This is a genomic window from Desulfovibrio legallii (assembly GCF_004309735.1).
Classification (GTDB): Bacteria; Desulfobacterota; Desulfovibrionia; order Desulfovibrionales; family Desulfovibrionaceae; genus Desulfovibrio; species Desulfovibrio legallii.
On the sequence record NZ_SIXC01000007.1, the window covers coordinates 1 to 57,395 of the forward strand.

Sequence of the window (57,395 nt, forward strand, 5' to 3'; positions counted from 1 at the left end):
GAAAGAAATACAGGATTTTTCCACCAAATGGCTCTGGAGTTATAATAACGAGCGCCCCAACATGGGCATTGGCGGCATAACTCCCGCCATGAAGCTCGCACAGGTGTCTTAGGCTCTACTTGTAAGTGCTCCTAAAAATGGGAGGATTACCGGACCGCCCCTGTCCGAATTATACGCTTGAAGTAACATCTTTTTAGTGTTATGTTGTTGTCATGACAATGAGCTATAAAGACGGCCGGGCGGAGGATTTGTTCCAGGGGATTCATGTCGCTGGCCTGCCGCCGGACATCCAGCGCGTTGCCATGCGTAAGCTCAAAGTCCTGCACAACGCCGTTTCGCTGAACGACTTGCGTGTTCCTCCCGGAAACAGGTTGGAAATTCTCAAAGGAAACCGGGCCGGACAGCACAGCATCCGCATCAACAGCCAATGGCGGATATGCTTCGTCTGGAAAGACGGGAACGCCTACTCCGTTGAAATCGTCGACTATCACTAGGAGAACGCCATGACTGACCGCATGCTGCCCGTGCATCCGGGCGAAATTTTGAATGAAGAATTTTTGAAGCCCATGGGCATAAGCCAGACCCGCCTTGCGCTGGACACCGGCATGCCCCAGAGCCGCATCCAGGGCATTATCGCCGAAAAGCGCGGCATCTCCGCCGACACGGCGGTGCGTCTGGCCGCTTACTTTGGCAACAGCGCGGAGTTCTGGCTCAACTGCCAGGTCTCTTATGAGCTGGACATGGTGGCCTATTCCGGCAAGCGCGATGAAATCCTGTCTCGTGTGCATCCTCATTCCGCTCGTGTTAATGTTCCGACTCTTCCATAACCTTGTTGCCCTGATAGCTGGTCACCCGCAGCACAAGGCAGAGGTGGTCCCTTTTGGGTAAAGAAGAGACGTCCTGCGGATCGACAACGCAAAAATGCAAAAGCCCCCATGCGCGCGGGCAGGAACCCGGGTACGCATGAGAGCTTTCTGGGAAAAAGACAAAAGCGCAGAGGCTCACCCAACCGGGCGAATTTCTGCGCTTTTGTGAAGAGTGGCGTCACCAACGGGATTTGAACCCGTCTTAGCGGCTTGAGAGGCCGCCGTCCTAACCGGATAGACGATGGTGACAGCGAGGTATGTGTTTACGGGCAGAAGTGGCGTTTGTCAAGCAATATGTGTCGCAAAAAGCAAAAATACGGGCATTGCCCTGTCAGCGCCCCTGATGCTATGTTTTCTCCGCCAGATAAGGAGGGAGCACATGCGTCATTTTGGGAGGAGCTTTGCGGGCATCTATTGCGGTTCTGCCCCAGGTTTGGCCCGGCTGTCCGGGCTGTTGCTTGGGCTTTTGTGTCTGTTGCTGCTGCAGGCCTGCGGCGGACGTCAGGCCCACCAGCCGCACGAAGCCGGTTTGCCCTCCTGGATGGGCACGGTGGAGGACTTGCGCCGTTTTCCGCAGGATCTGAATGGCTACGCCGCCCGCGCCGGAAAGGACAAGGAACTGTTCTCCGCGGCGGAGCAAAGCGCCCAGGTAGCCCGCTTCATGCGCATCTATTTTGGCCCATGGGAAATGACCAAAACCTCGGTAAGCCGGCGCGACGCCGCCGCCATTTTCCACCGCGCGCGTGGATTTAAATACAACGACGTACGCTGGACGCAGGAAGAGTGGGACGCCATAAGCCGCAACGCGGCCATGGGCGCTTTTCCGTCCCGCAGCACATGGGCCATCACCGTGCGTGCTACCGACCTGCGTGAAATGCCCACCAGCCAGACCCGCTTTGCCGAGCCCACGCCCGACCCGCGCGCCAATCCTTTTGATTATTTTCAGTATTCTCTCCTGCCCGTGGGTACGCCGCTGCTCATTGTCCATACCACCAGGGACGGACGCTGGCATTTTGTGGAGTGCCCCATCGCCGCTGGTTGGGTAGCTGCCGACGATGTGGCCGCCGTGGACGCCGCATTTGCGCACACCTACCGCGACGGCCCGTTTGCCGCCTTGGTGCGCGATCCGGTGCGCCTGGTTACAGCGGGGGGGACGACGGCTACGGCGGGCATCGGCGCGCTGCTGCCTCTGCGCAGCGATAATCAGAATGGGCAAGACGATATGCGCGTGCTGCTGCCCCAACGCGGACCCGACGGCATGGCACGGACTGAGGCCGTTACCCTTGCGGCCGCGGACGCCGCCCCTTGGCCCTTGCCGCCCACGCCCGGCAACATCGCCCGGCTGGGCAATCGAATGATGGGGCAACACTACGGCTGGGGCGGCATGTTCGGCCTGCGCGACTGCTCTGCCATGACCCGCGACCTGTTGGCCCCTTTTGGCATCTGGCTGCCGCGCAATTCCGTGGCCCAGGCCCGCACCGGGTCTGTCCTGCCCCTGGAAGGCATGAGCACCGCGGAAAAAGAAGCCGCCATACTGCGTTACGGCGTCCCCTTTTTGAGTCTGGTGGGCATGCGCGGACACATTACCCTCTATGTGGGCAACTACCGTGGGCGGCCGGCCATTCTCCACGACGTCTGGGGCGTACGGGTGGTGCAGGACGGCGACGATGACGCCCGGCTGGTGCTGGGCCGGGTGGTGATCACGTCCATTACGCCCGGTGCGGAACTGCCGAATCTCTACCGCACCGTGACCTTTGCGGACAGGCTGCGCACCCTGTCCACTCCTGCGGATACCCTGCGGTGAACACGTTGCACATGTGCGTCCCGGCCGCAGCTGCGGGGCAACGCCTGGACCGGGTACTGGGGCAGGAACTGACCGGAATTTCTCGTGCGGCCCTGCAAAAGGCCATCAAAGCCGGGTACTGCCGGGTTGACGGCCTTACGCAAAACCAGCCGGACTGCCGCCTGCGCGAGGGGCAGGTGGTGGAACTTCAGACGCCGGAAGCAAGCTCGTCCCTGCGGGCTGAAGAGGGGCATCTGGAAATTCTCTGGCACGACGAACACCTGGCCGTGTGCAACAAACCCGCCGGGCTCACTGTGCACCCCTGCCCGTCCTGTCCGGAACATACCCTGGTGCAGCGCTTGCTGGCGCGTTTTCCGCAACTGGCCAAGCTGGAAGGGCTGCGGCCCGGCATTGTTCACCGTCTGGACAAGGACACCAGCGGCCTTCTGGCGGTGGCCCTGACTGAGGCCGACCGCCTGGCCCTGAGCGCCGCCTTTGCCGGCCGTGTAGTGCACAAGGAATACCTAGCTCTGGTGTGGGGCCGCCCTGCGGACGCGGGCGAATGCCGCAAACCGCTCGGCCGTCACCCCACGGCAAAAGTCAAACGCGCGGTGCTGCCTGAAGCGCGCGGCGGCAAACCCGCCCACACTGCCTGGAGGCGGCTTTGGAGCGCGCCGGACGGGCGCTGCTCTTTGCTGGCCGTCCGGATATTTACGGGCCGCACCCATCAAATCCGCGTTCATCTGGCCCATGTGGGACACCCCCTGCTGGGCGACCGGCTCTATGCCCCCAAGGACGTGCGGGCCCTGGCCCCACGCCAGATGCTGCACGCCTGGCGGTTGGAGCTGCCCCACCCTGTGGACGGCGCGCTTTTACGCTTCTCCTGCCCGCCGCCGGAAGATCTGTTGGAGACTGCCCTGGCGGCCACACGCCGGATGCGGCGTATGGTAATCACGGGCAGCCCCGGCAGCGGCAAATCCGCCCTCACGGAGAATATTGCCGCCACAGGCGTGCCTGCCATCAGCGCCGACGCTCTTGTGGCCCGACTGTACGCTCCAGACGGGGCCGCCGGCCCGTGGCTGGAGCGTATGGCCCCGGACGCAGGCATTCTCACAGCCCAAGGCGGGGTGGACAAGGCCGCCCTGCTGGCGGCCATGCGCGACAATCCCGGTTTGCGTCGAGAGGTGGAACAGCTGGTGCACGGCTTGGTGCGCGCGGCTGTGGAGGAATTTTGGAATGCCGCCGAGGCTGCGGGCCATGCCCTGGCCGTGGCCGAAGTGCCGCTGTATTTTGAAAGCGGCTGGCAGGACGTCTTTTCTCCCGCACCTTTGGTGGTAGGCGTACACTGCCCCAAAGAATTGCGCGATCGGCGCATCCGTGCGACGCGCGGCTGGGCTGACGACAAGCTGGCCGCGCTGGAGTCCTGGCAGTGGCCGGAGCCGCGCAAGCTGGCGGCTTGCGATCTGGTGGTGGACAATACGGGCGACAGGGAAGCCCTGCGCACCACTGCCCAAAAACTGCTTCAGGATATAGCGGTTGCAACGCGCGCGGACGAAGCCGCACGCGCGCGGGAAATTGCTGCATTGTGGCAATGACCGCAGGTGACGCTTTACCGCAAGCAATGACGACATTTCAGATTTTTGTATTTTTTTCGGGGTGTTCTTGACAATTTTCTGCAAGAGGAGTTATAGCTCACACACTATACTAAATGATACCAACAAGTTCGAGTTGCCTCATGCCGGACAGTCCGCAGTTTACGGAATTTGCCTGTGCCAACCCTCTGGTGTTGGCTCTGGAAATCACCAGTGCCGCCCTGTTGCACGACAACAAGGATGACTTTCTGCGTAGCGCGTTGGCAGCGATTGGTGAAGCCCTGCACTGTGGTCAGGTCACTCTGACGGAACGACAGGACGGGCATTGGCATGTGCCCGCAACCTGGCAGAACCCCGTGCAGAATCCCCCCTTGCCGGATCCGGCGCTGGATGACCTTGCGCCGGTGCTGGAGGCTTTCGACAAGCGCAAAAGCCTGGTTGTGGAAAATGCCAACGACCTGCCCGAAGGCCCCCTTAAAAAACTTTTCACATTCCGGCAGGTGCTTTCAGTCTACTGTCTTCCTATTCTGCATGAAGGGGATCTCTACGGGGGTATATGCCTTTCCCGGCGCATTTCCCAAACGCCGTGGACGCTGGAAGAATCCAGCATTTGCCACCTTATGGGCAATATTCTGGCCATTTCCTTGATCCATTTTCGTCTTTACAACAAAATAAAACGCAAGCACCAGCAGCTGCGCGACATCCTCAATGCCTTTAGTGAGCCCATAAGCATTGTAGACATGGAAACGCACGAAGTCCTGTTCATGAACAGAAAGCAGCAGGAAAGCGCCAGGGAGCTTTCTGCCCGCAGCACCCTTTGTTACCGCCGCATTATGGGGCGTGAAAGCCCCTGCCCCTTCTGCACCAATGACATCATTGCCCGACAGGCGGGCCAGCCCTACCACTGGACCTATACCGACGAAAAAAGCCGCCGCTCCTTTTCCGTGATGGACAAGGCCATCCGCTGGGACAACAACAGGCTGGTCCGGCTTTCCATCGCCACAGACGTCACAGACCTTTTACACAATCAGCGCGAGCGAGAAAAGGCCGTGCTGGCTTCGCAGGCCAAGAGCGAATTTCTCGCCCACATGAGCCATGAAATCCGCACGCCCATGAACGGCATTATCGGCCTTACCCTGCTGGCTCTGCAGTCCAAACCCAACCCAGAACAACGCGACTATCTGCAAAAAATCCGGACTTCCGCCACCAGTCTGCTGAACATCATCAACGACATTCTGGACCTTTCCAAAATTGAAGCAAACAAAATGGAGCTGGACAGCGCCAACTACAGCCTTGACGAAGTGCTGGAATTCGCCCATACCTCCATCCGCTTTCCCCTGGAACAAAAAGGCCTGTCCTTTGACTGTCAGGTGGAGGCAGACGTACCGCACAAACTCTGGGGCGACGGGCTGCGGCTCAAACAGGTGCTGCTCAACCTGCTGAGTAATGCGGTTAAATTTACGGCCAGCGGCGGCGTACAGTTGCGCATCTGCCGCGAAAGCGACGCCAGCGACGAATTTCTGCACTTTTATGTGCAAGACACGGGCATGGGCATCAGCCAGGAATACCAACAGCACCTGTTTGAGCCCTACACCCAGGCCAGTTCCAACATCAGCCGCCGTTTCGGCGGCACGGGCCTGGGCCTGACCATCTGCAAGCGCATGGCGGAACTTATGGAAGGCAGCCTTTGGTGCGAAAGCGAGTTGGGCAAAGGTTCTATCTTTCACCTGCGCATTCCCTGCAGCCTGGCCCGCAATACCTACTGCCCGTCCGAGGAAGAGGATGCCCAGCCACTGCCGGACCTCCCCCCCAACAGCCGCATCCTGCTGGTAGAAGACAATGAAATCAATCAGGAAGTGGCGCGGGCTTTGCTGCAGCGGGCCGGTCTGCACTGCGATTTGGCTGAAAACGGCAGCGAAGCCGTGCGCATGGTGCGCACCACCCCGTATGATCTGGTGCTCATGGACGTCTATATGCCCGTCATGGACGGCCTGCACGCCACCAGAGAAATACGCCGATACCTCAGCCGCCATGCCCTAGGCAAGCACCTGCCCATTATCGCCATGACCGCCGTAACGTTGCCCGAAAACGTGGACGAAATGATCGCCGCCGGTATGGACGACCACATCGCCAAGCCGTTTAATCTGGCCGTGCTGCGCAAAAAACTCAGCCGCTGGCTGCAACCAGCTGTCCATAACCATGTCATCGCATCCCAAAATTCCCAAAACTAACGCCGCCCGCCTGCTGGAAAAATTGGCTATTGCCTACTCTCTGCACAGCGCGCCGGTGGACGAAGAGGATCTTTCCGCTGTTACCATGGCCCACAATCTGGGCGTGCCGCCCCAATGCGTTTTCAAAACGCTTGTGGCGCGTGGGGACAAAACCGGCGTGCTCATGGCCTGCATCCCGGCCAACGCCGAGCTGGACCTCAAAGCCCTGGCAGCGGCTTCCAGCAACAAGCATGTGGACATGGTGCCTCTTAAGGAAGTGCGCCCACTTACCGGCTATGTGCGCGGCGGCTGTTCGCCCCTGGGCGGCAAAAAAGCCTGGCCTGTTTTTGTGGACGCCAGCGCCGCCCGGCAAGAGGCTATATTTGTCAGCGCCGGTCTGCGCGGCGTCCAACTGCGCCTTGCCCCGTCAGACCTGCTCCGTGCCGTGCACGGCGCATTTGCCACGCTGGACAAAGCCGCTCCCCCGTCCGCAGAAGCGTAATCCTGCATATTACTACACTAACAACCCGGCGTTTTTCCTTTACTTTTCTTCACAGCTCCGCACTCTTATTGACATCCGGAGCGCTTTGCGTACTCTAAAAAGAGTATGCAAAGCCACGCCCTCCGCTACTGCGGCGGTCGCTTGCCGTGTTTTCCAGGCAGGCCGGTCCTGCTCATTCTACCGGAGCTTCTATGAAAAACCGCAATCTGCTTCTGACTCTGGTTCTGGTCACTTTTTTGCTGCTGCTGGGGGGCTGGATGCTTTCCTTCTTCCGCACCAGTGTGGCTGTACGCCGGGCTCCGACGTCTCCCGCGCCGGCTGCCGCAGCATCCGCAGCGCCGACGGCGCAGCAGGCCCTGTTCAATCCTCCCCGGCCGGAGGACGCGCCGGAAAAAATCCGGCCCCAGGTTCTGCTGGGCTACAAAATCATGACCGAAACCCAGAAGTACGCCGGGCAGTACGTGGGCAACGGCCTTTCCTGTTCCAGCTGCCACTTTGACGGCGGCCGCAGCCTTGAGAGCATTCCGCTGGTGGGGTCTGGGGCCACCTATCCCCAGTACCGCAGCCGGCAGAAGTATACCACAGACCTGGCCCTGCGCGTGCAGGACTGCTTTGAGCGCAGCATGAACGGCAAGGCCCCGGCTCTGGACAGCCAGATCATGCAGTCCCTGCTGGTTTATCTACAGTGGATTTCCAAAGATATTCCCGTGTACGCCAAGCTGCCCTGGGCCCTGCCCCACAGCCTCGAAAACGCCCATCAGCCCGATGCGGCCGCAGGTGAGCGCGTGTACGCCGAAGTCTGCGCCCGCTGCCACGGCAGCGACGGGCAGGGCACGGATATTGCCCCGGCCCTCTGGGGCGACGGTTCCTATAACGACGGCGCCGGCATGCACCGGGTGCGCACCTTTGCCGTGTTCATCTGGAAATTCATGCCCAAGAGCGCGCCCTCGCTCAAGCAGGAAGAGGCTCTGGACGTGGCCGCCTTTGTCAATAGCCGTCCTCGGCCCAAGTTCGTCGCCAGTCACCCTGAAGTCATCGAGCGGGTCATCCCCCTGCCGAAAGGAAAATAGGCCATGGTCTTTCCCATCCTGCATATTCCCGGCCTGGGCGATGGCATGACCATAGCCCTGGACGCCGTGCTGCATGTGCTCATCAGTCACGGGATGGCCATAGGCTTCATGACCATGCTCGTCCTGTTCCAGACGCTGACCTGGCGCGGCAAGGGAGCCTTTTGGGCGCGCATCACCCGTCGCCTGCTGGGCACAGCCGTGGTCATTACCACTTCTGTAGGCGCGGTGACGGGCGTGGGCATCTGGTTCATCACCGGGGCTCTGGCTCCGGAAGGCATAGGCGCGCTCATCCACCTCTTTTTCTGGCCCTGGTTCATTGAGTGGATGGCCTTTACCTCCGAAGTCTGTCTTCTGCTCATTTACTACTACCTTTGGGACAAGCTGCAAGAAACCCGTCCCGGACTGCTGGCCGCCGTGGGCTGGAGCTATGTGGGCATGGCGGTCATTTCCGCCGTGCTCATTTCCGGCATTCTGGGTTTTATGCTCACGCCGGACGGCTGGCCCTGGGGACGCTCCTTTACCGATGCCTACTTCAACCCCACCTTTATTCCCCAGGTCTTTCTGCGCCTGGGCGCCGGCCTCTGCCTGGGGGCGCTGCTGCTCCTGGGCTGGACAGCCTGGCGGTTTGACGGCACGGCGGTGCAACGCGCAAAAGCGCTGCGCTGCACCGGGGGCGCGGCGCTGGGCGCGGCGTTGGTCACGGCCGTAAGCGCCTGGATCTACTTTGCCCGCATTCCGGATACGTATCTGACCCACTGGAAGTTTGCGGTGGCCACATCCTACCTTTCACAACTGCCGGACTTTCTGCCGCTGCTCAATACGGCAGCAGCGCTCTGCATTGTGCTGGCGGCTCTGGCGGGCCTGGGCCGCCGCCCACTGCTCAGCCGCGCGCTCTGCATCCCCGCCCTGCTCTGCTGCGTGACGCTGTTTATGGAATTTGAACGGGTACGCGAATTTGTGCGCGGGCCCTACTTGGTGCCCGGCTACATGTACGCCAACCAGATTCCCCTGACGGAAAATGAAGCCCTGCTGGCCGGCAATGCCCCCCTCCTGCCGCGCACCCGCTGGCTGAATACGGATGCCGGCCTCTCCCCCGGTGAAACCGCCGGTCGGGCCCTGTTTGCCGCCAACTGCGGCGTCTGTCATGCGGAAAGCGGTATCAACGGCATTGACCAACGCCTGACCGGGCGCAGTCTGGATGGGGTGGTGGCCATGGTAGGCATAACCCAGCGCCTGGCCCCCTACATGACGCCCTTTACCGGTTCGGAAGAGGAGCGCCTGCTTCTGGCGCAGTATATCTACGGCCTGGCCGCGGCCCACGACAAAGCCCGCCACACCGTGGGGGAGAAGTAGCCATGCCGCAGTGGAACGACCTCTTTCTGGCTTTGCCCGTTTCTGAAAACGTGCTGGACGCCCTGCTGTTCATCAGCTTCGGCCTGCATCTGCTGTTCGTGCTGCTTATGCTGGGTACGGCCATGCTGGGCCTGGCCCTGTTTCTGCACGCCCTGCTCCACAACAACACGGCACAGCAACCCTGGAACAGCCATCTGGTGCACAGCCACCTGGGCCTCAAAAGCCTGGCCGTGGTGCTGGGCGTGGCCCCTTTGCTGGTGATGCAGGTTCGCTATTCTTATGCCTTTTTTACCACAACGGGGCTGTTTTCGTACAGCTGGCTGGCCATCATCCCTCTGCTGATTCTGGCCTTTCTGCTTATCGACGCCTTTGGGCACAAGCTCACTGGCAATGCCTTGCTGGCCTTTGTCTGCGGCATGCTGGGGGTAGGCGCGCTCATGACCGTGCCCGCCGTATTCACCGGCGCGCTGGCCCTTATGGAGCGTCCCCAGCTCTGGCCCGTCTTTGCTGCTGCGGGCTTTGGCCCACAAGCGCCGCCGGCCCTCCACTGGCTCTTGCGCTACCTGCATGTGCTGGGCGCGGCGCTGGTGCTGGGCGCGGCTTTCCACCTCTTTTTTTCCACCAAGGACCAGCCCCGCAAAGCCCTCATGCTGCGCCGCTGGCTGTGGTGGAGCGTGCTGGCCCAGCTGGTTCTGGGCCTGGGGCTGCTGCTCACTGTGCGGACGAGCTGGAACGGGCCGGTGCTGACCAGTCTGGCTGTGGGCGTGCTGGCGACTCTGGGCGTGCTGCTGGTGCTGCGGCGCACGGGACGACGTACGGCGCCGCCGGCGTTGTTGGCCTTGCTGCCTGTGGTTTTTGCGGCCATGCTCACAGGCCGGCAGCTTTTGCAGGATGCTGCCCTGGCCCCCATGCACGACACGGCCGTGGCCGCCCGAGAGGCCCGCGCGGCTGCACTGGCCCCCTTCAGCCAAAAGGCCCTGGAAAATTTTGCGCTCAAGCTGCGCACGGTCTATGACAATGGCGACACCATCTATGACGGGGCCTGCGCGCCCTGTCACGGACTCGACGGACGCGGCCAGGGCCCGGAAGCGCGCCACCTGCGCATTCCTGCCGCAGACCTGGCCGCCATCCGTGCGGACAGAGGCTACGCCTATGCGCTCATCCGCGATGGCGTGCCCGGTTCCGGTATGCCCTACTTCCGACTGTACGACCGTAAAAAACTGGAAGGCGTGCTGGATACGTTGGACAAACGTTACAGCATGCTGGCAGACACGCCCCAGCCGCCGCACGACATCACGCCCCAGGCGCTTACGGTCTGGATCGACGTCTGCGCCGTGTGCCACGCGGCCAACGGTGCGGTGTCGGACTTCGGCAAAACCCTGCGCCCGGCCCCGCCGGACCTGCGCCGTCTGAGCGTGAGCCACCAGCGCGCCCTGCACGTCATTACCGAAGGCTACCCCGGCACGGTCATGCAGCCCTTCCGCCACCTGCCCGCACCCATATTGGACGACCTGGCCGTCATCAGCGGCCTGTTCCGGGTACAGCTGCCACAGGGCAAGCCTTGATCTCGGATTGTCGTTCCCGCATTGTCTTTAAGAAAACAAACGGAGGGGGCCTGCGCCAAAAAAGACAAACGCTTTTGCGGGCCGCCACGCCCTGTTTGTTAGGACAGATTACCTTTGAGGATGCGTATTCTCAACGTTCAAGGCGCGCTCGTTACGACGCTTAACCGCGCAACTACAGAGCGCTGCTGTCTTTGCTCGTAACTTCCTTCGTCGCGACGGCCAAGTTCCTGCGTTGCAACGGCTGAAGCTGCGCTTGCGCAACCGCCAGGGCATTTCAAAATTGAAATGCCCTGAGACGAGCCAGGCACACTTTGGGCACACGCTTTTTCTTGACGCCTTGCCGACGCTGCGCTATACGCTTGCTGCGGCAAGGCGCTGTACACAAGCGTACGCCTCCGTGCCGGGATGGTGGAATTGGTAGACGCAGCGGACTCAAAATCCGCCGGTGGCAACACCTTGCGAGTTCAAGTCTCGCTCCCGGTACCAAGTTAAATCAAGGGCTTGCTCAAGAGCAGGCCCTTTTTTTGTCTCAAATTTGTATACCATGTCATGCTGTGGTCGCGCTTTCAGGGGCTACACCAAAGACAGGGACAAAAGCGCTTTCTCCGGACCGCTATGCCTCTTTTTCTAAGGTAGAGCAGTCAGCGAATGAAATGTGCTAACTGCTCTGCAAGGATTTTCTTGAAAATCCTTGCCACAAAATGCGAGAAGGCAGGCTTTTGCCTGCCGTAAGCGAGCATTTCAAGTGTTAAATACTCTAGCGACCCGGCAAGTCTGAAAAATCTTGTACAGGACGCAAAAACAGAACGGCCGCCGGTGGCCTCCGCAGCCGTTTTGAAAATATTTGAGGCTCTTCTGCCGGAAGACAAAAGACGACGTTGTTTCAGGAAAGCAGAATATTCAGGTGGCGGTAGGCGCGGGCCGTGGCCACGCGGCCGCGCGGCGTGCGCTTGAGAAAGCCGCACTGGATGAGGTAGGGCTCGTAAATGTCCTCAAGGGTGCGCACTTCCTCGGAGCAGGCCACAGCCAGAGTTTTGATGCCCACCGGACCGCCGTCGTAGTGTTTAATCAGCACCTCCAGCAACCGCCGGTCCATCTGGTCCAGACCTTCCTGGTCTACGTCCATGCGGGTCAGGGCCGAGGCGGCTGCCTCCTTGGTCACCCGGCCGTCACCGTGCACCAGGGCAAAGTCGCGCACCCGGCGCAGCAGCCGGTTGGCAATACGCGGCGTGCCCCGCGCGCGGCGGCCGATCTCTCTCGCGCCCTCGCCGGTCATCTCCACACCCAGAATACGGGCCGTACGCCCCACCACGCGGGCCAGGTCGTCGGGGCTGTAGTACTGCAGCCGCGCCACAATGCCGAAGCGGTCACGCAAGGGGGAGGAAATAAGCCCCACTCTGGTGGTGGCCCCCACCAGGGTAAAAGGCTCCAGATCGATTTTGACCGTGCGGGCCGCTGGTCCCTGACCAATGACCAGATCCAGCTTGAAGTCCTCCATGGCCGGATAAAGCACTTCTTCCACAGCAATGGGCATGCGGTGGATTTCGTCCACAAAGAGGATGTCGTGTCGCCCCAGATTGGTGAGGATGGCGGCCAGGTCGCCGCTGCGCTCCAGCACTGGGCCGGAGGTGCAGACCAAGTTCACGCCCAGTTCTGCGGCCATGATCTGGGCCAGGGTCGTCTTGCCCAGACCGGGATTGCCGTAGAACAGAGTATGGTCCAGAGCCTTGCCCCGCCCGCGCGCGGCGTCCAGATAGACGCGCAAATTGGCCCGCAGCTCGTCCTGTCCGATAAATTCTTCCAGGCTGCGCGGGCGCACGCTTTCGTCTACGCCAGCGAGCCCTTCCCCGAGCGGCGGCCGCTCGTCGTAGTCTTCCGCCATCAAACCTTCCCCTTGGCCAGCGTCTTGAGCGCGGCCCGCAAGGCGCCGGTTACATCAAGGTCCGGCTCTTCCAGCAAGATTTTTTTCACCATGGGCGCGCACGCATCCTCGCTGTAGCCCAGATTGCCCAAGCCGTCGAGCACATCCCGAAAAACAGAACCGGGCCGGACCCCACTGCCGACGAGCGCCGCCGCCTGAGGCGCGTCGTCCACCTTGAGCTTATATTTCAGTTCCAGAAAAATGTGCTCGGCCGTTTTTTTGCCGATGCCCGAAACGCGGGTCAGGGCCAGCACGTCGTCTTCCAGCACCAGACGCCGCAAATCGTYGGGCCGGAAAATGGACAGAATGCCCAGCGCCGTGCGCGCGCCCACCTTGGAAATGGACACCAGCACTTCAAAGGTCTGCCGCTCCTCAAAACTGGCAAAGCCGAACAGCTCCAGCGCGTCTTCCCGCACGGCCAGGCTGGTGTAAAAGGCCACGGCCTCTCCACGCCCCGGCAGGGAAGCCAGGGTATGGGCCGGCAGGCCCACGGCATAGCCCACGCCGCCCTGGGTGACCACCAGGGCGGTATTGCCCCAGACCTGCGCCAGACGTCCTTCCACATAGGCAATCACGGCTTCACCCTCCTATACCCACCATCTGTTTGCCGGCCACGGCGCACCCGGCCCGCCGGGCAGCCAGGATCTCCGCGCCCAGCGGCTTTTGCGCACAGGCCAGGCGCAGCACGCGCACCAGGTCCGCATCGTTGCAGCGAGGATGGCGCAACAGTCCGCGCAGGCGGTATTCCTTGTCGTCAAACAGGCAGGTGCGCACATGACCATCACTGGTGAGCCGCAAACGGTTACAGGATCCGCAGAACTGACAGGTCATGGCCGTGATGAAGCCCATGCGCCCCTTGCCGCCTTCCACCCGATACATGCGCGCCGGACCGGCCTCGGCCTCCTGGCCTTTTTCGGGCGTCAGGCGCAGGCGACGCTGGGCCTCTTCACGGATCTGGTCGGCGGGCCAGAAGGTTTCCGGGCCCCAAAGGGTGCCGTTGCCCATGGGCATGAACTCGATAAAACGCAGGTCCACGGGCAGGTGCCGCACGGCATGGGCAAAATCGTCCATCTGGCCGTCGTTGACGCCGCGCATGGCCACCACGTTGATCTTGACCCGTATTTCCGCCCGCAGCAGGGCGTCCAGCGAAGCCAGCACGGCGGGTAACAGATCCCGCCCGGTGACGCGGGCAAAGGTTTCGCGGTCAAAACTGTCCAGAGAAAGATTCACGGCGCGCACGCCTACCCGCCGCAGCAGGGGAATGTGCGGCTCCAGCAGCGTGCCGTTGGTAGTCAGGCGCAGGTCCAGCTGCGGATACCGCTGGTGCAGCAGGGCCAGCAGAGTGTCGCAATCCTTGCGGGCAAAGGGTTCGCCCCCGGTGAGGCGCACCTTGTGCACGCCCAGGCCTGCCAGCACACCCACCAGACGAACCATTTCCTCATAGCGCAGCACCTTCGGGTGGGGAATGAAGGTCTGCCGGGCCTCACTGCGGCAGTAAACGCAGCGCAGGTTGCAGCGGTCCGTCACGGAAAGGCGCAGATAGTGCACCTCTCGCCCATACTGATCGCGCAACGGCCCGTCCGCCGCCCCCATGTTGCCAAGAGACGAAAATGGATTTACACCTGCGGACATGAAACACCTGCTCTTGGGGGCGGCCCTCACCGGCTGGATACTCCTGCCGCTGCCCGCCCTGGCCTGGGATGGCTTTGATGCCGATTCCGCCGACCTGGTGGAAGTCACACCCGACCGTGTCCCCTCACGGGGGGAAACAGTGGACGTGCGTTCTTACGATAGCGATACGACCGAAACCTGTCTGGTGGAGGCTGTCAGCCGCAATCCCCGCACAGTGGAGCTGGTGGTGCGCAACCCCCAGGGCAAAACCCGCACCTTGGTCATGGAAGGCCGCTGACCGCCGGCTACTGCCCTGCCCCCGGCTCATAGCCCGGCAAGAGGACGCTGGCGCTTTCAGCCTGGCCCTGCCCCTTGGGGCACTGGTCCTGCAGGTGGCAGATCTCACAGCCGCCCCTAAAAGGATAGTGGGTCACCACCGCGTAGCGCCGGGCAAGAGTCGCGGCCCCTTCCCGGTATTCCAGGCCCAGACCGGCCAAGGCTGCGCGCAAGGCCTCTGTGGGCCTGGGCGAGGGCGCACAGCCCGCGTTTTCCACTTCCGGCAGCAGCTCCTGTACGGCGGCCATGCACATGAACTGGGCGAGGTTGTTGACCATAAAGCCGTCAGAGGCGGACTTTTCCCAGGCCGCGTCCACCAGTTCCTCCACCTCTTCAGGCAGCCATACGGCCAGATAGGCGATCTTGCCCGTGCTGATTTCGCAAACCTTGAGCTTGGGCAGCCATTGGCCCCACAAATCCACCAGGCGCTGCAGCACTGCGCCACCCAGGCGGGTTTCGTGGCTCATGGTCATGAAGCCTTCCATGTCAAAATAGGGCCGCAGGGGATGTTCCTTGATCTGTGCCTCGCTCAACGTGCGCTCCTTGTGGTAAGGCGGTGACGCCGCCCGCCAAAAGGGCGGGCTCGTCCTGTATTGTAACCAGGGACAAAAGTCCGTCAAGGCCATGGGCCCGCGCGCCTTTACTTGGCAGGGGCACTTTTTTATCATATGCCTTCACAGGCAGCATCGCCATGACCCTATCAAAAGGAGCGCCCATGAACAATGCCAACGGCCACCCCGCCAAAATCCGCTACACCTATGCGGTGGACGCCGCGGCCCGGCTCCAGACCGCCCACGGCGTCTGGGGGGGCATCAACCCCCAGGGTGAAATTGAAATGAATTTTTATAATGAAAGCGACACGCTGCCCCCGTACTCGGAACAGCTCGTGGCCCCGGACGGCTCCATCGGGCACGAAATCATCCCCGGCGAAGAGGATTCCCGCGAGGTAACCCGCTTTGTGCACAGCCGGGTGCTGCTCAACTACCACACGGCCCGCGCCGTGCTGGAATGGTTGGAAGACCGCGTGGCCGCCCTGGAAGAAGAAGGCGCGCCCGGTATGTACGACGCCGACCTGGATATTGAACAGTAAGCCGCCGCCCCATGCAGGAAAGAACCTTTCATATCATCACGTTCGGCTGTCAGATGAACGTGCACGATTCTCAATGGCTGGGGGGGGCCTTGCGGGCGCGCGGCTTTGCCGAAGCGCCCCTGGAGGACGCCCAGGTGGTGGTGGTCAACACCTGCTCTGTGCGTGAAAAGCCTGAGCAAAAGGTCATGAGCGCCCTAGGGCGTATCCGGCAGGTCACGGGAGGCGATGCGCGCGTGCTGGTGGGGGTGGCCGGCTGTGTGGCGCAACAGCTGGGCACGGCGTTTTTTGAAAAAGAACCGCAGGTGCGCCTGGTGGCCGGCAGCGACGGCATAGGCGCGGCCCCGGCGGCAGTGGAACGCCTGTTGGAAGAACCGGACCTGCGCCTTTCTCTACTGGATTTCACGGACAGCTATGTGGAGCGCGAAGCCGGCGCGCCCGGCCCGGCCAATCCTGTAGCCTATGTGAACATCATGCAGGGCTGCGACAACTTCTGCACCTACTGCATCGTGCCCTACACCCGTGGCCGTCAGAAATCCCGGGCCAGCGGCGCCATCCTGGACGACTGCCGCGCCGCCCTGGAAAACGGCGCGCGTGAGATCACCCTGCTGGGGCAGAATGTCAATGCCTTTGGCCGGGACAAACACGGCGATGGCACCAGCTTTGCCCGCCTGCTCGCCCTGGTGGCGGAGCTTCCCGGCCTGGAACGGCTGCGCTACGTCACGCCCCATCCTAAAGATATGGGGCCAGAAGACGTGGAAGCCTTTGCCGCCCTGCCCCAGCTCTGTCCACGGCTGCACCTGCCCCTGCAGTCCGGATCAGATGTGGTGCTCAGGCGCATGCACCGACGTTACGACAGTGCCGCCTACCTGGACATGGTGGCCCGCCTGCGTGCGGCCCGTCCGGATCTGGCCCTTTCCACGGATCTGATCGTGGGCTTTCCCGGCGAAAGCGGGACGGACTTTGCCGCTACGCTGGAGATGGTGCGGGCCTGCGGCTTCATGTCCAGTTTTTCCTTTTGCTACTCGGACCGCCCCGGAGCGCGCGCCGCCCTGCTGCCGGGAAAAATTCCCTCAGCCGTGGCCAGAGAACGCCTGCTGCGTCTGCAAGCCTTGCAGGATGACCTGGGCGCGCACTGGCTGCAGGCCCGCGTAGGCGCGAGCACAACGCTGCTGCTTGAAGGGCCGAGCCCCCGTGAAGGGGACGCGGCGGCTCCCAGTTGGCAGGGCCGCGACCCTTACGGCGCGCTCGTGCACGTGCCCCTGTCTGCCGGCCAGGACTACAGCGGCAAAATGGCACGGGTGCGCATTACAGAAGCAAAAAAACACAGCCTGATGGCCCAGGTGCAGGGGGCCCTATGGTAGAAATGCACGTGTTTGGCCTGACCCTCGACCCGGAAAGCAAATCGCCCATCGTGGTGCTGCGCGAACTGGACGGCGAAACCGTGCTGCCCGTCTGGGTGGGCGCGGTGGAGGCTATGGCCGTTTCTCTGGCGCTCAACAACGAAAACCTGCCCCGCCCCCTGACCCACGACCTCATGCTTCTGACCCTGCGCGCGCTTAAGGCCAAACTGCTGCGGGCAGAGATCAGCGATCTGCGCGAGGGCGTGTTCTACGCCATGCTCCTGCTGGAAAGCCGGGAAGGCCGGGTGCGCGTGGACTGCCGCCCCTCTGACGCCATCGCCTTGGCCGTGCGGGCCCAGGCGCCCATCATGGTGGCTGAAGACGTGCTGCGCCGCGCCGCCTCTTGGGAAGACCGGCGGCAAAGCCCGCACGTGGAAGCCCCCGTGCCCGACGCCGCCACAGACATGCTGCGCCAGGCGGGCGCGCGAAAGGATGCCGACCACCTGGGCGGACGCCTGCTGCGTGAAGGCAGTCTGCCGCCGGAAGAAGAAGCGGATGCAGAGCGCTTCAGTGAAATGCTGCGTTCGCTGGAGCCCGCCTCTCGCCGCAAAATGTAGTTTTTTGCCAGGGCGTCGCGCCGGGTCTTTGTCCTTCCCGTCATACCCCACCACGCTTTCCGCCAGACAGTCCGCTTTTGCCCTTCCACGTCATTTTGCATAACAATGCAAGAGTGCTGTATTTTACTTACGCATCATTGACCTTTACTCTTGAAAAAAAGTTGCGTATTTTTTACTTGTTCTTCGTCGCGCGCAGGTTGAGCACACCCTAAAAGTTATGGCGCACGACACCTCTTCCATGCCGGTCCTCGGCGTTTAGCACCCCATACGGTCGACGCGGCATCTATCCAATTAAGGAATCCCTTATGACACAACAGATTACCCGCAGAAAATTTCTGCAATCGGCCTGCATCACCATCAGCGCGCTGACGGTGAACATGAGCGGCCTCGAAAAAGCCCTGGCAGCGGCCTCTGGTTCGGGACCAATGGCCACCTGTGACGTGCTGATCATTGGATCGGGCGGCGCGGGGCTGCGCGCGGCCGTGGCCGCCATGAAAAAAAATCCCAAACTCAACGTGGTGGTGGTCACCAAATGCATGCCCTCGCGCAACGCCACCTGTATGGCCGAGGGCGGCATCAACGGCGTCACTGATTTCAGCAAAGGCGACTCGTACGAACTGCACTGCTATGATACCGTAAAGGGCGGCGACTACCTGGTGGACCAGACATCCACCCTCAAGTTCTGCCAGCAGGCCGGGCCCGCCATTCTGGAGCTGGATTACCTGGGCATGCCCTTCTCCCGCACGGAGGACGGCCGGGTCAAAGCGCGGCCCTTCGGCGGCGCTTCCAAGGTGCGCTGCAACTACTCGGCCGACAAGACCGGGCACATTGTGGCGCACGTCTGTCTGGACGAAGCCCTGACCCACGGCGTCAAGTTCCTCATGGACCATGAGCTGCTGGATATTGCAACGGCCGACGGCCGCTGCGAAGGGGCTGTGCTGCGCAATATCCGCACTGGTGAAATCTCGCCCGTGCGCGCCAAAGCCGTGGTGCTGGCCACGGGCGGCTACACCCGCATTTTCTGGAACCGCACCTCCACCCCCTACATCTCCACCGGCGACGGCGTGGCCGCGGCCCTGCGCGCAGGCGTGCCCTTCAAAGACCCGGAGATGATCCAGTTTCACCCCACTGGCGTGGTACACGGCGGTGTGCTCATTACCGAGGCCGCACGCGGCGAGGGGGGGTATCTGCTCAACAACAAGGGCGAGCGCTTTATGAAAAACTACGCGCCCGCCAAAATGGAGTTGGGCCCACGCGACATTGTGGCCCGCGCCATTGAAACCGAAATCCGCGAAGGCCGGGGCTTCGGCCACGGGCTCGAAGCCTATGTGCTGCTCGACCTTGTGCACCTGGGCAAGAAAAAGATCGTCAACGACCTGCCGCAGATCCGCCATGTGGGCAAACTGTTTGAAAATATCGACCTGGTGGAAAAACCCATGATCATCCGCCCCACGGCCCACTATTCCATGGGCGGTATTGATGTGGACAAATTCGATGATATGTCCACCACCCTGCCCGGCCTGTTCACGGCTGGCGAAGCCTCTTGTGTGTCCATACACGGGGCCAACCGTCTGGGCGGCAATTCGCTGGCCGATGCCGTGGTTACCGGCAAAATCGCCGGCGACGGCGCGGCTGCCTACGCCGGAACAACGGAATACAGCGCGGGCAAGCGCCTGGTTGATCTGGCCGGGCAGTGGAAAAGCCGCTTTGTGGGCGTGACCAAAGGCGGCGACGCCAGACAGATGTATGCCATTCGGGAAGAAATGGGCGCGCAGCTCTGGGACAATATGGGCATTTTCCGCACGCAGGCCAAACTCGCCGCCCTGGCCGGCACGCTGGACGACCTGCAGTCGCGTTACGACGCCCTGCGCATCCCCAATGCCAACCCCGTGTACAATTCCGTGTTCACTGAATACGTGGAACTGGGCAATATGCTGCAACTGGCCAGAGCCGCCTGTCTGGCCGCCACAGCACGCAGGGAATCCCGCGGGGCGCACACCCGAGAGGACTTCCCCAAACGCGACGACGCCAATTTCCTTAAACACAGCATGGTCACCATGGATGAAGGCGGCAGGCTGCACATGGGCTGGAAGGCTGTGGAGATCGCCAACTTCAAGCCTGAGGAGCGGAAATACTGATGGCTACGCTTATTATCAACCGCTTTGACGGCAAAAAAGGCTACGAGCAGACCTACACCCTTGCAGCCGCCGACGTGGCGGGCAAAACCCTGCTCAATACCCTGTTGTTCATCAAGCAAACCCAGGACCCCACGCTGAACTTCACGGCCTCCTGTCGTTGCGCCATCTGCGGCGCGTGCGGCGTGCGGGTCAACGGGCACGCAGTGCTGGCCTGCGACACCAAGATGGACGACCTTTTCAAAACTTATGGCACAGACAGTCTGCACATTGCGCCGCTGGCCAACTTCCGGGTGATTTCCGATCTGGTGGTGGACTGGGAGCCCGCTGTGGACAATCTGCGCAAAATCCACCCCGGCATGGCCGCCAAGGACCAGTTTTCCGCAAAGGAGGGCTGCCGTCAGACCCAGGCCGAATTCGACCGCATCAAAAAACAGTGGGACTGCATTATTTGCGGCTGCTGCGCTTCGGAATGCAATAAACTTACCGCTGACCGCAGCGACTATATGGAGCCCTTTGTCTTCACCCACGCCTGGCGCGTGGCCAATGACTCGCGCAGCAAAGACCCGCTGCTGCACGGCAAACCAGCCGTGGCGGGCGGCCTGTGGAACTGCGTACACTGCCAGGAATGCGCCAACCGCTGCCCCAAGGGCATCAGCCCCGCCGACGACATTGCCGGCCTGCGAGCCATGGTCATGGCCAAAGGCATGACCGACGGCGTAGGCCCGGCCCACGCCCAGTCCTTCTATACCGACCTGGTGGAGGATTCCGGCCGCCTGAATGAGGTGCGGCTGGCCCTGCGCACCGAAGGCGTCAGCACCATTGCCCGCGCGGGCATGGCCATCACCCTGCTGCGGCAGGGCAAGATGAACCCGCTAGAGGCTTTCGGCAGCGAAACCATTGAAGGGCATGACGCCCTGGTGAAGATGATTGAGGCGGCCCACACCGCCGCAAAGGAGTAGTCGTATGCAGACCGAATTCGCCTTTTTCCCCGGCTGCGTGCTGACTCAGGCCGCCAAGGAATCCAGAATGGCCCTTGAAGCCGTAGCCCCGGCTTTGGGTCTGAAGCTCAGGGAAATCCCCGGCTGGAGCTGCTGTGGCGCTTCCCAGGCTCAGGACGTGGATCACCTGGCAACGCTCGTGGCCAATGCCCGCAATCTGGCCCTGGCCGAACAGATGGGCCTGCCCGTGCTGACCTCGTGCAGCACCTGTCTGCTCATGCTGCGCCGCGCCAAACAAGAGCTGGACGATGGGCAGAAAGAACGCATCAATACCTTTCTGGCCAAAGGCAACATGACCTACAAGGGCACCAGCGAGGTAACCAGCCTGCTCTGGGAGCTGGCGCGGAACGCCGACGCCCTCAAGGCCAAAGTGACCAGGCCCCTCACCGGACTCAAAGTGGCCGCCTTCTACGGCTGCCACAGCCTGCGGCCCGAATCTGCCCTGGGCTTTGAAAGCTCGGTAAATCCCACGAGCTTTGAAACCATTGTGGCGGCGTTGGGCGCACGCACCGTGCCTTTTGCCAAAAGGCTGGACTGCTGCGGCTTCCACGCCGTGTACCCGGCAGAAAAATCCGTCATGCTCATGACCAGCGAAATCGTCAACAGCGCCGCCACCGGCGAAGCCTCCTGCATAGTCACTCCTTGCCCGCTCTGTCAGATGCAGCTGGATATCTATCAGGACAACGCGCAGGAGCAGCACAACTCCAAAGCCCGCCTCCCCGTGCTGCACCTTTCGCAACTGGTGGGTCTGGCCTTGGGGCTGCCCGCCAAGCAACTGGGCCTCGACTACAACGTCATCGACGCCACAAAACTTGGCTAACCTCTCTCCGTCCGCCCGGAGCCGCCATAAGGGCGGTTCCGGGCTTTTTCCACCCCACAAGGCCCGGCGTTGCCCCCTTCCCCCTCCGCCTTCCGTTGTTGTCCATAATTTCGTGACATTTCTACAATTATTCTAGACAATTGCCGGCACGTTGAATATTTTTGCAACCTATAAAGATTACAGACAATCACTGCCCTAAAGGCTTTGCGCGACCTGACCGATAACACTGTCAGGCCGCGCGGCAGCCAGCGCCGCGTCCCGACTGCCAAGCCCCATAGGTGCCCCATGTGTGACTACGGTCTGTTCAAAAAAATCGATGCTCTCCTCGCTGCCGGCCACACTACGGGAGCGCGGCGGCTGCTGCTGGAACTGCAGTCCCGCTGCCTGGCCCAGGACGACGAACTGGACCTGCTGCGCACCCGCCTGCAGACCCTGGAAGACACCGTGCAGATACAACGCGACCTGTATCAACGCCAGGGCCTCTACTGGCTGCGCAGTCAAGGGGTTTCACTGGGGCCCTTCTGCCCTCAGTGCCAGGAAAACGGCGGCGGGCTCATCCGCTTGTACCCCACGGGCACGGCCCTGTGCTGCCCTTACTGTCACGCCCTGTACCCCCGCCCCGGCTGTCAGGAGACGCCCGCCAATTCCGGGGCGTTGCGGCACGCCCGCATTCTGCCCTTCGGGCGCTGAAACGCCCGGTCCTGCCTTTGTCAAAGACGTTTTTCCGCCCTGCGCGCCAGGTCGGCGGGACAGTTTCATCCTTGCGCCGCACGGCCCTGACGGCTATGCTCCAGACAGGAACACCTATGGCATGACCAATTCTCCACCACTCCATATTCTGCTTCTGGCGGAAAGCGAGCCCAAGGCTGCTCTGGACAGACGCGCCCTGCGCGAGGCCGGAGCGGACCGGGTGGAATGCCGCACCTCCGGCGTAGAGGCCGCCCGTCTTCTGGCCCGGCTCGTGCCTCCCCTGCCGGATTTTTTCCCACAGGCCGTCGTCTGCAGCCAGCGTCTGGCCGATATGGACGGCGAACAGTTCTGCGCCATGCTCCGCCTGCACCCCCTGCTCCTGGACCTGCCCGTGCTGCTCATTTTGCCCAGCGACAGCGAGGCGGAACAACTCAGAACCCTTGGCTGCGGGGCCAGCGCCCTGCTGGCCCGCCCCTATTCCGTACGCCTGCTCAAACAGCACCTGACCGCGCTGACCGCGGCCCGCACCGGCCAAGAAGAACTAGAACGGGCCAAAAAACTGACCGACACCCGCGCCTTTGATCGAGCCCTGGAAACCTATGCGCTGCTGCTCAAGCCCGTGCGTCGCCCCGAAGACTACTTCAGGGTAGGCATGAGCTGTCTGGAAAAACGGCAGTGGAATCATGCCATTGCCGCCTTTCAACGCGCCCTGCACGGCGCGCTGCTGGAGGGCAAGGCGCAGTTGGGCATGGCCGTGGCCTGGAAGGGCAAGGAGGATATGCTCCGCTATCGGGAATATCTGGGGCAGGCCGCGGCCACTTTTGTACGCGCCCGCCAGTGGCACCGGGCGCGGGAGGTCTATGCGCGGCTGCTGCGCTCGGACCCGTCGGCCAAAAATCCCTTCCTCGCCGAGGCCGTCCAGCTCATGCGTCAGGGCGCGTATGACCAGGCCGCCGAAGTGCTGGTGCAGGCCGCGCCCGTTACGCCCCGCGCGCACCTGAGCGCCAGGGTGGCGGACGTCTGTCTGTCCGCTACGGAACCGCAGGCCATGCTGCAGGGGCTGGAAGCAGGGCTGCAGCGCGCCTTGGGGCCGGAGGCCGGGCCCTTGGCGGACGACATCCGCGCCAGTCTGGAAGAATTGCGCCGCCAGGCTGAGGCCCATCGTCGTGAAGAACAGGCCGAACGCCAGTGGCGCGCGGCCCGCGCGGCCGCCGCAGAACGGAGGGCCGCCGCAACTGCGGAGAAAACGCAGGAAACGCCGCCCCGTACGGCCGCTGACGCCTCACCGGGGGCCGGCAGGGTGCGGCCTCCGATTCCCGGCGTCGGCCAGAAGACCCCGGTGGCGGCTCCCTGGGGCGCGATGCCATCTGCAGACACAGCGGACAAAACGTCCCCTGCCCCCCCACAATTGTTGCTGCCGCTGGAAACCGAGGCGGCTTCCGGCCAGGCATCCGGCCTGGGCGACCTCATCACGATCATGCAATATACCTGGCGGCTGGCCCGCGGCAAAAAATAGCTTTCAGGGCCGCGTTACCTCAAGGGGCAGCTTGGGCCCGCCTGGACCTGGCGCAGCTTGGCCGTACTGCCGGGTTCGCGCGGCCGCAAAGGGCGACAAAGCCGGTGAAGGCTGCGCAGATAGCCCTTGTGCTTATCCAGAAAAAAGGCCAGCGGACGGGAAAAATTACGCCCCAGCAATCCGTCCACCAGCATTTGACTGATTTCGCGCTCCCGGGTGAGCACCAATTGGGCCCGCACCAAGGCGCTGCGGTCGGCTTCGGGCATGGTGCGGATAATCTGCCGGAAGGCCTCCTGAGCGCGGGGCTGGTAAAACCAGAAGTACATGAGGTCCAGGGCGTGGACAATAAAGGCCTGCTCCAGCTCGCGTCCCAGGGCTCCACCTCGCCCCTTCAGTCCGCCGGGACGAGCCAGTTTGACCAGACCATCCTCGTCGGGAAAAAGCAATTCCAGACGTGTGTAGCAGTCAAACAGCCGGTGCAGCTTGCTTTTGTAGTCCCAGCGGCGCATGCGCAGGTTCACCTGACTGTCGGCGTAGCCCTCAATGAGGGCCGCCACCGTGTCCGACGCCATTTTGGAAATGACGGCCGCGCTGGGCACCAGATAAAGAGCGGGATCCGTCACCTCAAAAAACACGGCGCCCATGTACAGCACGCTGTTGTACAGCGATGATATGGGGATGGCCAACCCACTGCGGAAAAGATTGCCGATGGCGGCCTCCTTGGGAAAGCCGCGGAACACGTTGTGCGCGCAGATGTACACGCCGTTGACGATATTGATGACGGTAAAAACCAGCAGAGGGGCCTTCGCCGCGCTGAGCCCCAGATAGTCTTCCAGCAGCCAGACGCGCACCACCACTTCCAGCAAAAACACAGAAATGCCCGTGTACATGAGCGAATCGCACAAGCGGCTTACACTGACCTGGTCTTTCCAGTGGATCAGAGTGTCGCGCGTGGCCCCTTTGGCGGCCATGACCATCTGCACTACGTTGCGCACGCCGGTAATGCCGAACCAGAGGAAGGTGCCGCACCAGGCCAGGAACCACCAGTCCTGTGTGTACAAAAAAGAGAAAAAGGCCGGGCAAAAGCCCAACAGCACCTTGAGCCCGTTGCTGATGCGCCGGTTGAGGCAACTGAGGCCGGGGCAGGATTCGGGACCGGCCACGACGGTTTCCTGCAGACCGTTGCCCGTGCGGCGGTTCAGGCCGCCCAGGTTCATAACATTGCCTTGTGGGCAGACGCGGAAGCCCTCGCTGGCCGTCTTCCAGGCGCGGCGGCGCTCCATACCCAGGTGGCGGCAGCCCGGCAGCCAGCGCAGGCAGGCTTGCGCGCTCTGCCAGACCGTGGGATTGGACGGCCTGCGATAACGCACGCATTCCTCCACAGGCGAGCAGATGGGGATATCAGGCTGAAAACGTTCCCGCGCGCGAGCGCGCACGCTGCGCCGGGGCAAGGTTTCTTTGAGGGCAAAGCCCATGCCGTAGTAAGCAGCCCGGCTGGTTGAGTTGGTGCCCAGACGCGACCCCAGGGGCCTGTCCCGATAATGGGCCCAAAGTTTGGGCACGTTGAGCAGTATCTGCCGGAATTTGGCCGCCCGCACTTCGTCCTGATTGTCCATGCGCCGGGCCATGCGGCGGATAAGCTCTTTGACGCGCGGCCCCAACCCTGCGTTGAGGGCCTGCTGCAGTTCGCTGATTTCCTTGAGGTGGGCTTGCCGTCCCTCCATCCAACCCTTCATGTTGAAAATTTCCAGATGGCTGATGCAGCCCTGGCTGTCCCACAGCAGTTCCGCCACGTCTTCGGCCTTAAGATCCTGGGTGCCCAGCACCAGCCGGTAACCGGGGTTAAGGTCGGCCAGCTCCCGCGTCAGTTCTTGTACAGAAAGCTGCATGAGCGCGGGCAAATCCCTGGCCGTGGCGGGGTTGCTCAGGTCCGGCATTTCCGGATGCCGCAAAGGGGAAAGCCACTGTTCCAACACGTCCTCCACCCCAAAGGCGTCCAAGGCCTGGAGTTCGGCGCGCGCTTCTTCCGTATTTAGGGCGGCCAGGTGCGCCGCGCGTTGGCGCAGCACGGGCAGCATATGCCGGTGCAGGGCCTCGGCCAGGTGCTGGGCCGAGGCCTGTCCACGCCCCACAAAGCGCAAAAAGGCCTCTGAGGTCAACTCCGGCACGGCAAAGCCCAACGTGGCCTCCAGCTGCGGACGCTGGCGCGCGTTCCACAGGGCCAGACTCTGCAGCACGCGCCGCCGCCGCCAGCGCAGCACTTCCCGGCCGCGCTGCATGATCTCCACCAGTTTGGGATTGTGCAGAAACTCCAGAAAATCCTCATTGGAACTGAAGCCGCGCGGTATCCAGAACAGACTGATGCAGCGGCCATAAAAGGGCACATGAAATTCCAGGCCGATGCGCACGGCAATGCCCGTAATTTCCGCCGCGCGCAAAATCTCGCGGGCGGCCTCAGGCTGCACCCAGTATTCGTAGGCCACGGTCAAGGAACGCAGGCCTTTGATCCAGGCGTCCATAATGAGGTGGGTGGGACTTTTGCGGCCGAGGGTATTGGCGTCGTAAACGTGGTCGTCAAAGGCCAGCTGGTTCCACTCCTCGGGCATTTCCGGCAGGTGGTAGCGGGCCAGCATCTGGCGCACGGCCCGGGGCGTGCCCTGCACGGTACGACGAAAGTCGTGGGCCAGCCGCAGCTGTTTGCCTTGGTTGCCGTGGGCGCGGACCATGTCCTTCATGATCTGCATAAGCACGCGTGCTGTATTACGGCGGAGGGTGGAATGGGCGCTGTTGAGCACCTCGTCATAGAGCGTCTGCAGGGCGCGCAGCCGACCCCTAGCCTGGGTCTGGCCTTCCCGCAGGTTGCGCAGCAGGTTAATGACAGCGTGGGCCATGCGGGAAACAGGCGAGGCCACCAGCTCCTTGATGCCATGGGGGTGCAGATCCGGCTCCACCAGGCTGGCGTCGGCCTGGCGGGCGTCTGTTTCCAGAATGCGATTAACCAGGGCCAGGATTTCCTTGTCCTGCCTGTCAAAAAAAATGCCGTGCCAGAGCGCGCCCGCCACGCCGCCTCCTTTGTCCGCCGCTGCGGCGCGGCGTGGGTTTTTATACTTTACACCTATCCCACCCTGCAGCCGGCGTCAAACGCATGACATAAGCTCTCAGATAAATTCGTCCATACGCCCGGCGCGCACCTTTTGCAGCAGCTTTTCGGCGGCGCCGCGCTCCTGTGCGGTCATATGATCCAGTTTGTCGACCAGCAGGCGTTCACCCATCTCACGGGTGCGGGGTGTGGCAAAGTGCAGCAAAAATTCCTCAAACGAGGCTTCAGAATTGGGCCCGCATTGGCTTTTCATGCCGCACTCGCGCACCATGGACAAAAACTCCTGCCCCCGTCGGCCCAAACGCGGACAGGCCGCGCAGAAGGAAGGCAGGTGCCGGGCCTCCTCCAGAAGAAAACGCACCACTTCATCCACATGGCAGGCCTCGCCGATGGGAAAAGGCACCTTCTGCCCCGGCGCCAGAAACCAGCCGTCATAGGGATTGGCCACACTGCCCGTGAGCAGTTGCGAAGCCCCTACGCCGCAGCCGTCGCGCCAGAGGCCGGAAGGTTCCTTGGTGGTGAGCACCAGACCGGCATAGGGGATAGCCAGCCGGGCAATGGCCACGCAACGCAGATATTCCGCATCGCTTACGGGGTACGGAGCTTCCATCTGGCTGCCGGGGGCCGGGCGCATGCGGTGCAGGCTGACGGTGCGACAGGCCACGTCGTACACGCGCAAAAGATGTTCCTGGTGCAGCACCAGCCCCAGCAAATCGTAGCGCCAGGGCCCCAGCCCCAGCAGCAGGCCGCCGCCCACGTCGGGCACGCCCGCCTCCAGAGCCACGTCCGGCGCGTTGAGGCGGGCCACATAATTGCTCTTGGGACCGGCCACATGTGCCGCCCGGTAACTGAGCTCGTGGTAGGTATCCTGATAAATGAGCACCGTACCCACAAAAGCGTCCAGCAGCACGGGGTACTGCTCCGCGTTCAAGGGCCCCACATTGACGTTGACGCTGTGGATCTCGCCTACGCCGTCAAACAACGTGTACAGAATGCTGACCGCTTCGGCCAGATATTCCACATCGGCATTGGGCAGTTGCCCGCTCACCAGAAACACCCGCTTGTGCCCTTGCCGCGCCAGCTTGAGGCCGGCCTCGCGGATCTCCGGCGAGGTCATGTATTTGCGCTCCACCGTGGTATTGCCCTTGCGGTTGGCGCAGTACAGACACTCGCTGCCGCAGTGGTTGGAAAGGTGCAGCGGGGCCGAGAGCACCATGCGGTCGCCGTAGACGCGCTGCTTCACGGCGTCGGCGGTGGCCATGATGCGGCGCAGGCCGGACGGATCCTCTACACGCATGAGGGCCGCAGTTTCGTCCACCGTCAGCGGCGTCAGGGAAAGGGACTTGTCCAGGATATCACGAAGTTCCGCCTTGTCCGGAATGCGCGTACAGCTCAAAGCGGTATCAATAGCCTTGACATCCAGCCAGTGCGGCAACTTTTCCGTGGACATGATTGACCATCCTTGCAGCTGTTATGAGCAATATGGGTGTTTCACTGAAATTAACTTTCAAAAAACCCCAAAACATCTCTTTTTTGTCGGCACATAAAAGTTATTTATTTCACAGAGTACTGTCAAGGCTTTTCACCATAAGAAAATTGTTTTTAGTTGTTATACGTTAGCGCAATAAAAAAGCTGTCCCGACACGCCGGCGGCAAAGCCTCAGGCGTAACAAACTGCTTTTGTTCAGGAGGTCTGCGGGGCGCCATCCCACCCAAACCTTCGGCCGGTATTGGCCTTGCTTTTTGCAATGGTCCGCCGCCCTTGCGGCGCGGCTGTCTGGATTATATACACAGCCTGTCAGCGGCGGATTGTTGTCCGGGCAGGCAGCCTTGCGACAGCCACCACCCCCGCCTCACCTTCCAGCCCCAGAGTTTTCCATGCCCTCTTTTTTCTTACTCTTTTGTCGTTTGATGGCCTTTCTGCCAGCCCTGTTTTTCCTTCTTTTCCCTCTCCCGGCGGCGGCAAACGAGCCGCTACGCGTGGCTCTGGTGCTGGAGCATGCCGGTGGCGACGGCGGCTGGACCGACAGCCTGCTGGCCGGCCTGCGGCGGGCGGCGGAAACCCTGCCTGTGCAGGCTACGCCCCTTATTCCTCAACCGGGAGCCGATGCGGCAGCGCTGGAAGCGCTCTTTCGCCAGGCAGCGCAGGAGAATGACCTGGTGCTGGTGGCCTCTGACCGCCTGCACGAAATTTTGCGCAACAACGCCGCCAATTTCCGCAGGACCATGTTCGGTTGCATCGACGCGGGCATACGCGCGCCCAATATTATGAGCATCACCTTCGCGGACGAGCAGGCGGCCTTTCTGGCTGGAGCCGCCGCGGCCATGCTGACCACGGCCAAGGCGCTGCCAGGCATCAATGCGGATAAAACGCTCGGCTGGGTTTCCGGCGAGGATGTGCCCGCCCTGCGCTCGCTGTTTAACGGATTCAAGGAAGGCGCGCGCCTGGTGGACCCGGAAGTGCGGGTCATCCAGGCCGTGAGCGGCTCCTTTGCGGACGCCGCCGCTGGCGGCAAGGCCGCGCAAAGCCTGCTGGATCAAGGTGCGGACGTGCTGGTGCTGGCCGCGGGCCTGGGCAACGGCCCGGCTTTGGCTGCCGTGAAAGCACGCAATGCCTATATGGTGGGTATGGATGCGGACCAGCGGGCGCGCTTCCCCGGCCATGTGCTTACCTCCGTACTCAAGCACGGAGATGCAGCCGTCTATGACCTCATTGCCGCCGCCGCATCGGGGAAGTTTCAGGGCAAGAAAATTCTGGTGCGCGATCTGGCCAACGGTGGCGTGGATATTACGGATCCGGCCGTCTTCAGCGCGGCCGCCGGGACCGGTGCACCGCCGGATCTGCAGCGCCGGGTGCAGGAGCTGCGCGGCGAGGTGCTGCGCGGCGGCGTACGTCTGCCCTCCATGCGGGCACGCACGCTCTGCGATTGCCTGTAGGCCGCGGCGCGGGTCCGGCACATCTGGCCGGAAGCTATAAATAGGGGTCCGCGGTTTCCAGGTAGTTGGTCACATAGTCGGTTACGCCGTCTTCCAGCGGCGTGAAAGTCAGGGGGCAGTCCACCGCGTTCAGCCAGCTCATGTCCGCGCGGGTGTAGTTCTGGTACCGCCCGCTCAGCCCTGGGGGCATATCTACATATTCTAGACGGCAGGGGCTGCCCAGGGCCCGGAATACGGCGCGCCCCAGGTCGTTAAAGCTGCGGGCCGTGCCCGTGCCTACATTGCGGATGCCGCAGACGTCCCGCCGGTCCAGCAGCCAGGCCATAAATACCGCGCAATCCTTGACATAGACGAAATCCCGCTTCTGTTCGCCGTGGGCCAGACCAGGCACGTCGGATTTAAAAAGACAGAGCCGCCCTTCAGTGCGGATCTGGCGGTGGGCCTTGGCCACCACGCTCTGCATGGAGCCCTTATGGTATTCATTGGGGCCGTAGACGTTAAAAAATTTGAGACTGGCCACCTCGCTCTGCAAATGCTCCCGCAGCAGCCAGAGGTCAAACAGCTGTTTGGAATAGCCGTACATGTTCAAGGGCCGCAGGCCGGGCACCAAGCCCGCAGCGTCGCTGAAGCCCAGAGAGCCGTCTCCATACGTGGCGGCAGAACTGGCATTGATGAAGCGTGCGCCTTTGTCCAGGGCGTAACGGCACAGATCGCGGCTGCAATGGAAGTTGTTTTCCATCAAAAAATCCGCGTTCCGCTCAATGGTGGAGGAACAGGCCCCCAGATGCGCCACGGCGCTGATTTTCCATGGCAGGGCGTCCCGCCGCAGGAGGTCGTAAAAACGGTCGCGGTGCAGGTAATCCACATACTGCCGCTTAACCAGATTGCGCCATTTTTCGGTTTCGGCCAGATTATCCACCACCACGATTTCGTCCAGCCCCAGCCGGTTGAACTCCCAAAGCAAGGCGCTGCCGATAAAACCCGCGCCTCCGGTTATGACAAGCATGCAACACCTCCTTTGGCATGCTAGCCAGGATGCCCCTCTGACGCAAGCGCTCTTCCCTGCCTTTCCCTTCGTGACAGCTGGACAGGACCGGCCAAGTTTGCCAGTATGGAGGGCCTCACAACCAAGGGGAAACGTATGGAAGTGTGCATCGCCTATCTGCACGGCAAGCCCGTCATGCTGGAGTTGCGGGACGGCATCGTCTATTTGGACAACGCCCCCCAACCCATTAAAAATGTGAACGAGGATGAGCTGCGCGCCTTCAGTGCCGCAGTGCAGGCCATCCCGTACAGCACGGACCCCGGCTACGATGCCCTGGTCAACGCCAAAAGGGCCGCCTTTATTGTGGAACTGCTGGGCCGGGCTGTGGGGGAAGAGTGCGTTTCGCTGCTCACCCACATCCTGGACCATGTGCACTACGATGTGCTGGAATATCTTGGCGAAACCGGGGAAAACGATGCTTGAAATCCACGATCTGCATGTGAGCGTGGGCGACACGCCTGTCCTCAACGGCATCGACCTGCGCATTCCTCCGGGCGAAACGTTCATCCTGTTCGGCCCCAACGGTTCCGGCAAAACCACGCTGCTCATGACTATCATGGGCGTTTCGGGCTACACGGTGACCCAGGGCAGCATCGTTTACAAGGGCAAGGACATCACCTATGCCCCCATGTACGAACGGGCGCGCATGGGCATCGGCATGTCCTTTCAGCGGCCCCCCACCATCCACGGGCTGACCACCGGCCGCCTGACGGAGCTCTGCGCGCACGGTCGCAATCTGGATCTGCCCGATCTGGCCCGCAGGGTTCACTTTGACCGCTTTCTGGACCGGGACGTCAACGCCGGTTTTTCCGGCGGGGAAATCAAACGCTCCGAACTGCTGCAGCTTATGGCCCAGCAGCCGGACCTGATCCTGTTTGACGAGCCGGAATCGGGCGTGGACCTGGAAAACATGGCCCTGGTGGGCAACACCGTGCGCTACCTTCTGGACGGCATGCCGGACCAGCCCGCCACCACCCTGCGCCAGCAGCACCAGTCCCGCTCCACCAGCGGGCTGATCATCACCCACACCGGCCACATTCTGAAATACGTCAACGCCCACCGGGGCCAGGTCATGTACCGCGGCCGGCTCTGCTGTGAGGCCAACCCGCGCGACATTCTGGACCACATCGCCCAGCACGGCTATCAGGAATGTCTGCGCTGTCTGTCCGGCGACACGTACGGTCGCATTGCGGAGGCTCCTCGTCCATGAGCACGCTCGATCTTTCCCGTTACGCCTTTGACGGCGGCGAAAATGCCGCCCCCATCGAAAACCTCTCCAGCCTGCCTGCCGAAGACCAGGACCGCCTGGTGCTGGCCGGCATCGACGTCAACGACCGCAGCGTGAGCGGGGCCTTTATGCAGCTCAACCACGCGGGCGTGCACTGCGAAACCCGCCAAGACGGGCTGGAACTTATGGACATCCGCGCCGCTCTGAAAAAATACGACGGCCTGCCCCGCTATTACTGGCAACTGCTGGATCCGGACAAGGACGCCTACACCCGCCTTACCCGTGAGCACTGCAACGGCGGCTACTTTGTCCGGGCGCGCAAAGGCGTCAAAGTGCAGCAGCCTGTGCAGTCCTGTATGTTCATTAAGGGGGACGGCGCGGGCCAGAGCATCCACAATATCGTCATTGTGGAAGAAGGCGCTGAAATGCACGTTCTGGGCGGCTGCGCCACGGCCCACAACGCCCACGAGGTGGCCCATCTGGGCATTACCGAATATTTTGTGGAAAAAGGCGGCAAGCTCACCTTTACCATGATCCACAACTGGAGCGAAACCGCCGCCGTGCGGCCCCGCTCCGCCGGGCGCGTGGAAACGGGCGGCGAATTTCAGAATAACTACATCCTGCTCAAGCCCGTGGGCGATTTGCAGATGTACCCCGGCATCCGGCTGGTGGGCGAAGGGGCCGTGGCCCGCTTCAACTCCGTCATCGTGGCTCCGGAGGGCTCCCATGTGGACAGCGGCAACCGCATCGACCTGGACGCCCCCCACACCAGGGGCGAAATCATCTCACGCGTGGTGACCACGGGCGGTGAAGTGATCAACCGGGGCTTCATCGGAGCCAGCGCCGCCCCGGCCAAGGGGCATCTGGAGTGTAAGGGCCTTATCCTCGGCGGTGGACGCATGCACGCCATCCCGGAGCTGGACAGCAACCAGGACGGCGTGGAGCTCTCGCACGAAGCCGCCGTGGGCAAGATAGCCCAGGAGGAAATCGAATACCTCATGGCCCGCGGTCTGGACGAGGACGAAGCCGCCGCCACCATTGTGCGCGGCTTTCTCAACGTGGAGATTATGGGCCTGCCCGCCCCGCTCAAAAAGGCCATGGACGCACAGATTTCCCTGCTCCAGGCCCATAAGGGCATGTAGGGAAACCCGGGGATTGCCCCAAAGACTGGTTTGCGCTGTCCAGGCGGTGAGAGACCCCTGGCACACGGGCATTGTCCTCCCAGAGGGGCCGTCTGGGCCGTCCAGATCAGGGGCCCACGGCGCACGGAGATTGCCCCTGAAATGGCAGAGGCGGCAAAACTCTCAGACCACAGGGGCCCTCGGCGCATGGAGATTGTCCCTGCGCGGTGTTGTAACGCCGTGCTGCGACGGCTGCCCCCTGTGAGCACACTCTGCGCCAGGGCGCCACGCGTTTGCAAAACCTTGCAGACCGGCAAAAGAGCCCTGGCGCGACACGACATCTGATATCGGACCGCTGCTGTGCGCCGACAAAACCTTGCAGCAAGAAAAAAACGGTCGCCCGCGCGGAGCAGGCCTCTACTTTAGGGCGAACCGGGCGGCGTCTTGACGGGGACTGTTTTTTGGAATATTTTACAGTGTTGGGCCTATAGCTCAGTTGGCAGAGCCTCCGGCTCATAACCGGCTTGTCCCAGGTTCGAGTCCTGGTGGGCCCACCAAGAACTGTTCCGCCAAAGTCCGTCAAAGTCCGTAAGACCTTGACGGACTTTGCTTTTATGGCGAATGACACTTCTTTTAGGTTCGCATGGGTTCGTTGACAGCCGCAACCTGTGGGGCAACTTTAAGGTCAACATCAAGTCACCCTGGAGATATTGCCCCCATGCCCCTCACCGATACCGCAATCCGCGCCATAAAACCGACCTCTAAGACCGCCAAATACTTTGACTGCGGAGGGCGGTACCTTGAGGTGGTCCCCAGCGGGGGCAAGTGGTGGCGGCTCAAATATCGCTTTCAGAGCAAGGAAAAAAGAATCTCCCTGGGAACCTACCCAACCATTGGGCTTAAGGAAGCCAGAGAGCGCAGGGAAGATACAAAAAAAATCCTAGCCCATGGCATTGACAGAGGTGGTCCGGCCGTCCAGCGGAGAACGCTGCAGCCCGCGGCTCAGAACCCCGAATAGTCCAGCACATTGTTGAGAGGGGCGCTGTGGCTGTGGATTGCCCCGCCCTCAAATGTATGCCGGGTCAGACGCCAGGCGTCCAGGTCCAGCACATCCAGCTTGCCGCACTGCTGCGGACGCAGGCGGGCGCGTATGGCCACCAGTACTTCGTCCACGGGGAAGTAACAGCCTTCAAAGGAAATACGGGCCATATCGCCGTCCAGTTCCAGCACGGGCACGTCGTCTGTAGTGGGCATGGCCCCGGCGCAGGCCGCAGTCAGAGCCGCGTACTCTTCCGCATCAACAGGATAGATATGGCCGTAGACCTTGAGAAGGATATCCTGATTCATGGCTTGTCCGGAAGGGGTGCGGCCCCGTTGGTTGTGGAGGGGGGCGTTGTTGGTGCGGCTGGCGCCGCGGCGTCATCCTGCGCAGCCGGATCCGGCGGCTGTATCGGCTGACGGGCCGCGACTCCCTCGCCAGCGGCAGCGTCCCCATCGACTCCTGTCCTCGGCATGGCGCTTGCGGCCAGGCATTGGCCCTGCGTCCGGGCCGCGGCCAGCCCTCGGCAGTCGCCCAAGGCGCAGGCCGCCAGAAAATCCGCGCACATGCCTGCCGGATCGCGTCGCAACTGGCGCACTGCGCCGCGAGCTTGCAGGCGCTGAGCCCGCTCACGCCCCTGTGGGGCACGCCCGTGCCAGTCCGCGAGCGAAGCGCTTAAATCGTCCTCGGCCAGGGCCAGTTGCTGCAAGCGCCAATGGGCCAGAGCACGCACATAGCGGGCGCGGTTCAACTCCGGAGCCAGACGCAGAGCTGCGGTACAGGCTGTAATGCTCTGTTGCGGCAAATCGTGCTGCAAGCGGGCCTCAGCCAGCAAAAGCAGGATTGCGGCGCTCCGGGGCAATGCCGCAGCCGTACGTTCCAGATTCTGCAGGGCATCGGGCCGCGCGTACCAGTCTTCCGCACCCGGCTGCAGGGCCGACAAAGCTATGAAGACAGCTTCCAGTTGTTCGGTAAGGCGGTCTTTTATCTCCAGATCGGCGTCCGTCTGGGGCGACGCGGACGTGTCGGTGGGGGGAGACGCCGACGCCCGATACCAAGCCCCGCCCCTGGCGGCCGGATCCGGTGCACGCACGGCGGCGAGCAGATCCGCACCGTCCCGGAGCAAGCGTTGGCAGAGATCCAGAAACTCCGGACGACGCAGCATTGCGGCAATACGTGCATTTTCATCCGGACGGGGGGCAAGAGTCACTTCCACCCTTCCCGCTCCGGCCGGACGCAGCACTGGCGTATACAGCCCTACGGCCAAGGCGGCCCGTTCGTCTGCCGCAGGCAGGCCCAGGGCAACGTCGCTCCGTTGCCCCAGCCGAACCGCGGCGCGGTTCAGAGCCTCCAGATAGGCCGCAACTTCCGCGCAAGCCCGGTTCAGGCGGGGGTTAGCGCGGGGGTTAAGACCGGGACCGGCAGGGCAGGCCGCCGTTGTTGTCACCGCCTGCGGCGGAATAGGGTCCGGCGCAGCTGCAACGTCAGGCACGGCGCCCAACAGCAGGCCGCCGGCCACAAGGACCGGCGGCACTGCGGCCAGCCCTCTCGCAAGCGAGGGGAGCAAGCCAAAAACACGGTGCGGGGCTCGCAAAGAATTATTTTTTGGTCTCAATGGTCTGCACTATTTTTCGGGCCATAGGCTTGACCAGATCGCGCAGGGTTTCCAGCATAAGGTTGTCTGCGGCGCTGCCCGAAGGCAGGCCCGTACGCGACTGAGAAGCGTTGAGAGACTCGCGTACAAGGCGGGCCTGACGGTTGGCCAGCACATAATTAACTCGCAGAGAGGTATTCATGTCCGTGCTGGAAGTTTCGGCAATCCAGGCCTCGTCCACCTGACCGGTGACCAGGTAATCGGGGTTGCCTTTACGGGCTTCGGTCACGCTCCCCGAATAGGAGATCTGCAGACCATTGCGGGCCAATTCGTCAGCCAGAGCCTTGCTGATCCACTGCGGCACGTTGTCGCCGGTCACAAAGGCGCTTTTGTCGCGCCGCTGGCCCAAGGTAGTCTGGTCCATACGCTTGTCTTCAAACATGACCACGGTCACACGCGGCGCGTTGGGCGTAGGCAGCACAGAACCGTCCAAAGGCGGCGGTGAAAGCAGCCGGACAGTGTTGCTGGGACCGCAGGCCGTGAGCAACAAGGCCAGCAGGGAACAAGACAGGGCAAAACGAAAAAGTTTCATGACGGCCTCGCGAATTTATAGAGATTCTCCAGATTACTCCGCTCTCTATATACGGAAATTGTGTTTCTGGCAAGGCTGACTGCCGGCACGGTCCCCCGCCCCTGCTCTTCGTCTTGCAGGCGGCGGCAGGCCGTGCTACAGCCTTGCGGTGCAGTGCGGCGCGCCCGCCATTGCGCCATGGCGTCTGCCGTCGGCGTTGCGGAAGGCATTCCCGCAAAATGGAAACGCGGGGCCGTGCGACAGAATTTTTTTCAGCCTGCGAGAGGAGCGGTTATGTTGGATCTCAAACTGCTGCAACGCCAGCCCGACTTGCTGGCCAAGGCCCTTGCCGACCGGCATTCCGGGCTGGATATCCAGGAATTTCTGGCTCTGGACGCCCGGCGGCGCAACCTGCTGACCCAGGTGGAAGGTCTAAAGCAGCAGCGCAACGCGGCCTCGGCCAAGGTGGCCGAACTGAAGCGCAAGGGCGAAGACGCGACAGATATTCTGGCCCAATCAGCCGCCCTGGCCGAGCACATCAAGGAACTGGACGCCGCAACCGCCCAGGCCAAAGCCGAGGTGGAAACCTGGCTTATGCGCGTACCCAACCTGCCGGACACCTCCGTGCCCGTGGGCAAGGACGAAACGGAAAACGTGGAGGTTGCCCGCTGGGGCACCCCGCCGGCCTTTGATTTCACGCCCCGTGAGCACGGCGAGCTGGGCGCGGCCCTGGATGGCCTTGACTTTGAACGCGCCGCCCGCCTGACGGGCAGTCGGTTTGTGGTCCTGCGCGGCTGGGCCGCCCGCCTGGAACGGGCGCTGGTCAACTTTTTTCTGGATCAGCACACTAAGAATGAGGGCTATATAGAAGTCTGCCCGCCCTATATGGTCAACCGCGCCACCATGACAGGCACGGGCCAGTTGCCCAAGTTTGAAGAAGATCTTTTTAAGCTGCGGGAATGGGACTATTACCTCATCCCCACCGCCGAAGTGCCGCTGACCAACCTGCACGCCGGCGAAGTGCTGGACGAAGCCGAGCTGCCGCGCGCCTATTGTGCGGCCACACCCTGTTTCCGCTCTGAAGCGGGCAGCGCGGGCAAGGATACGCGCGGCATCATCCGCATGCACCAATTCACCAAGGTGGAAATGGTGCGCTTTGCCCATCCGGAGGACAGCTTTAACCAGCTGGAAACCATGCGCGGCCACGCCTGCCGTCTGCTGGAACTGCTGGAACTGCCCTACCGCGTCATTACCCTCTGCACCGGGGACATGGGCTTCAGCGCCGCCAAGACCTATGACGTGGAAGTCTGGCTGCCCACGCAAAACACCTACCGCGAGATATCTTCCTGCTCCAACTGCACGGATTTTCAGGCCCGCCGAGCCAATATCCGCTTCAAGCCCAAGGGCGGCAAGGCGGCTTACCTGCACACACTCAACGGCTCCGGCCTGCCTACGGGCCGCACCATGGCCGCCCTGCTGGAAAACTGCCAGCAAAAGGACGGCAGCGTGCGCCTGCCCAAGGCTCTGGTTCCTTATATGGATGGTCAGGAATGTATTGAACCCGCCGGAGACAGCGCCCAGGGCAAAAAATAGCCGCGACCAGGCTGTTCCGCCCATAAAGACGCGGACTGCAATCAGGCTGCCCGACCTTCTGCCACGCGAATATGGAATACGCACTGAACTTCTTGTAAAAATTCCTTGACAGCCGCAAGAGCCATGGATATATTGCGCTTCTCAAACGGGTCGTTAACTCAGTAGGTAGAGTATCTGCCTTTTAAGCAGAGAGTCGCAGGTTCGATCCCCGCACGACCCACCAAATTTACTTCTCATAAAGCCCCGCAAAGCCTTAAAAGCCTTGCGGGGCTTAGCTTTTCTGCTATTTCGACTTCTCACTAGTTCGGGTCTACACCAAAGACGGGGGCAAGCGCCACTTTCGCCTTGAACGCCGGGGCATGATTTTTTCTCTTGGGCATGGTTGATCTCCTCACTTCGGTCAGTAGCTATCATACCTGTCCGAATTTTGGGATCCGCCACTCCCCGCCTCATGCCGCTCCTGTCCCCAAAACTCCAGCGGCAACACAACGGCAGGCCGGCACTTTGCCGAAACGCAGCCAGCCGCAGCCGCGCAGAACGTCAGGCTGTTTTTTGAGCCCGCAGACCAGCAAAAGCCAGGATGACGCCCAGAGCCACGCCCAGTAAAGCGGCAAAAAGCACCTGAAAATGCGCGGGCAGCATAAATGTGATGGTGTGCGCGGGTATCCAGAACAGGGGCACGGTCTTTTTGAGCACAAAACCCCACATGCTGTTCCAGTCCACGGCGCGCAGCAAGGCCGCCACGTCCGGCTTGCGGACGAGGCTCAAAAGGCTGCCGCCGTTCTGGGTGATGTGAATATCCGTGAGCTTGTGGCTGATCATCAGCAGTGGCGCGAACAGGATGTTCAGGCAGACGCTGATGCCGAAGGCCACCAGCAGTTTGGCCCCAAAGCCCGTGGCCCCGGCCGTGAGCAGGCCCATTTCCATGAGCAGCTTGGGAGTGCCGCCGCCGAAAATGGTAAAGGCGACCTTGCAGCCMATGCCCAGAAAGCCCCAAACCACGGCCTTGGGCAGCACGCCGAATCCCGGCCGGTTGTATTGCCCTGTGGTGATGCGCAAGGCAATGCACTCGCCCAAGGTGGCCAGCACGGCAAATTTGATAAAGCTCATGCCAAAAGGACAGGCCGCCGTCAGGGCGATAAAGCCGTCCATGGCCCCGGGAATGGCCAGCATACCCAGGATAACCGCCACCCCGATGCCGCACAAAATCTTGTCCGTCAGCCGCATACATCCCTCCCTTTATGTACTTGTCCCCTGCCGCGCGCGGGCTATCCGACGCAGCGCCGGGTTTGGGGAGGATAACGGCATACTTGTTTAAGGTAAACCGTTTTTCACGGAATTAGGACGCTGCGGCGCGGCAAAGGCGGACCTGCACGTTCAGGGCGGTATGGTTTATGCTGCGGATTCAGATACAGCCGGGCATCTCGCAAACGCCCCTCAGCGCAGCCCGTATTGATATTTGACGTGCAGGACCACAGGGATATCCCCCTCACCGAGGATGGGAGGCCGCTTCACCGTACCGCTGGCGGCAAGAATGGCCCTGCGGGCCGCCGTATCCAGTATTTCTGATCCGGATGTCTGCCGCAGCGCAGGTGTGCTGAAGCTGCCGTCCGGGCGCACGGAAAAGGCAAATACGGCCACACCAATCAACCCCTGATCGCCCCCGTCCAGCCTGTGTGCGTGTACGGCGGCGTCAATATCTTCCAGATAGGCAAAAAAAGCCTGCCGCCTTTTGTCCGCCGTGTCGGCCCGTTCCGGAGGCGGCGGGGCCGACTCCATACTGATGCCCCCGCCCCCGCCCATGACGGCGACATCCGTACCTATGGCATCTATGCGAACCTCCACAGCGCCAGCGGACGGCTCCGCCCCGTGCCCGGCGGCCAGAAGGTGCAGGGCCCCCCAGTGGGCCATGCAGGAAAAGGCCAGTGCGGCGCAAAAGCGTTCGCCGCTGGTCATGGCCGTTCCGGCCGCTCCTTTCCGGATGTGGCTATAAGCAGTTTTTCCCCACCCTGCATCCGTACTTCATCCACCAAAAAAATCAGTCCTTCCACGGGCGCCTGGGGTTCGGCCACCAGCACCAGCCGACCGGGCCGACTGCGGAATCCGCGCACGATTTCGTGCAGCCTGTCCCGAACCTCTGGGCGCGGCAGGGGCTGCCCTTCGCAGAAAATGCCGCCGTCCGCCGCCAGGCGCAGCTCCACCACCCTGCCGGACAGGGCTTTGCTGCTGCGGGCCGGGGGCAGATCCACCTCCAGCCCCCGCACGGCAAAGGCCGCCGCCAGCACAAAAAAGATGAGCAGGATGAACAGCATGTCTATAAGCGGAATCAGGTCATACTCATAGGAAGGTTCCAGGCGTTTGGAAAGACGCAGCATTCAACGCCTCCCCCCGCCGGAAACGGGGGCGCCCCGGCGGTGGCCGTCCCCGGTCGCAACGGCAGAAGGTACGTGGCCGGGCAGGTCGGAATCCGGAACATCTGAGCCGCCGGCAAGGCCGTCAGCCAGGCCATGAGCCGGGCCGTTGTTCACATCCCGCAGCAGAGCGGCATTGCCCGCCGCGTCCAGCATGGCGGCTACGTTCTTGAGCCGCCCATGAAAAAAGGCCAGGGAAAACTGAACAAAAATGGCGATGCTCAGGCCAGACGCCGTGTTCAGCAAAGCCTGCCAAATGCCGTCGGCCAGCATAGACAAATCCACGCCGCCGGCGGCGTGCGCAAGACGGGAAAAAATGGTAATCATACCACTGACTGTCCCCAGCAGGCCCATGAGGGGCGCCAGGCGGGCAATGGCTGCCAAGAGCCCCAGACGACGTTCCAATTGCTCCAGAATCTGTTCCCCGGCCAGCCTCAGGGCGGCGTCGCGCTGCAGGCACGCACCAGCCAGCAGCGCGGCAAATGGCCGCAGCAAAGGCACGCCCCCCATGCGCGCCGCCACAACGCCGAGATCGCCGGAGCCGGAAGCCTTCAGCATTTCCCGCCGCAAGGCGTCGTCCGGCAAGGGACAGGCGGCGTAGAGCAAAAAACGCTCCACAATGACGGCCAGCGCCAGGATGGAAACCACAAGCAGGGGCCACATCATCCAGCCCCCCAGAGTCATGATGTTCATTGTGGCCTCCTTGCGGCTTCCGTCTGTGCGCACTGTTCCTCGCGCACGCTCCCCAGCGCCGGATCAAGAGCAACGCCGATAAAGACCAGATAGCGTTCGGGCGCGTCATCGGGCGCAATTTCAAACTCCAGGCGTCCGGCAGCGTACTGCACCACGGCCGGGCGCGTGCCGCCGTCACCGCGCAGGTCCACAATCCCCTTGGCACGCCACAGACCAGACCCGGCCGCAGTCAGTAGAAGCCGCAGTTCCGTTTCGCTGACCGGTCCGGTCATGAGGCGGCAGCATGTGGTTATGCCTTCATCCATATGCCTGGCCACAGGCGCGGCACGCATCGGCCCCAACTGCGGGACGCGTGAAGGCGGACGACCCTGCGCATCCAGCCATGCGGCGTACAGAGCGTCCAGCCTGGCAAAGACAATATTGCCCTCCACGGCAGGCAAAATGACGGCCCGAGGATTGTGACGGCGCAGGTCGGCCAGTACGGTCGCAAGCCTTTCCTCCGATACGGCGTCGGCCTTGTTGGCAATGATAATGTCGGCCTGTGCAGCCTGGGCCAGACGGACGCCGTCCACCTGACTGTCCCAGGCCAGCGCATCGGCCACGGTAATCACCAGTCCGGGACGGACCAGATCGTCCAGCTCCGCAAGAGATGCCAACACATTGGCCGGGTTGGCCACGCCTGTGGTTTCCAGAATGATCTGCTCTGCCGGGGCCGCGTCCAGCAGACGTTGCAGGCCAGGGCGCAGGCTGTCCGCCAGAGTGCAGCATACACAGCCCGCGTCCAGCGCCTCCACGTGGGTTTCGCCCCTGGTCAGGGCCGCATCCAGGCCAATGCTGCCCAGCTCGTTCTGGATGACGGCGGCGAACTGTTCACGCCCGTTCAGATAATCAAGCCAGCGCCGCAAAAATGTGGTTTTGCCTGCGCCAAGAAAGCCGGTGAGCACATGCATAACCGGCAGGGCGCTTTCCTCTTCGCCCCGCGGCCGGTGCCGTCCGGGCAAACGGGAAAGCGCCCTGCCCTTTTCCGGCAGACTGGTCACCAGCTTTTCTTCACTTTTTTCGGCTTTGGCCGCCGACAAGGATATGTCCGACGCACCAAGGGCTGCACGCAGCGTAAGCCAGACTTCTTCCGCTGCAGAGGAGCCTGGTGCGGCAACACGGCAGCCCGCTGCGGGGGCAGCATGCCGCGCAACGCCGATCCGCAGCCGGGGCTCATCACCCAATAACACGCCAGCTGTGGACGCCAAAGCCGCAAAAGGACGCAGCAGCAGCCGAAAGGCGGGCACATCGTATTCCAGGCCGCCGGGGGGGACAATCCAGGCTGTTGTTCTTTTTGTGCCCGCGGGCGCGGCCACGCCTTCTGCAGATACACGCCGACAACGGGCCGGCGCGGCAAGCGTCAGGGCCAGACCGCTCCCGTCCAGAGCGGCAGTAAGGCCCACATGGCCCAGAAGAAAGGCGTCCAGGGCAGGCGCGTGCACAGAAAGTTCACGCACGGCATCTTCATAGTCAGGCCCCAGGGCCAGGGTCAAAGCCCGAAGCGGGAAAACATCCAGGAGGGGATCTTCGGCCTTTGGAAAAACATAAGCCGCAAATTCGCCGTGAAGGGCCTCGCCGTTGCTGTGTTCCTCACAAAACACAAGGCCATAGACATGCGGCGTGCCCGCCACACGACAAGTCCAGGCGGGCATCCCTCCGGCCGAGGCGCGCACGCCGCGCCAGCCAACGGCTCTGGCCCGACGACGCTCCAGGTGCACGCCGGTCAGCAGACAATTCATGATGGTGGGGCTTTCCGGACCGTTTTCGGGGGTGAGCGGTCGGGGCAGCAAGGCGGCAAGATGCATGGCAAAACTCCCTTGGGCTGCAGGGGGCTGCGGCATACAGGCAAGTCCGGGGCGCAGCGGATATCCCCGCGCCCCGGACTTGCTGTCTGTTTAGGTAGGGAACTTGATCACGTCGCCGTTGCCGAGATAGTTGGTGGTCTTGGAACGGAATCGGGCCGTGCCCTTGACCACGGGATAGCCCGCATCCACGAATTTCTGCGCCGTGATGAGGCCCGTGCAGTGGTTGCAGCCCACCTTTTGCAGTTCCCACTTTTTGAGGCCGATGACCAGATCGTCGTACTTGGGATCCCAGTCATCAAAGGGCGAGATATGCAGGCCGCCATAAAGCCCGTAGAACTGATCCTTCTCATAGGCTATGGTCTTGTAGGCCGTGTCGGCAAACAGGATGATGCCCTGATGGCAGCAGCCTGTAATGCTGACCAGACCCACGTCCTTCACATTGCAGTACATGGACATTTCCCCAAACACCTTAAAGATGATGGGGCAGTCAAAATCGTACAGAGCTACGCCTTCCTGAAGTTTGAACAGACCCTTGGGCACTTCGGTCCACTTGCCCCGGTGCCCGCAATCTTTGAGATACTGCTTGCCGTTGGGGTAAAAGGTGTTGGGCGTATAAATATGGATATTTGGATTGTATTTGGTAACGGCGGGCAGGCCAAAATAGTGGTCCATGTGTTCATGGGTCTGGATCATGGCCGCAATTTCGTTATTGGCCAGCATGGTGTCGATACCTTCCCGCTTGTAGCAGGTATCCATCCACTGATAATTCCAGCCCGTATCAAACAGGTATTTTGTTACCTTGCCCTCCATGTCTTCAATTTCCACCAGGCAGGAAAACCCGCCGGCATTGTCGGCGTGCACGCTGTTTTCCTTGGCAATGTCCCAGGCTTCGTCAAGTTTGTGGGGCAAGAGGTGTCTGATCTTTTTCATGCCTTCCTCATAACTGCCCTTGCCTATGCCCTTGCCGTTGCCAAAGGGGGCCCAGTTGAAAGTGTACTGGTCCACCAGCAGGCCGCCAGCCCCTGTGACGTCCTGCATAAAGATGCCGTTGTCGAACCAGCTTGTTTCCGAAATATTGGTTACTTTCACGGATTTGCACAGGCCGATTTCGGTCTGGCCGCGCTTGACGTCCTTGAGAAAGGCCCGGCGCATGGGCGAATAGGAATATACGCCCATAGCGCCTATGGCGCCTACGCCCACACCCAATGCCGCGCCTTTGATGAATTCACGTCTGTTCATGGAATCCCCCTATTGCACCAGGGTAAAGTGAGCGCTGCACCAGGGCAACACAGCCACAATGGCAAAATAGACCAGAACGCCGACAACAATGCCCACCAGCAAGCCGGGCGCCATTGCCGGGCTCCAGGCATTTCTGGCAATAAAGGCCTGCTCTTCGGCGTGGACTTCATCAGTGCTGCGGATTTCACGCTTCCAGCCCGGCCAGCCGTCCATGAACCACCAGTTGATCAACCAGATGTCTATCAGCCAGATTGTGGGGATCATGGGAAATTGCTGCGGGTGGGAGAAGCCCTTCTGGGTGCCGAGCACAAAGTGGGCATACTTGTAGTACAGGCAGTAGAGGGCAATGCCGCCCAGGGCCACCAGAACCGTGCGGACAAGCATATTGACGGGTGTGCTGAACTTATGGGGCCAGTTGCCGCAATAAAACTGCACAAACAAAGCCGGCACCAGAAAGAAAATGGCCGTTTCGCCCACATGCAGCCAGCGCCAGTCCGGAGCGGCGTCGCGCCGGTGCCCGCGGATGGCGTCGCCCCACACCAGCTCCTGCATATACCAGAAGAAGAAGCACAGGGCCACAGAGATGGCGATAATGCCGAAAAAGAGCGCGCAACGCCGCAGCCACGGCGTTTTGATGAGGCAGAAAGGGTAACGCTCCCAAATGCCTTCCATAAACCAGACCACCACCGTGCAGCACATGATCCAGGCCACATGGAAGTTGGCCGAAACCGTATGCGCGAAATTTTCCCAGTACGGCGGAGTGATGGCTGTGAAATACTGCCAGGGGTAATACAGAATGCCCATGTGGTTGTGCATGGTCATAAAATAGATGATCAGGCTGAGGCAAAAGGTGCCGAGCCAAATGCTGAAGCCTTTGACCGGCTGGCGTTCGTTCTGCCACGGGTGGCCTTCCAGCGCCACGATCCAGGCCGGGCTGATCCACGAGGCAATGACCGCGAACATCATGCAGGCCTGGGCCGCGTACTCCGTGGAGTAAAATTCAGTCAGGCCCGGCAGCTTCTGTAACTGGTGCGGATTAAAGTACGCAAAGGCAAAATTGCCCAGAATACCTTCAAAAAAGCCGTGGATCATCATAATCATGATGCCGACGGAAACCAGCGAAAGCACCAGCCCTTTCTGTAAGGGATGCGCATTACGGACCCATTCCCGTTTGAACGGCCAGAAATCAAAGATGTAGGCCATCCAGATCAGGATGATCAGCCACCAGCGGCAATAGTTGTACCCCACATAGGGCGTGTAAAAACGCATGATGCCGCGCGGGTCCTGAAAAATCCACCAGGTAACGGCAAAAATGGAAAGTGTCACCACCATGTTGGCCAGTACCGGCCAAGGCCCCTGCCACCGCTTAACAAGTTTACGCTCTTCAAGATAAGGGATGTTAAGATCAGCCATTGCAGCCTCCTTGGGCTTGCGGGGTTTCCGTTGCCGCGGGCGCGCGCGTTCCGGCGCGCAAGGCTCGCGCAACGGCGTAAACCAATGCCTCTTTGCTCATACGGTCCACGGGCAGCCCCAGACGCAGCCCTTCCAGGCGCAACAGCGCCGGCGTAAAGTCCGGGGGCAACTGCGGCGTCCCCTCGTCGCCCACAGCCCATGCCGCAGCGGCATCGTCGGCACTGACGGGGCAAGGCGGCCGCCAGTCCCCTCGTAAAAAAGCGCGCCGGTTCATCGGCTCTCCTCCCGATATTGCAAAAGACAGGAAACGTATGCCGTTACGGCGGCCACACTGGCCTGAGGGTCGGCGTGACGCAAACCATGCAGTGTGCGGGCCAGATGCTTGAAAAGCTCCTCCAGCCGGGCCTGGCTGCAACCTTCCAGCAGGCGGGTCAGGGTGCGTTCGTCGGGCAGGGTGCACGCTCCGGCCTGAGCCAGGCGGGCATTGGGTACGGCCTGCAGCAAGGTGGAAAAAAAATGCAGATGGTGCCGGGCCAGAAGCCGCATGTCCCCACTGTGCAGCGCCATGCCCACCGAAGGCAGCAGACGCTCAAGGGTCAGCATGACCGATGGCGCAAAAGAGCCGGCCACAGCCGACAACAAAGGGGGCATGACAACGCTCATGGCCTGCAGGCTGTCGTCCGGGCCGGAGGTCTGCGGGGCACAGGGCAAGGTCCGCACAAAGGTGCCGCTGTTGCGCCGGGTTTCCAGAATGCCCCGGCCTACCAGAGTACGCAGGGCCGTACGCAATGTAGCCCTGCTGATGCCCAGTTCCTCGGCCAGACGCCGTTCGGCGGGCAGGCGCTCAAACAACGTCCAGCGGCCCTGCAGCAGGGCCTGTTCCAGAATACTTTCCGCTGTTGCCGGCGTGTGCATGGCGGCCTCCAGGCAAAACGTCCGTGACGCTGTCTGCCTCCATATTGCTCCACGTGAAAAAATTGGCAACAATTCCTTAATTTATTATTAGCATTCTATAACCATGATAATTTAATTAAGAAAAAATATATTCTTGGTATGACCAAAACTTTATTTTTAGCATATTGTCCTGCTGTATGCTGCAGAATGCCCGCTGTTTTGCCCTGATTATCTCCGTAAAAAAAAATTGGTATGACCAATAATGAAAAAAAAGGCTTGCGCCGAACAAGGAATCCATTTTACTGGCTGGTCAGCGGCTTTCGCCGCAGCCCCGGCAAACAAGGAAGCAGTCATGCCGCGTTTTCACCAATGGCGCAAAGGCTTTCCCGGCCTGATGTGGAGCATCTGCCGGCGCGAGTCGCGCCTGAAACTTTTTACACAATGGAACGACGCCGGTTTTGACGCGCCGCAACTGCTCAAAAACGCCGCCTACCGCAAACAGATTGTTATGGAGCAGGACTATCCCCTGCTTATGGAATTTTGGGATATGATCCATGCGGCGCGACCGGCGGCAGCCATTTTCCGTCTTAAGACCGATGAGGGGCGCAGACCCCTGATGCTGCAAGGCTGGCCCGAACCAGAGCAGGATATTTACAGTGGCTTTTTAAAAGAAGCCTTTTTGCCCGGCGGCTACGAATCGGAGTGCTACAAGGCCCAACTGCGCATGCGGGTGGGCGATGCGGATTACCCTGTTTTCACGGTCGACAGTAAAAGCCGCCGGCTTGCCGACGCCAATGACGCGGCGCGGGCGCTGTTTATCGGCGAAGACCAGACCGGGCGACAACTGACCCTGGAGGATGTGGTGCCGGAAGAACAGCGCGCGCAGTTCTTCCGTGCGGCGGGCAAAGCGGTGGAGCACGACGCATGGGCCGGTAAGCTGCTGCTGGGCAATGGGGAGCGAGGGCTGTTTTCCGCCCATGCGCGACTGACCTTATGGGGCGGCCAGGACCTGCAGGTGGTACGGGCCGCGCTGATCAGCGTGGACCCCAGGCTGCAGCCCGTGGCGGACGACGGCCTGGCGGCCCTCCAACCGGGCGAATTGCGCCCGGCCCTGGAGGACCTGTACGCCACCTGCGGCCCGGAAGTGGACGGCCTTATGCTCTCACATATCCAGATGAACAGCGGACGGGTGGCCGTCTATGGGGTGGGAAAGGTCTTTGAAAGCCTGGAATGGGGCATGCAGCACGCCTATGAAGGCACCATTGCGCAGGATGTGGAACGCTTCGGCCTACATTCGCTCATGGTGGAAGACACGCTGGACAGCGTTAAATCCATTGACTGGGCTTTGTTCGCGCCGCAAGGCGTCCGTTCCTATTTCGCAAAACCGTTCTATTCGGAACACGGTCTGCGCGCCGTGCTGATCCTGACCAGCCGAAAAGCAAACGCCTTTGACGCCAGTGCGGAAACGGCCTATGCGGATGTGGTCAGGGCGTTCGGCGCGCTTGCCCGGCGCTGGCGGGAAAAGCCCTGAACCAGCCGCCGCCCGCGCATCAGCAGCGCTGCTGCCGCCGGCAGGCAACGGCAGCGCCGCCGATGCCCCAGTTTTCCATGGGCACCTCGTCAATGACCACCACAGTGGTGGCGGGGTTTTTGCCCAGCACGCGGACCAGCAGATCGGTCACGCCCTGAATGAGTTCCGCTTTCTGTTCCGTGGTGGGCGCTTCCGCGCCGCCCGTGACCTTGATGTTGACATAGGGCATAAGGCGTCTCCAAAGGACAGTTTTTCATCCGGGCTGTTGGGTGTGAGGTCAGCGACAGGGCAGCGGTCGGTCGGCCAGGCCGTCCATGTCCGCAGACAGCTTTTCCCTGAGGGCCGCGGCCCGGCCCGCGTCCAGCATGATCATGTCTACCTGCCGGGTGTGGATAAGCAGATAGCCCAAAAGGCGCGTCTTGCGCAGCACCGCTTCTGCCGCTTCGCCCTCGGCCACGGCAAAAAGCGAATCGTCCTTCACGTCCGCACGAAAGCCGCGCCCCTCCAGCAAATCCGCCAGCATGGCCGCGCGCAGCCGCCGCCGCTGGCTGTCCGCCGCCCCGCCCTTGAACTGGAAGCTGACAAAATTCTCATACCCATCCGGTCCGGCCTGACTTTCCACTGTGCAGAAATGGTAGCCGTACCGGGCCTGCAACAGCATATAGCCGCTGCCAATAATAAAAAAGTTGCGCTGCGACATGGCGTTGGGGGCCGTGCTTTCCAGGTCGGGATTCATGACGCTTTCCATCATGACGCTCATGAATCCCGAAGCGCTGGCGGCCGGCGGCCCGGCCCAGGGCACGGCGACCATGCCGTCCCAGAGGGCCAGCATGGGCAGGCTGGCGATCTGTTCAAGCTCCACTACCGGCCCGGTGACCGGCTCCGTAAAGCCGCCGCCCATGTCTACCAGCCAGTACTGCAGCTTGACCCCCACCCGCAGTTGCTTACCCATCTGGCCGGGCAGACCGGCATTGTCGCTAAACATGAGCTCCACAGATTTTTCGTGGCAGAAGCGCGTGATATCGTGCAGACTTCGGCAATACTCCGGCGCGAATTCCGGCGCTTCCGGGTCCAGCAGCCGCAGCGGCACCATCAGCCTGGCCAAAGCCGCCAGGCGCTGGTACACGGGGCTGCCCGCCATAAGGTTGGGTTTGGACGCCAGGGCGGGCACCAGCTGTGACTGCAGCCCGGCGAAAACCGCGTTGCGTCCGGCGTCCAGGGTCACTTCTCCGGCCTTTTCCAGCAGGCTGCAGGCCCCGGCAAGGCCGCACAGAGCGGGCACGCCATATTCCCGCGCCACCGAAGCCAGATGCCCGGCCATACCGCCGGTTTCACTGACAAGCCCGGCCGCGCGCGAAAGCAGGGGCGCCCAGCGCGGCAGGGCGCGTTCCACCACCAAGATGCCGCCCTTGGGAAAGGAGAGCATGTCCGCCTCTTTACGCGCAACCACGGCCTGGCCCAAGGCCACGCCGGGGCTCACGCCCACGCCGCCCCGCGCCAGGACCACAAGCCCTTCGGGCAGCGCCTCCTGAGCGGCGTCCGCCGCGGCCACGGCTTCCAGCCCGTGCAGGGGGCGGCTCTGCAGAACCGTCAAGCGGCCCGTGCGGGCATCAAGGGCCCACTCCACGTCCTGGGGTTCGGCATAATACTCTTCCAGCGCCAGGGCCATTTGGGCCAGCTCTGCGGCCTGGGCATCCGTAAGGCTGGACTTCCGGCCCGCCAGATCTTTGCGCAGCAGACGCGGCGGGTGCTCATGACTGAAAGCGAAGACGTCCGGCGTCACGGCCCCGTCCACCACGGCCTTGGCCAGGCCCGGCACGGCGTTGATCACCACGCGCTCCTCCCCTCTGGCGGCGGCCACAGGGTCGCGGCTGTAGACTACGCCGCCCGCGGCCGAAGGCACCATGGCCAGCACCCCCACACTCATGGGCGCGGCGTCGTCCGGAATGCCGTGCTGAAAACGGTAGCTCATGGCCGTGACGGCGTACTTGCTGGCCACAATCTCCTTCCAGACCTCGCAGACTTCTTCGGGCGGCACGTTCAGTTCTGAACGGTACTGTCCGGCAAAGGTCACGCCCAGGGCGTCTTCGCCCACGGCGCTGCTGCGCAGGGCCAGAAGCAGCTCCCCTTCTGTCCGCGCCTGTATGACCGCCACCTGTTCTGTCATGGCTTTTTCCAGTTCCGGAGGCAGGGGCGCGGCCAGCACGGCTTGTTGCAGCGCGGCGGAGAGGCTGAACACCGCGTCCAGACTTTGCATATCTGTAGCCTGGATGCGGCGGCTGAGCTCCTCGCGCAGGCCGCTGTATTCCATAAAGCGGTAATACGCCGCTACGGTAACGGCAAAGCCGTCGGGCGCCGGCAGGCCCGCATGGGCCGCCACTTCGCCCAGATTGGCCATTTTGCCGCCCACCTGCGGCATATCTTCCAGCCGGACCAACGGCAGGGGCAACACCAGCGGCCCCTCTGGGTGCGGCGGCTCCTCCAACAGGGCCTCCATCTGGGCGCGGATGCGCTCAAAGGCTTCCTGCAGAGGCAGGTAGGCATTGTCGGAAAGAGCGTTGAGCTCACGCACCATCTGGAACACCGCCGTGACGGCGCGGGTACAGACGGCCTGCACCGAGTCCATGCCAAAGGGGCGCGGACTAGCCAACCGCTCCTCCACTTCGCTCATGGCCTCAAGGGCGCTCTTGTTGGACGCAAGCAGCCGCCGGAAGCGCGCGCAGCGCTCTCTGAGGCGGGCTTTGAGCGCCTCCTCCCGGGCCTGGGCCTCCGGATCCGGCTCGGCAGAACCGCGGCCCAGCCAACGGCGCAGAGCATTGAGGACAGCCATCAGCTTGCAGCGGAGCGGACCGCTTCTTCCATCTTGATGATCAGCTCACTGATGGCCACGGGCTTGAGCATATAATCATACGCGCCCAGATCCAGCCCCTGTACGGCCACGCCCATGCAAGCGTGCCCCGTCAGCAGGATAACGGGCAGCCCGGGGGCTTTTTCCTTCACATGGCGCAGAGTTTCCAGCCCGTCCATGCCGGGCATGCGCACGTCCATGACCACCACCTGAAAGGCGGCGCCCCCCGGCTGAAGAGAGGCCTCCAAAAGGTCCAGGGCCGTTTTGCCGTCCGGGGCGGTGACTACCTCCATGCCGCGCCGGGTCAGGCGTTTGTGCATGAGATCCAGAAATTCCACTTCGTCGTCCACAAACAGTGCGCGCATGGGGCCTCCTTGCCACGTTTGCCGCTGTTGCCGTTTTTGTCGTCCGCCGTTTGGGGCGACCCCCCGCTTACAGCGTGCCCGCGTCTTCGTTTTCGTCCTGGACGGGAGCTTCCACCGCGGCCTGGGGCGGTTCCGCCGGCAGGGTGACGATAAAAGTGCTGCCCTCGCCGGGGGTGCTGCGCACCTCAATGCGCCCGCCCAGTTTTTCCAGAATGGTAAAGCAGATGGCCAGGCCCAGGCCCGTGCCCTCCCCCACCTTTTTGGTCGTAAAGAAGGGGTCAAAAATCTGTTTCATGGTAGTCTGATCCATGCCGGGGCCGGTATCTGTAAAGAGCACCTGTACCCCGTCCTTATGGGGCCGGGTGTGGATGGTCAGGCTGCCGTCCTTGCCCATAGCGTCAATGGCGTTGTCGATGATATTGATGCAGACCTGCTCCAGCTGGGCCGGATCGGAAAGAATGACCGGCGTCTGACTGTCGTATTCTTTGACAATGGCGATATTGCGGCCCGTGGCCTCGGTTTTGAGCATGTCCACGGCCTGGTCCAGCAAGGAGTTAATAAGGATTTCCGTCCGACCTGGGTTCATGCGGCGGCCGAAACCGAGCATGCGTTGGGTAATACCCTTGGCCCGCTTGACATGTTGCTCAATCTTTTCCGTACTCTCTGAAATTTCTTTGTAATTTTTCATTTTTGCCGGGTCTTCGTCCTCCAGCAGGTCGCGGATCCAACCGGCGTTTTCCTGAATAAGCATAAGGGGATTGTTGACCTCGTGGGCCACGCCGGCGGCCATCTTGCCCAGGGCCGCCATCTTGCTGGACTGGAGCATGCGCGCGTCTATGTGGGCCTGGCGGTGGTCTGCGGCCTCCAGCGAGGCCACCATCCGCCTGGTGCAGAGCTCCGCCCCCACGCAGACCAGCGCCCCGCCCAAAAGCATAAAGAAGGTGATGAGAGCCCGCAGCTGCCGCAAGGGGCGCAGGCTTTCACGCACGTCGTCCAGCACCACCAGCACCCAGGGCATGGATTCCAGGGGCATCATGGCGCTGAGCATTTCCTGTCCGTCCGGCGTGGTGATGCGGCTGGTGACCACGCCAGCCCGGCCCGTCGGCGGCAGGGGCTGGTCAAAGCGGCTCATGATGCCGCCGTGGTAGCGGGAGGCGGTCTGCAGTACGCCCTTGGAATTGACAATGAAAGCGTCACTGTGCGGGCCGGAGTAGACGCGGCGCAGCAGGGCGTCGATGGCGTCCATGTCGATGGTGGCCCGCAGAATGAAGCTCCGCCCGCCCACATGGCGCAGTACGGCCACAATAAAGTGCGGCACATGGCGGTAGCCCAGAAACACGTCGCTCACATACACGCCCTTGCGCAGCACCTCCCCAAACCAGTCGGCTTCCATATAATTGGCTGCGCGCAGGTCAAAGGGCCCCACATAGGCCACATGTCTGCCGTCCATGCCGATGATGCCCACATCCACAAAGGAGCGGCTGTTGGACTGCATGACGCTGAAAATGGCGCTCAGGCGCGCGGGGTCGCTCAGTTCTTCATAGCTGTGGGTGAAGGCCAGCGTTTTGATCTGGGCCACACGCTCCACCATGAAGGTGTCCAGGGCGCGGTGCTTGCTGCTGATGACAGCCTCAATGCCCGCGCTGATCTTTTCATCATAAATAGCCCCCAGGCGGTCCAGGCAAAACAGCCCCAGCGCCACCAGAGGCGTGAGGGCCATGAGCAGCAGGGTCGCCAACAGGCGGCGATAGATGACTTTGTACCCGCGCAGGGGCGCGGCGGCCACCACAGACATCAGTTTCCCTCCCCGCCGTCGGGCGCGGCGGTCACGGACGCGGCCTTTTGCGCTGCGTCCCTGGCCGGTGATCCGCTGAGCGGTTCGCCCCGGTACAAGGCCCGGCAGTGCTGCAGCATTTCTTCCCGCCGGACAGCCACCTGGGCCGCGTCCTGCATGATCATGTCCAGCTGGCGGGTGTGGATGGTCATATAGCCGGCCACGGCCAGCAGACGCGCGCCTTCCTCCGGTTCAAAGCCCTTGAGGGTGGCGCTCACGGCGTCGTTATGCAGGGCCGGAGCCAGGCCGAATTCCCAAAGGATATCGGCCACAAAACGCACTCGCAGCATACGACGCTCAATATCCGCAGCGCCGCCGCGCAACTGAAAATTCAGATAGTTTTCGGAAACGCGCTCGGAAAGCCGCGCCTCTACCGAAACAAAATGAAAGCCAAAGCGCGAGTGCAGGCTGCAATAATCGCGCGAAACCAAAAAATAGTTCTTTTCAGTGAAATACGCCGTTTGCGAGGCCGGGTCCAGATGCGGATTGGCCGTGGCCTCAAACAGTACGGACAAAAAGCCTTTGCCATCCACGGGCGGTGGCCCCTGCCAGGGCCAGGCGTTCATGCCGCGCCACAGGGCCAGCATGGGGCGCGAGGCGATGTCCTCCACGTCGATGACCGGCCCCGGCGGCGTCACGCGAAAGCCGTCGCTCAGGTTTACCACCCAGAACTGTTTGGGCACTTTGTCCCGAAGCTGCTTGACCCGCTGCGGCGCGTAGGCCTTGGCCGCGCCCAGGCTGAACATGGCGCTCACGGCCCGCTCATGGCAATAACGCCCGATATCGTGGTAGGTGGCGCAGTTGGCGGCTTTGAAGTCCACACTGTCCACCTCCAGAGTCAGGGGCAGAATATGGCGCGAGGCGTTCTGCAGAATGCGGTACACAGGGCTGCCGGGCATATAGTCCTTCCCCGCCGGGGTGTTGGGCAGCACGGCTTCGCGGCGGTCCATGTAGACCGTGCGCAGGTCCGCGCAAAGGGTCACGGGCTGGCCGTTCTCCACCACTTCCGTGGCCCAGGCCATGCCAAACACGGCGGGCTTGCCAAACTCCCGCGCCAGCGAGGCCAGGCGCGACCCCTGAAAACCGCGCTCCACCACCAGCCCGGCCACACGGTCAATAAGCGCGCCCCACATGTAGTTGTCGTCCGGCAGCACCAGGATGCCGCCCGTGGGGAAACGCCGGGCGTCGTCCCAGCGACGCGCCACCCAGGCCGGGCCCCAGGTTCTGCCTGGATTGACCGTAAAGCCCCCTTCCAGCAATATGGCGTCGTCCAGCTCCGGCGGGGGCGCGGCTTCCTCCGGCAGCGCGGCCGGAGGGCGGACCATGGGACGGGTCATGAGCAGCCGCGCCTGCCCCGCTGGCGTGCGCACCCAGGTGACGGCCTGGGGCGCGCCCTCGGCTTCTTCCACCTCCAGGGCCAGACGGGCCGCCTGCAGCGCCGTGGCCTCGTCCAGCACAGGGCGCAACACCCGGTGCGGATGACGCTCCACCACGCGCTGCGGCGCGGCACGGGTTACCTGCGCCGTATCCACGGGCAAGGCAGAATATTCCAGATCCTGTGGCAGGCCCTCACAGGCGTAGACGTGGACGTAAGGGCTCTCCGGGCGCAAAGGCGCGGCGGACTGCACCAGCCCCCCCCAGCAGCCTGCCTCCACCGCCAGGCAGGTGACGCACAGCCCTGCCCCGCCCTCCGTAAGCCCGCGCGCCCGACGGTAGACCAGGGCCTGAGCGCGCTGTTTGCCGGCCAGAGTTTTGTGCACAGCCTCCAGAATGGCCGCGTCCGGCGCGTCCAGGGGCACGGGCGGTCCCCAGAGCACCATGCCGCAGCCTTCTTCCGTGGGGGCTTCGGGCGGCCAGACCCGGCCACGCAGCAACAGCCGCATGGACGCGGGATCGCAGCCCTGGCGCAGCCGCGCCACTTCCGTCAGAATCGCGTCGCTCAGTTCCTCCGGCAAGGGGGTGGCCTCCACCAACTGGCCCAGCTGGCGGGAAAGTTTGGCCAGATGCATGGGGGCAAGCCCCCCGGCAGCCTGGATGCGCCGGTTGATTTCGCTCTGCAGGTCGCCGTGCTGGAAAAAATGCCGACAGCCTGCGCCGGTGAGGACAAAGCCCTGCGGCACAGCCTCAGGAAAGCGCCCGCGCAAGGCCTCCAGCCGCAGTGTGGCCGGATCCACCTGGGCCTCGTGCAACGCCCCCTGCCCCTGGCCCAGGGGCAGGGTCAAGGGCCCCAGCAAACAGGATTCCGGCTCGTAGACCTCACAGGCCACCAGCTTCTGCAACTGGTCAAAGCGCTCGTACAGCGCGGCGCAGGGGCCTGGGTCCAGCCGCTCCAGCTGCTGGATGCACTGAAAGACCTGGGTGGCCACCTTGGTGCACAGGGCGCGCACCCGGTAGAGGCCAAAAGGATGGTCGCAACAAAGGGTATATTCCACATCGGCCATTGTTTCCTGAAAGGTATTCCAGGCCGTAAGGAAAAGTTTGAAGGAATGGTGTCGCAAGGCAAAAAGCCGCTCGGCCTCGTCGGGCGAACGGACTTCGGACCGCTCCTGGCGTTTGGCGGAAGGCAGAAAAAAGCCCAGCAAACGGCTGAGGGACATGGCGGCTCCCCTGGCGCAGATGTGCCCGAATTGGTCCCGGACACGGCGTGCCGGGCCGGGTACGTCTTTGACGCTAGCACAGGCCGCCACGGCCTTCAAGCGCATGTGCCGAAAAGCGCAAGTTTTTTCGTCGCAGCCCCTTGGGGCCGTGCAGAGCCGCGACGCTTTGCGGGGAAGAACCCGTTTGAAAAAGGGGCTGCCGCGCCTCCTCCCCTGAAACTTTTATTCTTTGGATCAGGCTGCAACAGCAAACCGATGGCTGTAACAAAATTCTTTAATTATATAGTTTACCATATATTATCTGTACATAAAATTCAGTTAATTTATAAAAATTATTTACTATGTTCAGTAAACCCCACTCCGGCGCTGCACCGGACAGCCCTGTTGCGCTTACGCCTCCGCAACAGGCACAGGGGAGGCAGGCATATCGGCCAGAGCGCGCAGCAGGGCCATGCTCTGTTCCAGATTCTGAGGGTCGCCCACGTCTTGCTGAAGAAAGGCGTTGATGGCGGGCATCTTGACTATGGCGGCATCGATTTCCGGGTTGGAGCCCTTGGCGTAAGCGCCGATATTGACCATATCCTCCACCCGGCGGAAGGTGCTCATATGGCGGGTAACCACACGGCCCGCCTGCACGTCCTGCCGCTGACAAATGTCCGAACGCAGACGGCTGATGGAGCGCAGCACGTCGATGGCGGGAAAGTGCCCCTGGTCGGCCAGGTCGCGGGTGAGCACAATATGGCCGTCCAGGATGGAACGCACGGCGTCGGCAATGGGTTCGGTAAAGTCGTCGCCGTCCACCAGCACGGTATAGATGCCGGTAATGGTGCCCGAAGCCGAACGCCCGGCCCGCTCCAGCAGCTTGGGCAGCTGGGCGAAAACCGAGGGGGTGTAGCCTTTGGTGGTGGGGGGTTCGCCCACGGCCAGTCCCACTTCGCGGGCGGCCATGGCGAAGCGGGTGACGGAATCCATCATCAGGAGCACGTCCATGCCCTTGTCGCGAAAGTATTCCGCCACGGCGGTGGCCGCATAGGCCGCGCGCATGCGCACCAGAGGAGACTGGTCGGAGGTGGCGATGACCAGCACGGACCGGGCCATGCCCGCGGGGCCCAGGTCGCGCTCCATAAACTCCACCACTTCGCGGCCGCGTTCGCCGATAAGGGCAATGACGTTAACGTCCGCGCGGGTGTAACGGGCCATCATGCCCATGAGGGTGGATTTGCCCACGCCGGACCCGGCCATGATGCCCACGCGCTGGCCCTTGCCCAAGGTGAGCAGGCTGTTCACCGAACGTACGCCCACGTCCAGAATGTCCGTGATGCGGGGGCGCTGCAGGGGGCTCGGCGGGTCGGTATAGATGGGGGCCAGCTCCGGCTGCCAGTTTTGGCGGGCCTCCGCCGCCCATGTGGGCGCAAACGGCCGCTGTTCTTCCATCTGGCGGGAGAAATCGGCCCGCGCGGCCTCCCCTACGGGCAGGGGC

General features: G+C 62.2%; 50 protein-coding genes and 4 tRNA genes (1 of these 54 running past the window's edge). 28 read left to right on the forward strand and 26 right to left on the reverse strand.

Annotated elements, in window-relative coordinates:
- Positions 1-212 precede the first annotated feature (212 nt).
- Entirely contained in the window at positions 213-494 is a 282-nt protein-coding gene (locus tag EB812_RS06730; protein WP_130957957.1) for a type II toxin-antitoxin system RelE/ParE family toxin, read from the forward strand.
- Positions 495-503: 9 nt separating this feature from the next.
- Positions 504-827, forward strand: coding sequence for a HigA family addiction module antitoxin (locus tag EB812_RS06735; RefSeq protein ID WP_118228859.1), 324 nt, complete (start codon positions 504-506; stop codon positions 825-827).
- A gap of 212 nt (positions 828-1,039) precedes the next feature.
- Here the strand turns inward: EB812_RS06735 and EB812_RS06740 are convergent.
- Positions 1,040-1,115 (reverse strand) — tRNA-Glu (locus tag EB812_RS06740).
- A 130-nt stretch (positions 1,116-1,245) separates the two neighbouring features.
- Here EB812_RS06740 and EB812_RS06745 point away from each other — a divergent pair.
- The 8 genes from EB812_RS06745 (at position 1,246) to EB812_RS06780 (ending at position 11,427) form a co-directional block, all read left to right on the forward strand.
- The gene (locus EB812_RS06745; protein ID WP_130957958.1) at positions 1,246-2,670 is read left to right on the forward strand and encodes an NlpC/P60 family N-terminal domain-containing protein; all 1,425 of its coding nucleotides are present in this window, start codon (positions 1,246-1,248) and stop codon (positions 2,668-2,670) included.
- Entirely contained in the window at positions 2,667-4,244 is a 1,578-nt protein-coding gene (locus EB812_RS06750; RefSeq protein ID WP_130957959.1) for a dephospho-CoA kinase, read from the forward strand. The genes EB812_RS06745 and EB812_RS06750 overlap by 4 nt, the downstream gene beginning before the upstream one ends.
- Before the next feature lie 140 nt (positions 4,245-4,384).
- A complete protein-coding gene (locus tag EB812_RS06755) occupies positions 4,385-6,472 on the forward strand; it encodes an ATP-binding protein (protein WP_118228856.1) in 2,088 nt (695 codons plus the stop codon).
- Positions 6,441-6,953, forward strand: coding sequence for a Cys-tRNA(Pro) deacylase (gene ybaK, locus EB812_RS06760; protein ID WP_118228855.1), 513 nt, complete (start codon positions 6,441-6,443; stop codon positions 6,951-6,953). The genes EB812_RS06755 and ybaK overlap by 32 nt, the downstream gene beginning before the upstream one ends.
- 191 nt (positions 6,954-7,144) lie before the next feature.
- Positions 7,145-8,023, forward strand: coding sequence for a c-type cytochrome (locus tag EB812_RS06765; protein WP_118228854.1), 879 nt, complete (start codon positions 7,145-7,147; stop codon positions 8,021-8,023).
- A gap of 3 nt (positions 8,024-8,026) precedes the next feature.
- Entirely contained in the window at positions 8,027-9,376 is a 1,350-nt protein-coding gene (locus tag EB812_RS06770) for a c-type cytochrome (RefSeq protein ID WP_118228853.1), read from the forward strand.
- A 2-nt stretch (positions 9,377-9,378) separates the two neighbouring features.
- The gene (locus EB812_RS06775) at positions 9,379-10,941 is read left to right on the forward strand and encodes a c-type cytochrome (protein ID WP_118228852.1); all 1,563 of its coding nucleotides are present in this window, start codon (positions 9,379-9,381) and stop codon (positions 10,939-10,941) included.
- 399 nt (positions 10,942-11,340) lie between these two features.
- A tRNA-Leu gene (locus tag EB812_RS06780) sits at positions 11,341-11,427 on the forward strand.
- A gap of 397 nt (positions 11,428-11,824) precedes the next feature.
- Here EB812_RS06780 and ruvB read toward each other — a convergent pair.
- From ruvB to moaA, 3 genes are read right to left on the reverse strand one after another with little or no spacing between them, the layout of a single operon-like run.
- Positions 11,825-12,823 carry a Holliday junction branch migration DNA helicase RuvB gene (ruvB, locus tag EB812_RS06785; RefSeq protein ID WP_118228851.1) on the reverse strand — a complete coding sequence of 333 codons (999 nt, stop codon included), beginning with the start codon at positions 12,821-12,823 and terminating at the stop codon, positions 11,825-11,827.
- Positions 12,823-13,437 carry a Holliday junction branch migration protein RuvA gene (gene ruvA / locus EB812_RS06790; RefSeq protein ID WP_130957960.1) on the reverse strand — a complete coding sequence of 205 codons (615 nt, stop codon included), beginning with the start codon at positions 13,435-13,437 and terminating at the stop codon, positions 12,823-12,825. The genes ruvB and ruvA overlap by 1 nt, the downstream gene beginning before the upstream one ends.
- 4 nt (positions 13,438-13,441) lie before the next feature.
- Positions 13,442-14,494, reverse strand: coding sequence for a GTP 3',8-cyclase MoaA (gene moaA / locus EB812_RS06795; RefSeq protein ID WP_118228849.1), 1,053 nt, complete (start codon positions 14,492-14,494; stop codon positions 13,442-13,444).
- Here moaA and EB812_RS06800 point away from each other — a divergent pair.
- Positions 14,493-14,771, forward strand: a complete 279-nt coding sequence (locus EB812_RS06800) for a DUF5334 family protein (protein WP_118228848.1) — start codon at positions 14,493-14,495, stop codon at positions 14,769-14,771. The genes moaA and EB812_RS06800 overlap by 2 nt on opposite strands.
- Positions 14,772-14,778: 7 nt before the next feature.
- On the opposite strand, the gene EB812_RS06805 is transcribed toward EB812_RS06800, so the two are convergent.
- Positions 14,779-15,342, reverse strand: coding sequence for a hypothetical protein (locus EB812_RS06805; RefSeq protein ID WP_118228847.1), 564 nt, complete (start codon positions 15,340-15,342; stop codon positions 14,779-14,781).
- 182 nt (positions 15,343-15,524) lie between these two features.
- Between EB812_RS06805 and EB812_RS06810 the strand changes: the two genes are divergently transcribed.
- The 8 genes from EB812_RS06810 (at position 15,525) to EB812_RS06845 (ending at position 24,018) form a co-directional block, all read left to right on the forward strand.
- Complete coding sequence (locus EB812_RS06810; RefSeq protein ID WP_118228846.1) at positions 15,525-15,899, forward strand: hypothetical protein; 375 nt, start codon at positions 15,525-15,527, stop codon at positions 15,897-15,899.
- Between the two features lie 11 nt (positions 15,900-15,910).
- Complete coding sequence (gene miaB / locus EB812_RS06815) at positions 15,911-17,260, forward strand: tRNA (N6-isopentenyl adenosine(37)-C2)-methylthiotransferase MiaB (RefSeq protein ID WP_118228845.1); 1,350 nt, start codon at positions 15,911-15,913, stop codon at positions 17,258-17,260.
- Complete coding sequence (locus tag EB812_RS06820; RefSeq protein WP_118228844.1) at positions 17,254-17,856, forward strand: bifunctional nuclease family protein; 603 nt, start codon at positions 17,254-17,256, stop codon at positions 17,854-17,856. Before miaB ends, EB812_RS06820 begins: the two co-directional genes overlap by 7 nt.
- A 305-nt stretch (positions 17,857-18,161) precedes the next feature.
- The gene (gene sdhA / locus EB812_RS06825) at positions 18,162-19,994 is read left to right on the forward strand and encodes an 8-methylmenaquinol:fumarate reductase flavoprotein subunit (RefSeq protein WP_118228843.1); all 1,833 of its coding nucleotides are present in this window, start codon (positions 18,162-18,164) and stop codon (positions 19,992-19,994) included.
- The gene (locus tag EB812_RS06830) at positions 19,994-20,953 is read left to right on the forward strand and encodes a succinate dehydrogenase/fumarate reductase iron-sulfur subunit (RefSeq protein ID WP_118228842.1); all 960 of its coding nucleotides are present in this window, start codon (positions 19,994-19,996) and stop codon (positions 20,951-20,953) included. Before sdhA ends, EB812_RS06830 begins: the two co-directional genes overlap by 1 nt.
- A 4-nt stretch (positions 20,954-20,957) precedes the next feature.
- Positions 20,958-21,812, forward strand: coding sequence for an 8-methylmenaquinol:fumarate reductase membrane anchor subunit (gene sdhE, locus EB812_RS06835; protein WP_118228841.1), 855 nt, complete (start codon positions 20,958-20,960; stop codon positions 21,810-21,812).
- 285 nt (positions 21,813-22,097) lie between these two features.
- Entirely contained in the window at positions 22,098-22,502 is a 405-nt protein-coding gene (locus EB812_RS06840; RefSeq protein ID WP_118228840.1) for a hypothetical protein, read from the forward strand.
- Positions 22,503-22,623: 121 nt separating this feature from the next.
- A complete protein-coding gene (locus EB812_RS06845; RefSeq protein WP_118228839.1) occupies positions 22,624-24,018 on the forward strand; it encodes a histidine kinase in 1,395 nt (464 codons plus the stop codon).
- Positions 24,019-24,032: 14 nt separating this feature from the next.
- Here the strand turns inward: EB812_RS06845 and EB812_RS06850 are convergent, their stop codons facing one another.
- Positions 24,033-27,080, reverse strand: coding sequence for a hypothetical protein (locus tag EB812_RS06850; RefSeq protein WP_165450910.1), 3,048 nt, complete (start codon positions 27,078-27,080; stop codon positions 24,033-24,035).
- Between the two features lie 96 nt (positions 27,081-27,176).
- A complete protein-coding gene (locus tag EB812_RS06855) occupies positions 27,177-28,568 on the reverse strand; it encodes a radical SAM protein (protein WP_118228838.1) in 1,392 nt (463 codons plus the stop codon).
- Positions 28,569-29,098: 530 nt separating this feature from the next.
- On the opposite strand from EB812_RS06855, the gene EB812_RS06860 reads away from it, so the two are divergent.
- Positions 29,099-30,055, forward strand: coding sequence for a BMP family lipoprotein (locus tag EB812_RS06860; RefSeq protein ID WP_236031339.1), 957 nt, complete (start codon positions 29,099-29,101; stop codon positions 30,053-30,055).
- Between the two features lie 34 nt (positions 30,056-30,089).
- Here EB812_RS06860 and rfaD read toward each other — a convergent pair whose 3' ends face one another.
- Positions 30,090-31,061 carry an ADP-glyceromanno-heptose 6-epimerase gene (gene rfaD, locus EB812_RS06865; protein ID WP_118228836.1) on the reverse strand — a complete coding sequence of 324 codons (972 nt, stop codon included), beginning with the start codon at positions 31,059-31,061 and terminating at the stop codon, positions 30,090-30,092.
- A gap of 135 nt (positions 31,062-31,196) precedes the next feature.
- On the opposite strand from rfaD, the gene EB812_RS06870 reads away from it, so the two are divergent.
- The 5 genes from EB812_RS06870 to EB812_RS06890 all read left to right on the forward strand — a co-directional run bounded on the left by EB812_RS06870 (position 31,197) and on the right by EB812_RS06890 (position 34,467).
- Positions 31,197-31,523, forward strand: coding sequence for a hypothetical protein (locus EB812_RS06870; RefSeq protein ID WP_118228835.1), 327 nt, complete (start codon positions 31,197-31,199; stop codon positions 31,521-31,523).
- Positions 31,516-32,310 carry an ABC transporter ATP-binding protein gene (locus tag EB812_RS06875; RefSeq protein ID WP_118228834.1) on the forward strand — a complete coding sequence of 265 codons (795 nt, stop codon included), beginning with the start codon at positions 31,516-31,518 and terminating at the stop codon, positions 32,308-32,310. The genes EB812_RS06870 and EB812_RS06875 overlap by 8 nt, the downstream gene beginning before the upstream one ends.
- The gene (locus EB812_RS06880) at positions 32,307-33,470 is read left to right on the forward strand and encodes a SufB/SufD family protein (RefSeq protein WP_118228833.1); all 1,164 of its coding nucleotides are present in this window, start codon (positions 32,307-32,309) and stop codon (positions 33,468-33,470) included. The genes EB812_RS06875 and EB812_RS06880 overlap by 4 nt, the downstream gene beginning before the upstream one ends.
- A 460-nt stretch (positions 33,471-33,930) precedes the next feature.
- Positions 33,931-34,006, forward strand: a tRNA-Ile gene (locus EB812_RS06885).
- Positions 34,007-34,167: 161 nt separating this feature from the next.
- Positions 34,168-34,467 (forward strand): Arm DNA-binding domain-containing protein, encoded by a 300-nt coding sequence (locus tag EB812_RS06890; protein ID WP_118228832.1) that lies wholly within the window; start codon positions 34,168-34,170, stop codon positions 34,465-34,467.
- Here EB812_RS06890 and EB812_RS06895 read toward each other — a convergent pair.
- The 3 genes from EB812_RS06895 to EB812_RS06905 all read right to left on the reverse strand — a co-directional run bounded on the left by EB812_RS06895 (position 34,452) and on the right by EB812_RS06905 (position 36,674).
- Complete coding sequence (locus tag EB812_RS06895; RefSeq protein WP_118228831.1) at positions 34,452-34,796, reverse strand: hypothetical protein; 345 nt, start codon at positions 34,794-34,796, stop codon at positions 34,452-34,454. The genes EB812_RS06890 and EB812_RS06895 overlap by 16 nt on opposite strands.
- Positions 34,793-36,022: a tetratricopeptide repeat protein gene (locus tag EB812_RS06900; protein ID WP_130957961.1), complete on the reverse strand. Its 1,230-nt coding sequence runs from the start codon at positions 36,020-36,022 to the stop codon at positions 34,793-34,795. Before EB812_RS06900 ends, EB812_RS06895 begins: the two co-directional genes overlap by 4 nt.
- 64 nt (positions 36,023-36,086) lie before the next feature.
- The gene (locus EB812_RS06905) at positions 36,087-36,674 is read right to left on the reverse strand and encodes a hypothetical protein (RefSeq protein WP_118228829.1); all 588 of its coding nucleotides are present in this window, start codon (positions 36,672-36,674) and stop codon (positions 36,087-36,089) included.
- A gap of 273 nt (positions 36,675-36,947) precedes the next feature.
- On the opposite strand from EB812_RS06905, the gene serS reads away from it, so the two are divergent.
- Both serS and EB812_RS06915 read left to right on the forward strand, forming a co-directional pair.
- The gene (gene serS, locus EB812_RS06910) at positions 36,948-38,246 is read left to right on the forward strand and encodes a serine--tRNA ligase (protein ID WP_118228828.1); all 1,299 of its coding nucleotides are present in this window, start codon (positions 36,948-36,950) and stop codon (positions 38,244-38,246) included.
- A gap of 147 nt (positions 38,247-38,393) precedes the next feature.
- Positions 38,394-38,469, forward strand: a tRNA-Lys gene (locus EB812_RS06915).
- A gap of 317 nt (positions 38,470-38,786) precedes the next feature.
- Here the strand turns inward: EB812_RS06915 and EB812_RS06920 are convergent.
- The 9 genes from EB812_RS06920 to EB812_RS06960 form a co-directional block, all read right to left on the reverse strand.
- Positions 38,787-39,473 carry an Mpv17/PMP22 family protein gene (locus EB812_RS06920; RefSeq protein WP_130957962.1) on the reverse strand — a complete coding sequence of 229 codons (687 nt, stop codon included), beginning with the start codon at positions 39,471-39,473 and terminating at the stop codon, positions 38,787-38,789.
- Positions 39,474-39,683: 210 nt separating this feature from the next.
- Positions 39,684-40,202: a TonB C-terminal domain-containing protein gene (locus EB812_RS06925; protein WP_165450911.1), complete on the reverse strand. Its 519-nt coding sequence runs from the start codon at positions 40,200-40,202 to the stop codon at positions 39,684-39,686.
- Positions 40,199-40,621, reverse strand: coding sequence for an ExbD/TolR family protein (locus EB812_RS06930; RefSeq protein ID WP_118228826.1), 423 nt, complete (start codon positions 40,619-40,621; stop codon positions 40,199-40,201). The genes EB812_RS06925 and EB812_RS06930 overlap by 4 nt, the downstream gene beginning before the upstream one ends.
- The gene (locus EB812_RS06935; protein WP_118228825.1) at positions 40,622-41,350 is read right to left on the reverse strand and encodes a MotA/TolQ/ExbB proton channel family protein; all 729 of its coding nucleotides are present in this window, start codon (positions 41,348-41,350) and stop codon (positions 40,622-40,624) included.
- A complete protein-coding gene (locus EB812_RS06940) occupies positions 41,347-43,194 on the reverse strand; it encodes a CobW family GTP-binding protein (RefSeq protein WP_165450912.1) in 1,848 nt (615 codons plus the stop codon). The genes EB812_RS06935 and EB812_RS06940 overlap by 4 nt, the downstream gene beginning before the upstream one ends.
- Before the next feature lie 90 nt (positions 43,195-43,284).
- A complete protein-coding gene (locus EB812_RS06945) occupies positions 43,285-44,433 on the reverse strand; it encodes an MBL fold metallo-hydrolase (RefSeq protein WP_118228823.1) in 1,149 nt (382 codons plus the stop codon).
- Between the two features lie 9 nt (positions 44,434-44,442).
- Entirely contained in the window at positions 44,443-45,846 is a 1,404-nt protein-coding gene (locus tag EB812_RS06950) for a hypothetical protein (RefSeq protein WP_118228822.1), read from the reverse strand.
- The gene (locus EB812_RS06955; RefSeq protein WP_118228821.1) at positions 45,839-46,120 is read right to left on the reverse strand and encodes an apoptosis regulator Bcl-2; all 282 of its coding nucleotides are present in this window, start codon (positions 46,118-46,120) and stop codon (positions 45,839-45,841) included. Before EB812_RS06955 ends, EB812_RS06950 begins: the two co-directional genes overlap by 8 nt.
- On the reverse strand, positions 46,117-46,761 hold the full coding sequence (locus tag EB812_RS06960) for a FadR/GntR family transcriptional regulator (RefSeq protein WP_118228820.1): 645 nt from the start codon (positions 46,759-46,761) through the stop codon (positions 46,117-46,119). The genes EB812_RS06955 and EB812_RS06960 overlap by 4 nt, the downstream gene beginning before the upstream one ends.
- 331 nt (positions 46,762-47,092) lie before the next feature.
- Here EB812_RS06960 and EB812_RS06965 point away from each other — a divergent pair, with 331 nt between their 5' ends.
- On the forward strand, positions 47,093-48,271 hold the full coding sequence (locus tag EB812_RS06965; protein ID WP_118228819.1) for a hypothetical protein: 1,179 nt from the start codon (positions 47,093-47,095) through the stop codon (positions 48,269-48,271).
- Positions 48,272-48,290: 19 nt separating this feature from the next.
- Here EB812_RS06965 and EB812_RS06970 read toward each other — a convergent pair whose 3' ends face one another.
- The 6 genes from EB812_RS06970 to EB812_RS06995 form a co-directional block, all read right to left on the reverse strand.
- Positions 48,291-48,500 carry a tautomerase family protein gene (locus tag EB812_RS06970; protein WP_118228818.1) on the reverse strand — a complete coding sequence of 70 codons (210 nt, stop codon included), beginning with the start codon at positions 48,498-48,500 and terminating at the stop codon, positions 48,291-48,293.
- Positions 48,501-48,548: 48 nt separating this feature from the next.
- Positions 48,549-51,101: a PEP/pyruvate-binding domain-containing protein gene (locus EB812_RS06975; RefSeq protein ID WP_118228817.1), complete on the reverse strand. Its 2,553-nt coding sequence runs from the start codon at positions 51,099-51,101 to the stop codon at positions 48,549-48,551.
- The gene (locus EB812_RS06980) at positions 51,101-51,484 is read right to left on the reverse strand and encodes a response regulator (protein ID WP_118228816.1); all 384 of its coding nucleotides are present in this window, start codon (positions 51,482-51,484) and stop codon (positions 51,101-51,103) included. Before EB812_RS06980 ends, EB812_RS06975 begins: the two co-directional genes overlap by 1 nt.
- A gap of 67 nt (positions 51,485-51,551) precedes the next feature.
- Positions 51,552-53,279 carry a sensor histidine kinase gene (locus EB812_RS06985; RefSeq protein ID WP_118228815.1) on the reverse strand — a complete coding sequence of 576 codons (1,728 nt, stop codon included), beginning with the start codon at positions 53,277-53,279 and terminating at the stop codon, positions 51,552-51,554.
- The gene (locus EB812_RS06990) at positions 53,279-55,915 is read right to left on the reverse strand and encodes a PEP/pyruvate-binding domain-containing protein (RefSeq protein ID WP_118228814.1); all 2,637 of its coding nucleotides are present in this window, start codon (positions 55,913-55,915) and stop codon (positions 53,279-53,281) included. Before EB812_RS06990 ends, EB812_RS06985 begins: the two co-directional genes overlap by 1 nt.
- 390 nt (positions 55,916-56,305) lie before the next feature.
- Positions 56,306-57,395 carry the 3' portion of a FliI/YscN family ATPase gene (locus tag EB812_RS06995; RefSeq protein ID WP_130957963.1) on the reverse strand. Its footprint extends 377 nt past the window's final position, so 1,090 of the gene's 1,467 nt are visible here — the last part of the coding sequence; its start codon lies beyond the right edge, outside the window — the gene reads right to left on this strand; its stop codon occupies positions 56,306-56,308.

Coding starts and splice junctions, on each gene's coding strand:
- EB812_RS06950 (WP_118228822.1), bottom strand. CDS start 45,846: ATGGCTGATCTTAACATCCCTTATCTTGAAGAGCGTAAACTTGTTAAG.
- EB812_RS06875 (WP_118228834.1), top strand. CDS start 31,516: ATGCTTGAAATCCACGATCTGCATGTGAGCGTGGGCGACACGCCTGTC.
- EB812_RS06925 (WP_165450911.1), bottom strand. CDS start 40,202: ATGACCAGCGGCGAACGCTTTTGCGCCGCACTGGCCTTTTCCTGCATG.
- EB812_RS06820 (WP_118228844.1), top strand. CDS start 17,254: ATGGTAGAAATGCACGTGTTTGGCCTGACCCTCGACCCGGAAAGCAAA.
- EB812_RS06895 (WP_118228831.1), bottom strand. CDS start 34,796: ATGAATCAGGATATCCTTCTCAAGGTCTACGGCCATATCTATCCTGTT.
- sdhE (WP_118228841.1), top strand. CDS start 20,958: ATGCAGACCGAATTCGCCTTTTTCCCCGGCTGCGTGCTGACTCAGGCC.
- sdhA (WP_118228843.1), top strand. CDS start 18,162: ATGACACAACAGATTACCCGCAGAAAATTTCTGCAATCGGCCTGCATC.
- ruvB (WP_118228851.1), bottom strand. CDS start 12,823: ATGGCGGAAGACTACGACGAGCGGCCGCCGCTCGGGGAAGGGCTCGCT.
- EB812_RS06970 (WP_118228818.1), bottom strand. CDS start 48,500: ATGCCCTATGTCAACATCAAGGTCACGGGCGGCGCGGAAGCGCCCACC.
- EB812_RS06870 (WP_118228835.1), top strand. CDS start 31,197: ATGGAAGTGTGCATCGCCTATCTGCACGGCAAGCCCGTCATGCTGGAG.
- EB812_RS06890 (WP_118228832.1), top strand. CDS start 34,168: ATGCCCCTCACCGATACCGCAATCCGCGCCATAAAACCGACCTCTAAG.
- EB812_RS06765 (WP_118228854.1), top strand. CDS start 7,145: ATGAAAAACCGCAATCTGCTTCTGACTCTGGTTCTGGTCACTTTTTTG.
- EB812_RS06855 (WP_118228838.1), bottom strand. CDS start 28,568: ATGTCCACGGAAAAGTTGCCGCACTGGCTGGATGTCAAGGCTATTGAT.
- EB812_RS06935 (WP_118228825.1), bottom strand. CDS start 41,350: ATGAACATCATGACTCTGGGGGGCTGGATGATGTGGCCCCTGCTTGTG.
- EB812_RS06965 (WP_118228819.1), top strand. CDS start 47,093: ATGCCGCGTTTTCACCAATGGCGCAAAGGCTTTCCCGGCCTGATGTGG.
- EB812_RS06730 (WP_130957957.1), top strand. CDS start 213: ATGACAATGAGCTATAAAGACGGCCGGGCGGAGGATTTGTTCCAGGGG.
- EB812_RS06975 (WP_118228817.1), bottom strand. CDS start 51,101: ATGGCTGTCCTCAATGCTCTGCGCCGTTGGCTGGGCCGCGGTTCTGCC.
- EB812_RS06845 (WP_118228839.1), top strand. CDS start 22,624: ATGACCAATTCTCCACCACTCCATATTCTGCTTCTGGCGGAAAGCGAG.
- EB812_RS06940 (WP_165450912.1), bottom strand. CDS start 43,194: ATGCATCTTGCCGCCTTGCTGCCCCGACCGCTCACCCCCGAAAACGGT.
- serS (WP_118228828.1), top strand. CDS start 36,948: ATGTTGGATCTCAAACTGCTGCAACGCCAGCCCGACTTGCTGGCCAAG.
- EB812_RS06755 (WP_118228856.1), top strand. CDS start 4,385: ATGCCGGACAGTCCGCAGTTTACGGAATTTGCCTGTGCCAACCCTCTG.
- EB812_RS06775 (WP_118228852.1), top strand. CDS start 9,379: ATGCCGCAGTGGAACGACCTCTTTCTGGCTTTGCCCGTTTCTGAAAAC.
- rfaD (WP_118228836.1), bottom strand. CDS start 31,061: ATGCTTGTCATAACCGGAGGCGCGGGTTTTATCGGCAGCGCCTTGCTT.
- EB812_RS06830 (WP_118228842.1), top strand. CDS start 19,994: ATGGCTACGCTTATTATCAACCGCTTTGACGGCAAAAAAGGCTACGAG.
- EB812_RS06810 (WP_118228846.1), top strand. CDS start 15,525: ATGAACAATGCCAACGGCCACCCCGCCAAAATCCGCTACACCTATGCG.
- EB812_RS06840 (WP_118228840.1), top strand. CDS start 22,098: ATGTGTGACTACGGTCTGTTCAAAAAAATCGATGCTCTCCTCGCTGCC.
- ybaK (WP_118228855.1), top strand. CDS start 6,441: ATGTCATCGCATCCCAAAATTCCCAAAACTAACGCCGCCCGCCTGCTG.
- EB812_RS06960 (WP_118228820.1), bottom strand. CDS start 46,761: ATGCACACGCCGGCAACAGCGGAAAGTATTCTGGAACAGGCCCTGCTG.
- miaB (WP_118228845.1), top strand. CDS start 15,911: ATGCAGGAAAGAACCTTTCATATCATCACGTTCGGCTGTCAGATGAAC.
- moaA (WP_118228849.1), bottom strand. CDS start 14,494: ATGTCCGCAGGTGTAAATCCATTTTCGTCTCTTGGCAACATGGGGGCG.
- EB812_RS06800 (WP_118228848.1), top strand. CDS start 14,493: ATGAAACACCTGCTCTTGGGGGCGGCCCTCACCGGCTGGATACTCCTG.
- EB812_RS06955 (WP_118228821.1), bottom strand. CDS start 46,120: ATGAACCGGCGCGCTTTTTTACGAGGGGACTGGCGGCCGCCTTGCCCC.
- EB812_RS06930 (WP_118228826.1), bottom strand. CDS start 40,621: ATGCTGCGTCTTTCCAAACGCCTGGAACCTTCCTATGAGTATGACCTG.
- EB812_RS06985 (WP_118228815.1), bottom strand. CDS start 53,279: ATGTCTGTGGTGGCCGCCGCGCCCCTGCGCGGGTACAAAGTCATCTAT.
- EB812_RS06770 (WP_118228853.1), top strand. CDS start 8,027: ATGGTCTTTCCCATCCTGCATATTCCCGGCCTGGGCGATGGCATGACC.
- EB812_RS06745 (WP_130957958.1), top strand. CDS start 1,246: ATGCGTCATTTTGGGAGGAGCTTTGCGGGCATCTATTGCGGTTCTGCC.
- EB812_RS06735 (WP_118228859.1), top strand. CDS start 504: ATGACTGACCGCATGCTGCCCGTGCATCCGGGCGAAATTTTGAATGAA.
- EB812_RS06880 (WP_118228833.1), top strand. CDS start 32,307: ATGAGCACGCTCGATCTTTCCCGTTACGCCTTTGACGGCGGCGAAAAT.
- EB812_RS06945 (WP_118228823.1), bottom strand. CDS start 44,433: ATGAACAGACGTGAATTCATCAAAGGCGCGGCATTGGGTGTGGGCGTA.
- EB812_RS06905 (WP_118228829.1), bottom strand. CDS start 36,674: ATGAAACTTTTTCGTTTTGCCCTGTCTTGTTCCCTGCTGGCCTTGTTG.
- EB812_RS06990 (WP_118228814.1), bottom strand. CDS start 55,915: ATGTCCCTCAGCCGTTTGCTGGGCTTTTTTCTGCCTTCCGCCAAACGC.
- EB812_RS06980 (WP_118228816.1), bottom strand. CDS start 51,484: ATGCGCGCACTGTTTGTGGACGACGAAGTGGAATTTCTGGATCTCATG.